The following is a 57671-nucleotide window of genomic DNA, read 5'->3' on the forward strand; positions in this document are numbered from 1 at the left end:
CACTTCTTCGATTTCACCGAACTTGCTGAAGTCCACAGCAGGGACTGGCGGGATGCCTGCGCCGCCGGTGGCGCCAGCCGCAGCGGCCGGAGCCTCCTTGGCCTTCTGCATCATCGCCTTGACGTACACCTGCACGTCTTCCTTCAGGATGCGACCGTGCGGGCCGCTTGGGCTCACGGCGCTCAGTTCGACGCCGAACTCGCGGGCCAGTTGGCGCACAGCCGGGCCGGCGTGAACCTTGGCGCCAGGCTTGGCCGGAGCGACAGCCGGAGCAGCCACTGGGGCGGCCGCGGCAGGAGCGGCAGCAGCAGGAGCCGCAGCGGCTTGGGCCGGAGCGGCAGCCGGGGCTGGAGCGGCCGCAGGCGCAGCGCCTTTGACTTTCAGCTTGAGGATCAGGTCGCCGGTACCGACTTCGTCATCCAGCTTGATGGAAACGCTTTCCACCACGCCAGCGGCCGGGGACGGGATCTCCATGCTCGCCTTGTCGGATTCCAGGGTAATCAGCGACTGGTCGGCTTCGACGCTGTCGCCAGCCTTGACCATCACTTCGATGATCTTGGCCTTGCCGGCCGAGCCGATGTCCGGAACGTGGATGTCCTGGACGCTGTCGGCCACCGGGGCTGCTGGAGCGGCAGCCGGGGCCGGCGCAGCGGCTGGAGCCGCTGCAGGGGCTTGGGCTGGAGCCGCGGCGGCAGGGGCTGCTGCACCGGCTACTTCCAGGTCCAGGATCAGGTCGCCGGTACCGACTTCGTCGTTGAGCTTGACGCTGATGGCCTTGACCACGCCAGCGGCAGGCGATGGGATTTCCATGCTGGCCTTGTCGGATTCCAGGGTGATCAGCGACTGATCGGCTTCGACGCTATCGCCGACCTGGACCTGGATCTCGATGATCTGGGCCTTGCCGGACGAGCCGATGTCCGGCACGTGCACTTGCTGCAACGCGGCTGCGGCAGGCGCAGCACTTGCCGCAGGGGCAGCAGGGGCTGGCGCCGGAGCCGGTTCGGCCTTGGCTGCAGCCGCAGGAGCGGGTGCCGGGGCCGCAGCTGCGGCGCCCTCGACTTCCAGCTCCAGCAGTTCGTCGCCTTCTTTCAAGCGATCGCCCAGCTTCACTTTCAGGCTTTTGATGACACCGGCTTTCGGGGCCGGCACTTCCATGCTGGCCTTGTCCGATTCCAGGGTCAGGATGCTCTGGTCGGCTTCGATGCGGTCGCCGACTTTCACAAACAGTTCAATTACTTCACCTTCACCGCTGCCGATGTCAGGTACGCGAATGAGTTCGCTCACAAAAAGTCTCCTCAGCAGTCCAGTGGGTTGCGCTTGTCCGGATCGATACCGAACTTGACGATGGCGTCAGCCACCACCTTAGGTTCGATCTCGCCGCGGTCGGCCAAGGCTTCCAGGGCTGCCAGCACTACGAAGTGACGGTCGACTTCGAAGAAGTGACGCAGTTTCTTGCGGCTGTCGCTGCGACCGAAACCGTCGGTACCCAGGACCTTGAACTCTTTGGATGGAACCCACTGACGGATCTGTTCGGCGAACAGCTTCATGTAGTCGGTAGAGGCAATGACCGGGCCTTTGCGACCGGCCAGGCACTCTTCGACATAGCTCTGCTTCGGCTTCTGGCCTGGGTGCAGGCGGTTGCTGCGCTCAACGGCCAGGCCGTCGCGACGCAGTTCGTTGAAGCTGGTCACGCTCCATACATCGGCGGCAACGTTGAACTCCTCGCGCAGGATCTTCGCCGCTTCGCGGACTTCGCGCAGGATGGTGCCGGAGCCCATCAGCTGTACATGGTGCGCGGCATCGCGGTTGTCGTCCTCGAGCAGGTACATGCCCTTGATGATGCCGTCCTCGACGCCTTCCGGCATGGCCGGCTGCTGGTACGACTCGTTCATCACGGTGATGTAGTAGAAGACGTCCTGTTGCTCTTCGGTCATCTTCTTCATGCCGTCCTGGATGATCACCGCCAGCTCGTAGCCGTAGGTCGGATCGTAGGTGCGGCAGTTCGGGATGGTACCGGCCAGCATGTGGCTGTGACCGTCTTCGTGCTGCAGGCCTTCACCGTTCAGGGTGGTACGGCCGGCGGTACCGCCGATCAGGAAACCACGGGTACGGCTGTCGCCAGCGGCCCAGGCCAGGTCGCCGATCCGCTGGAAGCCGAACATCGAGTAGAAGATGTAGAACGGCAGCATCGGCTGGTTGTGGCTGGAGTACGAAGTACCGGCAGCGATGAAGGAGCTCATGGCGCCCGCTTCGTTGATGCCTTCCTCGAGGATCTGGCCCTTCTTGTCTTCCTTGTAGAACATCACCTGGTCTTTATCGACTGGCTCGTAGAGCTGGCCGACCGAGGAGTAGATGCCCAGTTGGCGGAACATGCCTTCCATACCGAAGGTACGGGCTTCGTCCGGGATGATCGGCACGATGCGCGGGCCGATTTCCTTGTCCTTGACCAGTTGCGCGAGGATGCGCACGAAGGCCATGGTGGTGGAGATTTCACGATCGCCGGAACCATCGAGGATTGCCTTGAGGGTATCCAGTGGTGGCGTCGGCACGCTGAAGCTCATGGCGCGACGCTGTGGCACGAAACCACCCAGCGCGGTGCGACGCTCGCTCAAGTAGCGGGCTTCGGCGCTGCCGTCTTCCGGCTTGAAGAACGGCAGGTTCTCGAGGTCCTCGTCCTTGACCGGAATGTCGAAGCGGTCGCGGAACAGCTTCAGGCTGTCGACGTCGACCTTCTTGGTGTTGTGCGCGGTGTTCTTGGCTTCGCCGGCACCGGTGCCATAACCCTTGATGGTCTTGGCCAGGATGACGGTCGGCTGCTCTTTGTGGTTGACCGCCTGGTGGTAGGCCGCATAGACCTTGTACGGGTCATGGCCACCGCGGTTGAGTTTCCAGATCTCGTCGTCGGACAGATCGGCAACCATCGCCTTGAGTTCAGGGGTGTTGAAGAAGTGCTCGCGGACGAATGCACCGTCCTTGGCCTTGTAGTTCTGGTACTCGCCGTCGATGACTTCGTCCATGCGACGCTGCAGGATGCCGTCGACGTCCTTGGCCAGCAGTGGGTCCCAGAAGCGGCCCCAGATGACCTTGGTGACGTTCCACTGGGCACCACGGAACACGCCTTCGAGTTCCTGGATGATCTTGCCGTTGCCGCGAACCGGGCCGTCGAGGCGCTGCAGGTTGCAGTTGATGACGAAGATCAGGTTGTCCAGCTTCTCGCGGCCAGCCAGGGAGATGGCGCCCAAGGCTTCTGGCTCGTCGCACTCGCCGTCGCCCAGGAAGCACCAGACTTTCTGCTTGCCGGCCGGGATGAAGCCGCGGGCTTCCAGGTACTTCATGAAGCGTGCCTGGTAGATCGCCTGGATCGGGCCCAGGCCCATGGATACGGTCGGGAACTGCCAGAAGTCAGGCATCAGCCATGGGTGTGGATAGGACGACAGGCCGTTGCCATCCACTTCCTGGCGGAAGTTGTTCATCTGTTCTTCGCTGATACGGCCTTCCATGAAGGCGCGCGCGTAGACGCCAGGGGAGGTGTGGCCCTGGAAGTAGATCAGGTCGCCGCCATGCTCGTCGGTCGGAGCCTGGAAGAAGTAGTTGAAGCCGATGTCATACAGCGTGGCGCTGGAGGCGAAGGAAGAAATGTGGCCGCCCAGGTCCGAATCTTTCAGGTTGGTGCGCATCACCATGGCCATCGCGTTCCAGCGCACCAGCGAGCGAATGCGGCGTTCCATGAACAGGTCGCCAGGCATGCGTGCTTCGTGGGTTACCGGGATGGTATTGCGGTATGGCGTGGTGATGGCGTAGGGCAGTTGCGAGCCGCTGCGGGTCGCGAGTTCGCCCATGCGGGTCATCAGATAGTGAGCGCGGTCTTCGCCTTCTTTGTCGAGAACCGATTCCAGGGCGTCCAGCCATTCCTGGGTTTCGACGGGATCGAGGTCTTGCATGGCTTGCTCCAGGGCGGAAAGGCTTCCAGAATCGGTTGCCTGAGTTTGCGACTGGCCTTGTGGGCAGACGTTATGAATTCTTGGATTGCCGGAGGTTGCTCCAGCGATGTGTAGTTTTACTACAAATCATCGGCCGTTTCAGCCTTTCGAATGTATAGACGAGTAGTAAAACTACAGAGGAATGGCTTGTGGCCTCCTGCTGCGTTGTGAGAAAAATCGTTACTCTTGGTCTGTTGTCGACAGGAATTAGCGGATATTTGATTCCTGGTGCCAAAGAATGGCTATTTTCAGCTATTTCTAACCTTTGTTCGACACTCCGCCTGCTGCCCGCCCTTCATATTTCCTTCAGCCTGCATTTTCACGCCCATCAAGGATAGCCCATGAGTCTGCCTGCGCTTGTTCAAGTCCCCGCGATTCTCCAGCCACTGGCCAGCCGTGCGGAGCAGTCCCTGCGCAGCGCGGTGGCGGCCCTGGACGCAGGTCCTGGCCTGGCGGGCTGGAGCGATGAGCGTTGGGCGGAGTTCGCCAGGGTCAGTGCGGCCAGCGACTTCGTCATTGAACAGAGCTTGCGTGACCCTTTGATGTTGCTGGAACTGGTGGAGTCTGGCGAGCTGGATCGTGCTTTCGCTCCGGGCGAGCTGTGTGCCCAGATCGCCACTGCGGTGCAAACGACCGAGACCGAGGACCAACTGGGGCGAGTGCTGCGACGCCAGCGTACCCGGCACCAGGTACGGATCATCTGGCGCGACCTGACCCGCCGGGCAGACCTGGTGCAGACCTGTCGCGATCTTTCCGACCTGGCCGATGCCTGTATCGACCAGGCTTACGCCTGGCTATACCTGCGCCATAGCCAGCAGTTCGGCGTGCCCATGGGCGGGCGCAGCGGCGAACCGCAGCAGATGGTGATCCTTGGCATGGGCAAGCTGGGAGCGGTGGAGCTCAACCTGTCTTCGGACATCGACCTGATCTTCGCTTATCCGGAGGGGGGCGAAACCGTGGGTGCCAAGCGCGCCCTGGACAATCAAGAGTTCTTCACCCGCCTGGGGCAGCGCCTGATCAAGGCCCTGGACCCGATCACCGTCGACGGTTTCGTGTTCCGCGTCGACATGCGCCTGCGCCCTTATGGTTCTTCCGGTGCCCTGGTCCTGAGTTTCAATGCCCTGGAGCAGTACTACCAGGACCAGGGGCGTGACTGGGAGCGCTACGCGATGATCAAGGCCCGAGTGGTGGCGGGGGACCAGGCCGCCGGTGCGCAATTGCTGGATATGCTGCGGCCCTTCGTCTATCGGCGCTACCTGGACTTCTCCGCCATCGAGGCGTTGCGCACCATGAAGCAGCTGATCCAGCAGGAGGTGCGGCGCAAGGGCATGGTCGACAACATCAAGCTGGGTTCGGGCGGTATCCGCGAAGTCGAGTTCATCGCCCAGGCATTCCAGCTGATCCATGGCGGTCGTGACCTGAGCCTGCAGCAGCGTCCTTTATTAAAGGTACTGGGCACCCTGGAGGGGCAAGGTTATCTGCCGGCCGCGGTGGTTGGGGAGTTGCGCGAGGGGTATGAGTTCCTGCGTTATACCGAGCATGCGATCCAGGCCATCGCCGACCGCCAGACCCAGATGCTGCCGGACAACCCGCAGGACCAGGCGCGAATCGCCTTCATGCTGGGCTTTGCCGACTGGGAGGCGTTCCATGAACGGCTGATGCACTGGCGAGCCCGGGTGGAGTGGCACTTCCGCCAGGTGATCGCCGATCCTGACGAAGATGACGGTGCGCAGAGCGAAGTGGTGGTGGGTGGCGAGTGGCTGCCGCTCTGGGAAGAGGCCCAGGATGAAGAGGCCGCCTGCCGCCAGCTGCAGGACGGTGGCTTCAACGATGCGCCCAGGGCCCTGAAGGCGCTCGCTGGCCTGCGCAGTAGCCCACAGCTGCGGGCCATGCAACGTTTGGGGCGCGAGCGCCTGGATGCCTTCATTCCGCGTTTGTTGGCCCAGGCGGTTGAACACGCCAGTCCGGATCTGGTGCTGGAGCGGGTGCTGCCCTTGGTGGAGGCGGTGGCGCGGCGTTCGGCGTACCTGGTACTGCTGACCGAGAACCCAGGCGCCTTGCGCCGACTGTTGACCTTGTGCGCGGCAAGTCCCTGGATCGCCGAGCAGATCGCCCGTTTCCCGCTGTTGCTGGATGAGCTGCTCAATGAGGGCCGTTTGTTCAAGCCGCCCCTGGCCCCGGAGCTGGCGGCGGAGTTGCGCGAGCGCCTGACGCGGATTCCCGAGGACGACCTGGAGCAGCAGATGGAGGCCCTGCGCCACTTCAAGCTGGCCCACCGCTTGCGGGTGGCAGCTTCGGAAATTACCGGCAGCTTGCCTTTGATGAAGGTCAGCGACTACCTGACCTGGCTCGCCGAAGCCATTCTCGAACAGGTGCTGGCCCTGGCCTGGCGCCAGACTGTGGCGCGCCATGGCACGCCGCTGCGCACCGATGGCAGCCTCTGCGATCCGGGGTTCATCATCGTCGGCTACGGCAAGGTCGGCGGCATCGAACTTGGCCATGGCTCCGACCTGGACCTGGTCTTCATCCATGATGGCGACCCTCAGGCGGAGACCGATGGGTCCAAGCCTATAGACGGGGCGCAGTTTTTCACCCGGTTGGGGCAGCGCATCATCCATCTGCTGACAACCCAGACCAACTCGGGGCAGCTCTATGAAGTGGACATGCGCCTGCGTCCCTCAGGGGCTTCGGGCCTGCTGGTCAGCTCCCTGGGGGCATTCGCCCGCTATCAGGAGCAAGAAGCCTGGACCTGGGAGCATCAGGCGCTGGTGCGGGCGCGGGTGCTGGTGGGGAGCCAGGATGTCGGCCAGGCGTTCGAGAAGGTACGGGCCGCCGTGCTGGGCAAGCATCGTGACCTGGATAAGCTGCGCCAGGAAGTCAGCGAGATGCGGGCCAAGATGCGCGACAACCTGGGCACTCGCCTGACCGCTGCCGGTACCGCGGCGAATGCCTTCGAGGCCAGTGCGCCGTTCGACCTCAAGCAGGACGCCGGAGGTATCGTCGATATCGAATTTATGGTGCAATACGCGGCCCTGGCGTGGTCCGAAGAGCACCCGTCACTCGTACGGTTTACCGATAACATCCGCATTCTGGAAGGCCTGGAGCACGTCGGCTTGATGCCGGCCAGCGATGCCAGCCTGCTACGCGAGGTCTACAAGGCCTATCGTTCCGCAGCTCATCGGCAGGCGTTGCAGAATGAGGCCGGGATCATTACCGGTGATCAGTTCGTGACCCAAAGGCGGGAAGTGTTGCGGATTTGGCACGAGCTGGGGCTAAGCTAGACAGCCTGAGAAGGTTGTCCATGTATTGGCAAGCCTGCGGGCTTGCCTAAATTAAACCGGCGGTGAACCCGCGGTGCTGGATTCTCGAGGCGGGGAGGCGAATGCCTCCCCTGCTCGTTTATGGAAACCACATGAATATTCTGATCGTTGGGCCCAGTTGGGTCGGTGACATGGTGATGGCGCAGACACTTTTCCAGTGCCTGAAACAACGTCATCCTCAATGCGAGATCGACGTGCTGGCCCCCGAATGGAGCCGGCCGATTCTCGAGCGTATGCCCCAGGTGCGTCGGGCCTTGAGCTTCCCCCTGGGCCATGGCGCACTGGAGTTGGCGACCCGGCGCGGCATCGGCAAGTCCCTGGCCGGCCAGTACGATCAGGCCATCCTGCTGCCCAATTCGCTGAAGTCGGCCCTGGTGCCGTTCTTCGCCGGCATTCCCAAGCGCACCGGCTGGCGTGGCGAATTCCGCTATGGCTTGCTCAATGACGTGCGCAAGCTCGACAAGGAACGCTATCCGCTGATGATCGAGCGGTTCATGGCCCTGGCCTATGAGCCGGGCGCCGAGCTGCCGCAGCCTTATCCACGGCCGAGCCTGCAGATCGAGATGCACAGTCGTGATGCGGCCCTGGCCAAGTTCGGGCTGGCCCTGGATCGCCCGGTATTGGCGCTGTGCCCAGGGGCCGAGTTTGGTGAAGCCAAGCGCTGGCCCTCCGAGCATTACGCACAGGTGGCCGAGACCAAGATCCGTGAGGGTTGGCAGGTCTGGTTGTTCGGCTCGAAGAACGATCATGCCGTGGGCGAGGATATCCGTGGCCGGCTGATTCCCGGGTTGCGTGAGGAGTCGGTCAATCTCAGTGGTGAAACCTCCCTGGCCGAGGCCATCGACCTGTTGTCCTGCGCCGATTCGGTGGTGTCCAACGACTCGGGGCTGATGCATGTCGCTGCTGCGCTCAACCGCCCGCTGGTGGCGGTGTACGGCTCCACCTCGCCGGGTTTCACCCCACCTTTGGCCGATCAGGTCGAAGTGGTGCGGCTGGGTATCGAATGCAGCCCATGTTTCGATCGCACCTGTCGTTTTGGCCATTACAACTGCCTGCGCCAATTGTTGCCGCAGCCGGTGAACGAAGCCTTGCAGCGTTTGCAGGGCTCTGCGGTCGAGGTCCAATAAGTTGCGGGTACTGCTGATCAAGACCTCTTCGCTGGGTGATGTGATCCATGCCTTGCCGGCACTCACCGATGCCATGCGAGCGATCCCCGGAATCAAGTTCGACTGGGTCGTGGAGGAGGGGTTCGCCGAGATTCCCACCTGGCATCCGGCAGTGGGCAAGGTGATTCCAGTGGCGATCCGCCGCTGGCGCAAAAATATCTGGCAAACCATCAAGAGCGGCGAGTGGCGGCGCTTCAAGCAGAGCGTGCGCTCCACCAAGTACGACCTGGTGATCGATGCCCAGGGCCTGCTCAAGAGCGCCTGGTTGACCCGCTATGTGCGTGCTCCGGTAGCGGGGCTGGACAAGAACTCGGCCCGTGAGCCCCTGGCTTCGCGTTTCTACTCCCGGCGTTTGGCTGTGGCTCGTGGGCAGCATGCGGTGGAACGGGTGCGCCAGTTGTTCGCCTTGGCCCTGGGCTATGACCTGCCCCAGGGCCTGGGTGATTACGGCCTGAACGTCGAGAAGCTGGTGGAGTTGCCACGCAAGAAGCCATTCGTGTTGTTCCTGCACGGCACCACCTGGGACACCAAGCACTGGCCCGAGGCCTACTGGCGCGAGCTGGCCGAGCGCATGGGGATGCTTGGGGTCGAGGTCCGGTTGCCCTGGGGCAACGCAGCCGAGAAGGCCCGTGCCGAACGCATCGCCAGTGGCCTCAAGAGTGCCACGGTCTTGCCCAAGCTGAACCTGGCTGGCGTCGCCAAGGTGTTGGCCGATGCCCAGGCCTGTGTCGCCGTGGATACCGGACTGGGGCACCTGGCCGCTGCGCTGGATGTGCCCACGATTTCCCTGTTCGGCCCTACCAACCCGGGATTGACCGGCGCCTATGGCCGAGTGCAGATCCACATGGGCAGTGATTTCCCCTGTGCGCCCTGCCTGCAAAAGCAATGTACCTACCAGCCCACTGCCGTAGACCGGCAGCGTTATGACCTTACGCGTGAGTTGCCCCTGTGCTTCACGCGCCTGAATCCCGAGCGTGTCGCCAGCCGACTGAGCACCTTGTTATTGGCTGAGGAGCCACGCTGATGCAATTGGCTTTTGTCCTGTATAAATATTTCCCCTTCGGCGGCCTGCAGCGCGATTTCATGCGCATTGCCCTGGAGTGCCAGCGTCGCGGTCATGGGATTCGCGTCTACACCCTGATCTGGGAAGGTGATGTCCCGCCTGGCTTCGAGGTGCTGGTGGCGCCGGTCAAGGCGCTGTTCAATCATCACCGCAATGAAAAACTCAGTGCCTGGATGGAGGCCGACCTGGCCAAGCGTCCGGTGGACCGGCTGATCGGCTTCAACAAGATGCCGGGCCTGGATGTCTACTATGCCGCCGACGGCTGTTTCGAGGACAAGGCGCAGAACCTGCGGCACTCCCTGTACCGTCGCTGGGGGCGCTACCGGCATTTTGCCGAGTACGAGCGGGCCGTGTTCGCCAAGGATGCCAAGACCGAGATATTGATGATCTCCGAGGTCCAGCAACCCTTGTTCATCAAGCACTACGACACACCGCTGTCGCGCTTCCACCTGTTGCCGCCGGGGATTGCCCAGGACCGTCGAGCCCCCGCCAATGCGGCGGAGATCCGGGCTGATTTTCGGCGTGAGTTCGACCTCAATGACGATGACCTGTTGCTGGTGCAGATCGGCTCCGGGTTCAAGACCAAGGGCGTGGATCGCAGCCTCAAGGCCTTGGCAGCGCTACCGGCGCAGTTGAAGAAACGCACCCGGCTGTTTGTAATTGGCCAGGATGACCCCAAGGTATTCCAAGTGCAGAGCGCTGCCCTGGGCTTGAGCGAACACGTGCAGTTCATGAAGGGGCGCAGCGATATCCCGCGTTTCCTGCTGGGCGCCGATTTGCTGATCCATCCGGCCTACAACGAAAACACGGGTACCGTGTTGCTGGAGGCCCTGGTGGCTGGCTTGCCGGTGCTGGTCAGCGCGGTCTGCGGTTATGCCCATTACATTGCCGAGGCCGAGAGTGGCCTGGTGCTGGATGAGCCGTTGGAGCAAGGGCAGCTCAATCAATACCTCACCACCATGCTCAGCGACGATGCTGCTCGTGCGACCTGGAGCCGAAATGGCCTGGCGTTTGCCGAGACGGCCGACCTCTACAGCATGCCGCAGCACGCTGCGGATGTGATTCTGGCGGAGCAAGACCGATGAAGTTGATGCTTGCCGAACCCTTCAAGAGCCTCTGGGCCGGACGCGATGCGTTCGCCGCCGTCGAGGAGCTCAAGGGCCAGGTTTACCGTGAGCTGGAAGCGCGTCGTACCCTGCGTACGGAAGTCGAGGGTCGCGGTTATTTCGTGAAGATCCATCGAGGGATCGGATGGGGCGAAATCCTCAAGAACCTGGTCACTGCCAAGCTGCCAGTGCTGGGGGCCGGCCAGGAGTGGCAGGCCCTGGAGCGCCTGCATCAGGTCGGTGTGCCGACCATGACGGCCGTGGCCTATGGTGAGCGTGGTGCCAACCCGGCGGACCAGCACTCCTTCATCGTCACCGAGGAGCTGGCGCCCACTGTCAGCCTTGAAGATTTCAGCATCGACTGGATCAAGCAGCCGCCAGAGCCTGCGCTCAAGCGAGCGCTCATCGCCGAAGTGGCGCGCATGACCGGCACCATGCATCGTGCGGGGGTCAATCATCGCGACTGCTACATCTGCCACTTCCTTTTGCATACCGACCGGCCGATTCGTCCTGGCGAGCTGAAGCTCTCGGTCATCGACCTGCATCGTGCGCAGACCCGCTCGAAGATCACCCAGCGCTGGCGTAACAAGGACCTGGCGGCCCTGTATTTTTCGGCCCTGGATATCGGCCTGACCCGCCGCGACAAATTGCGTTTTCTCAAGGGCTACTTCCAGCGGCCACTGCGCCAGATCCTGGCCGAGGAAGCGGCGCTGCTGTCCTGGCTCGAGGGCAAGGCGGAAAAGCTCTACGCACGCAAGCAACGGTACGGAGATGCGCTCTGATGGCTAGTTGGAACCTGGACCCGGCCTACCAGGCCCTGGCACAAGATTTCGGCAGCCTGGATGCGGTGTTTGCGCTCAAGGGCGAACACCTGACCCGCGATCCACTGTCCGATGTCGTGCGTGTCGAGCGTGACGGGGTCAACTATTACGTCAAGCGCTATACCGGGGCGGGCAAGAATTTGCGGCGCTACCTGGGCAAGCCACGGGTCAAGTTCGAGTGGCAGAACCTCAAGCGTTTCGCCAAGTGGGGTATTCCCACCGCCGACGTGGTGGCCTGGGGGCTGGAGCGTCGCTGCCTGGCCTATTCCCGGGGGGCGATGATTACCCGCGAACTGCCACGGACCGAAGACCTGTCGGTGCTGGCCGATCGTAGCGATCCGCGACTCAAGGACCGACGCTGGGTCGATGGCATCAGTCGCCAGTTGGCGACCTACACCCGTACCATGCACCAGCATCGCTTTACCCATAACGATTTGAAGTGGCGCAACCTGCTGGTCGATGACCAGGACCGGTTGTACCTGATCGACTGTCCGAACGGTGATTTCTGGCGGGGATTCTGGCTCAAGTACCGGATCACCAAGGATCTGGCCTGCCTGGACAAGGTGGGCAAGTATCACCTTTCGGCTACCCAGCGCCTACGTTTCTATATGCAGTATCGTCAACGTGATCGCCTGACGGCTTCGGACAAAGAGCGTATTCGCCATGTAGTGAGATTTTTTGAGGGGCGTGAATGACTGATTTCCTGGCGTCCGAGGAACGTGCGCTGCTGGAGCGCAACGGGCTCGGCACTTTCGATCAGCTGTGGGCCAGGCAACTGGATGCGGTGGACGAACCCAATACCGGACGTGGCGGCCATAGCAGCGTCTATCGGTTGGATGTGGAAGGGCGAGGGTTCTATCTCAAGCGCCAGACCAACTACCTGACCCACACCTTGCGCCATCCTTTTGGCGAGCCGAGCTTCTCGCGTGAGTTTCGCAATATCCGCCGTTATCAGCAGTTGGGAATTCCAGCCCTGCAGGCGGTGTTCTTCGGGATGCGCAAGGTCAATGGCGAGTCCCGGGCGATCCTCATGACCCGGGCCCTGGATGGCTGGGATGACCTGGATGCGTTGTTGGCGCAATGGGCCCAGATGCCGGAGCCCCAGCGCCAGGCGGTGCTCAAGGCCTGTGGGCATTTGGCTCGCCAACTGCACGGCCTGCGCCAGGTGCACGGCTGCTTTTATCCCAAGCATATTTTCCTGCGTCCGGAAGGGGCGGGTTACCAGGCGCAACTGATCGACCTGGAGAAAACCCGGCCATTGCTGTTCGGCCAGCGCGACCGGGTCAAGGATCTCGAGCCGCTGTTGCGCCGAGCTTCGGTGTGGGGTGTCGAGGATGTGCGCTGCCTGTTGGCGACCTACCTGGACCAACCCTTGGACAGCTCGCTGTTGGATGCCTGGGTCGCCCGTCTCAGTGCCCGTAGCAGCCACAAGGAATCTCGCTGATGCGTTTGTCCGAGCTGAAGAATGCCGGGCGCAACCCGACCCTGCCCCTGAGCCTGGAACTGGCGGATGCCGCTGGCCCGGCACAGTTGCAGCTGTTGAGCCTGCTGCGGGTGCTGCCAGGGCAGCGTTATGTCGGCGCTGGCGTATGGCGCGGGCGTACGGTGCTGGCCAAGTTGTTGGTGGGGCCCAAGGCCGCAAGGCATTTCCAGCGGGAATTGCAGGGTGTGCGCCTGTTGGCAGAGCAGGGGCTGACCACGCCGCTACTGTTGGCCGATGGTCTGCAGGAGGGTGAGGGTGGTTGGCTGCTCTTCGAATTCCTGGAGGGCGCGCAGAGCCTGGGCGACGCTTGGAACCAGGTGCAGGCATTGCCGGTGTTGGCCGATGAGCAGGTCGCGGTCCTGGCCGAAGCCCTGAGCTCGATCGGCCAGTTGCACGCCAAGGGGTTGTGGCAGGAAGACCTGCACCTGGACAACCTGTTGCGCCACGGTGGCCAGTTGCATTTGATCGATGGCGCGGGAATTTGTGTCGAGGAAGCAGGCAAGCCCTTGTCTCGCCAGAAGGTCCTGGAGAATCTCGGGGTGTTCTTCGCCCAGTTGCCCAAGAGCCTGGAGCCATTCACCGAAGAGCTGCTGGTGCATTACCTGCTGAGCAACGCCGAGCACGCCTTGCCCTTGGAGGCCCTGCAAAAGCAGGTGGACAAGGTTCGTGCCTGGCGCCTGCGGGATTTCCTGGCCAAGGTCGGTCGTGAGTGCACGCTGTTCTGCGTGCAGCGCGGGCCTTTTGCCCTGAGGGCGATTCGCCGTGAGGAGGAAGCGGCGATGTTGCCGGTGCTGGCGCAGGCCGACACCTTGCTGGACCAGGGGCACCTGTACAAGACCGGCGGCGCGGCCAGTGTCGGTCGGATCGAGTCCGCAGGGCGCACGCTGGTGCTCAAGCGCTACAACATCAAGGGTTTCGCCCATTGGCTCAAGCGCTTCTGGCGCCCGAGCCGGGCCTGGCATTCCTGGCGCGAGGGCAATCGCCTGGCATTCCTCGGGATCGCCACCCCCAAGCCCTTGGCAGTACTGGAACAACGCTTCCTCTGGTTGCGCCGGCGAGCCTACCTGGTGACCGAGTACCTGGCGGGGCCGGACGTCATCGAGCGCTTCGCGCCTTTCGTCGATAGCGGTGCGCCTCCGGAGCAGGAGTTGCAGGCCCTGGACCGGCTTTTTGCCGAGTTGATTCGAGAGCGCATCAGCCATGGCGACCTCAAGGGGCACAACCTGTTCTGGCAGGAGGATCGTTGGGCCCTGATCGACCTGGACTCCATGTGCCAGCATTCCAGTCCAGGGAGCTTCGCTGCGGCTTATGCCCGTGATCGCGCGCGTTTCATGCGCAACTGGCCTGAAAGCAGCAAGTTGTATCAAGTGATTGATCAGCGCTTGCCCAAGGCTCCCGACGCGTCTGCGGCCTGACCTGCGACCTGTGGTCGCTGCCATCGCCGCGATGAGCCCTGGAGGATCTCCCAGGGGCGTGGCGGCGATGGGACGGGCGCGCCGCGACGTCGTCTGGCTTGTGGCTTGCCGCTAGAGGCTTGCCCCTGCTTTTACGCTATAATCCCGCCCTTTCGTTGTTTCTCGCGCTTTGCGAGCACACTTTATTTTCAAGGCGCTTTGCGCCCGCATGCAGACTAAACGAGGCTAGACCCCTGTGGCATTGACGATTCTTGGCCTGTCCGGCGCCCTTAGCCATGATCCTTCAGCAGCCCTGTATATCGACGGCAAGCTGATTGCCGCCGCTGAAGAAGAGCGTTTCGTGCGCGACAAGCATGCAAAGAACCGCATGCCCTACGAGTCGGCGAAGTTCTGCCTGGAACAGGCCGGGATCAAGCCTTCCGACGTTGATGTGGTGGCGATTCCTTTCGCCCCGATCAGCTTGTTCGGCAAGGCGCGCTGGCACTACGCCAAGCGCTACTGGTATGCCCCGGATCGTGCCCTGGACGCGATCCTGATGGGCAACCGCCGCTACAAGCGCTATCGCAAGAAGATCGTCTGGTGCCTGGAGCAGCTGGGCTTCGATCCGAAGAAGATCAAGATCGAGCCGGTCGAGCACCACCTGGCCCACGCTTCCAGCGCCTACCACTGTTCCGGCTTCAAGGAGAAGACCGCGATCCTCGGGATCGACGGCAAGGGCGAGTACGCCACCACCTTCTTCGGCTATGGCGAGAACGGCAAGATCCACAAGCTCAAGGAGTTCTACGACCCGGACTCCCTGGGCGGCCTGTATGGCGCGATCACCGAGTTCCTCGGTTTCGAGATGCTCGATGGCGAGTTCAAGGTCATGGGCATGGCGCCTTACGGCGATGCCAGCAAATACGACTTCTCGCGCCTGGCCAGCTTTGAAAACGGCGAGCTGGTGATCAACACCGACTACGCCAACGTCATTGGCCTGCGCCGCTATAAAGAGAAGGGCAAGGGTTTCTACTTCTCGCCTAAGTTGATCGAGTGGCTGGGTCCCAAGCGTGAAGGCGATATCGCCGACGAGCCGTACATCCACTACGCCGCCAGCATGCAGGCGCTGTTCGAGAAGCTGGCCCTGCAGATGATCGACCATTACCTGGGCGACACGCTGAAGGAAACCGGCAAGCTGGCCTTCGCCGGCGGCTGCGCGCTCAACGTCAAGCTGAACCAGAAGATCATCGCCCGTCCGGATGTGAAGGAGCTGTTCGTCCAGCCGGCCTCCGGCGATGCCGGTACCGCCGTCGGTGCCGCGGCTTACGTCTCCCACGCCCGTGGCGTACCGGTGGAGAAGATGGAGCACGTCTACCTTGGTCCGTCGTACTCCAACGAGGACGTGATCGCCGCCTGTGCCCGGCATCCGAACAAGCCGGCCTGGCGCCAGATCGACAACACTCCCGAGCGCATCGCCAAAATCATGGTCGATGGCAATCCGGTGGCCTGGTTCCAGGGCCGCATGGAGTTCGGCCCGCGCGCCCTGGGTGGTCGCTCGATCATCGGTTGCCCAAGCGCCTCGGGCGTGGCCGACCGCATCAACGAGCAGATCAAGTTCCGTGAGCGCTGGAGGCCTTTCTGCCCGTCGATGCTCGACACCGTCGCACCACAGATGATCAAGGTCGACCATCCGGCTCCGTTCATGACCTTCACCTTCGAAGTGGCTGAAGAGTGGAAGACCCGGGTACCGGAAGTGGTCCACGAGGACGGCACGTCCCGGGCCCAGGTGCTCAAGCGCGAATACAACCCGCGCTACTACGACATGATGAAGGCCCTGGAGGTCTTGACCGGCAACGGCGTGTCGCTGAACACCTCGCTGAACCGCCGTGGCGAACCGATGATCTGCTCGCCGACCGACGCCTTGAACATGTTCTACGGGTCCGACCTGCAGTACCTGATCATGGAAGACATCCTGGTGGTCAAAGACGGCGTGGATCCTTATGACACGGTCGGCTGAACGCCATGTGCTGCAGTTCTGCCACGGCTATGACGGGCCGTTCCTGGACTGCGCGCGGCAATATGCCAACCTGTTCGCGGGCAGCGGCTATCGGGTGACCACGGTCTTTCTGACCGGGGTCGCCGATGCCGAGGTCGCCGCGGGTTGCGCGTCCGACGAAGTGCTGTTCATGGAGTACAGCTCCAAGGCCATTCGTGGCCTGAAGCTGGGCGCTATCCGTGACCTGCGCAAGATCGCCGCATCGCGCAACTTCAGCTTCTGCATCGCCCATCGCTTCAAGCCGATCTACATCGCCCTGCTGGGGACGCGCTTGCCGGTGATCGGTGTCCACCATGCGTTCGGCGACTACAAGCGCGGCAGCCGCAAGCTGTTCGCCGGACTGTTCGGCAAGCGCCTGAGCCTGCTCGGGGTCTCCGACGCAGTACGCGACGACATGCGTGCCTGCCTGCCCAAGTGGCCAGCGCAGCGGATCCAGACCCTGTACAACCGGATCGACCTGGAGGCCTTGCAGGCCAGCCAGTTGAGCCGGGCCGAAGCCCGTACCGAGCTGGGCCTGCCCGCCGATGCCTGGATCGTCGGCAACGTCGGGCGCCTGCATCCGGACAAGGACCAGGCCACCTTGCTGCGTGGTTTCGCCGCGGCAGTGGCGCAGCTCCCCCAGGGCAGCCAGTTGGCGATCCTGGGTACCGGCCGCCTGGACAAGGACCTCAAGTCCCTGGCCCGGGAGTTGGGAATCGCCGACCGCGTGCTGTTCCTCGGCCAGGTCCCTGAGGCCCGGCGCTATTTCCGGGCGTTCGATGTATTCGCCCTGAGTTCCGACCACGAGCCTTTCGGCATGGTCCTGCTGGAGGCCATGGCCGCCGGCGTGCCCTTGCTGGCCACTGCCTGTGGTGGCGCCAAGGAAGTGGTCGAGGGGGTGGGCATCCTGTTCCCTCTGGGTGATGTCGAGCACCTGGCCCAGGGCCTGCAGCACCTGGCGGCGATGGATGAACATCAGCGTCGGGTCTGCGCCGAGCTGATGTCCGATCGCCTGCGCGAGCGTTTCTCCGATCGGGCCGTACGCGACGTATTCTGGCGCTTGCCACAAGTCACCGAACTGACCGCGAGGGGCTGATGCTCAATCGATTCCAAGGCTGGCGCGAGCGTGGCTGGTCCGTCATCGACGCGTCGACCTATGCCGATGCCTGGCAGCGTTTTGGTGGCAGCGTGGCGACCCATCCGTTGGTCGTTGCGCAGTTGGCCGACCTGGCACAGATTCCAGTGCGCTACCTGGCCTTCGAATGCGCTGGCCAGTTGCAGGCGGCCATCGCCACCTGGGGTCGGGACTTGGCGCTGTCCAAGGATGTGCTCAAGCGCGCGGGCAAGAAGGGCTTGTTCGACATCGGCAATGCCGAGTTGATCCTGCCGGCCGCCGCAGATGCTCAAGTTCCACTGCGCCATCGCGGGCGCTACCTCTCGGCCCTGAACGAAGGACGCTTCAGCGGCCAGCGCCCCCAGGCCGAGCAGCTCGCCATGGCCAGGACCCCCGAAGAACTGTCGAAGAAGTTCCGCTACAACCAGCGTCGTGAACTGCGCTTGCTGGAAGAGGCGGGCGGTGTGGTGCGTCCGGTGAGCGAGTTCACCAGCCCTGAACTGGCGGCTATCTACTGCGATTTGTTCCAGCGTCGCTGGGGGTTTGCCGCCACCGGTGCCGAGCGCATGGCCGAGGTGCTGGAGCGTCTGCGCGAGTTGTTGATCGGCTCGGTGATTTTCCTCAATGATGCGCCGATTGCCGTGCAGTTGATCTATCGGGTCGAGGCGCCGGAGTGGATCAGCGTCGAGTATGTGAACGGTGGCGTCGACCCCGAGACTCGCGAGTTCAGCCCAGGCAGTGTGCTGAGTTTCCTCAATACCCAGAGCGCCTGGGAACAGGCTCGAGCCTTGAACAAGCCTCTGCGCTTTTCCTTCGGTCGTGCCGACCGAGAGTACAAGGACCGTTGGTGCAATCCTGTGCCGGTTTTCCAGGTGTGAGTCAGCCCATGAGTCGCAAGCAGCAACTGCTCAAGCGCCACCGGCGCAATAAACGAATCGCCTTGCTGATTGGCCTGGTGCTGATGCTGCTGGCTGGCGTCCTGGTGGCTTGGTGGTTGCCATTGCTGCTGGCGGTGGGTGCCTGGCTGGCTCACGAGGCCTGGTTCGCCGACCACCTGTTCTATTCGCCCAAGGATGACTATCTCTACGATTTCGGCGATCAGGCTCGGCAGATCCCCGTGCGCCTGGAGTTCGGGCGCCTGGTGCCGGAGTCGCCGTTGGAGCTGGCCCCTGGAGAAACCCTGGTCCTCGGGGTGCAGGTCAAGAGTTCCTGGCTGGGTCGGTTCTTCGATCCGGCCATCGAGGTCGCAGGTGGCCAGAGCCTCGATCGCCAAGGTTTTGAGCGCGGGGTCGATGGCCTGCGCTACCTCAACCTGAGCGGCTTGACCGATTCGTTGGCCAGTGGCGAGCTGCAGTTGCGCGGGCGTCACTGCCGAATCCGTATCCGGCCGCAGTTGCTGGCGTGGCGCGATCCCGATTATCGCTGCCAGCGGGTCATGGTTATCGCTCCCCATGCCGACGATGCCGAGCTGGCGGCGTTCGGCCTGTACAGCCAGGCGGACGAAGCCTGGATCGTGACCCTGACGGCAGGGGAGATCGAGGCCGAGCACTACCAGGCCATGGGCCTGGAGCCGGCTGCGGCGGCGCAGCTCAAGGGGCGCTTGCGAGCCTGGGACAGTATCGCCGTGCCTCGCTGGGCCGGAGTTCCCGAAGCCCATTGCGTGCAATTGGGATACTTCTGCCTGCAACTTTCCGCGATGCAGGCGGCTCCAGAGCAGCCAGTGGCTTCCCGTGAGGCGCAATTGAGCGATATCCGCCTGTTCCGCCAGTTCAATCCGTTCCCGTTGCCCGCCGACCACGATGGTTTGCCGACCTGGAACAACCTGCTGGCCGACCTGCGCGAGTTACTGCTCAAGGCCCGTCCCGACGTCATAGTGCTGCCCCATCCTTCGCTGGACCCGCATCCGGACCATATCTGTGCCCAGGCAGCTGTGATGCAGGCGCTGGAGGGGCTGGAGTGGCAGCCGGGCACGGTGCTCGGCTACGCCAATCACCTGCACGACAATGATCGCTGGCCGATGGGTGACTCGGGGGCCGGTATTGCCTTGCCGCCGGTGTTCGACGCGAGCAGCGTGCTACGGCCCTGGTGCCTGCCGCTTTCCCAGGCCGAGCAGTATGACAAGGCCATGGCCCTGGGCATGATGCACGACCTGCAACCGAGGATGCCGTTCAAGCGGCGCCTGCGCAGATCGATACAACGCCTCTTGGCCGGCAGGGTGCCTTCGGCCTTGGGCGAGAACGAGTTTTTCCGCAAGGCGGTCAGGCGGCACGAGCTGTTCTGGTTGCTGCGACAGCGATAAACAGACATATCCATAGGGGCGCTTTACAGCCCGAATCGACAGTGAGTCTTTTGTGATCAATCCTCGTCCGCGAATCTTGTTCCTCATGCCCTACTTCGGGCGCTGGCCTTTCTGGATGCCGTTCTTCCTGGAAAGCTGCCGACGCAATCCGGATATCGACTGGCTGTTCTTCAGCGACTGCGGCGTCCCGGACAATCTGCCGCCGAATGTCAGGCATGAAAGCATGAGCTTCGCCGACTACTGCGCCCTGGTTTCCCAGCGCCTGGGCATCGATTTCGCGCCCAAGGCCGCCTACAAGATCTGCGATATCCGACCGGCATTCGGGCTTATCCATGCCGATCGGCTGGAAGGCTACGATTTCTGGGGCTTTGGCGATATCGACCTGGTCTATGGCGATCTGCGGGCTTATTTCACGGCAGAACGCCTGGCCAAGCATGACCTGTTCTCCACCCATGAGCGGCGTATCGCCGGGCACTTGTGCCTGATTCGCAACAACGACCACCAGCGCGAGTTGTTCCGCAAGATCAAGAATTGGCAGGAGCGCTTTGTCGACCAGCAGCATCACGCGCTGGACGAGGGAGCGTTCACGCGGATCTTCCTCTGGCGCAAGAATTTCCCGGAGCCGTTGTTCAAGCTGGTGGGCAAGTTCAACCCGGAGCGCCGTCGCAGCGAGTTCACCGAGGCGTTCAGCACCCCGGGTGGAGTCATCAAATGGCATGACGGCAGCCGCGACTTCCCAACGTGCTGGTACTGGAAGGACGGGCGCGTGACCAATGATCTCGATGGCGCTCGTACCTTTCCTTATTTTCACTTCGTGTGTTGGAAGCGCAATGAATGGTCGGAGCTGGCGGAGCCTGATGCACAGGCGATCCAGGCCCTGGCCAACGAGTCGTCCTGGCTCATCGATGCCACAGGTTTCCACCGGGGATAGTTATGAGCCAGCGCTTCAAAGTCTTGCAATTGCAGCCGGACTACAACGTCAAATCCCATGATTTCGCCGACCTGGCCGAACAGATCGTCAAGGCCTTGCCCGACGAGCGTTATGAGGTCACCGCAGCGTTCCTGCGTGGCCGTCCCGGGCCTAACGACCCGGTGAGCCGGGCCGATCACTCGGTGTATTTCGAGTTTTCCGACAAGTCCCTCAAGGGCATGCGCCTGCGGGCCATGTGGCGGCTGTACCAGTTCTGCCGCAAGGAAAAGTTCGATGTGGTGATCTGCAATCGCTTCAAGCCGGTGAACATGATGCTGGCGCTCAACCGTTGGCTGAAGGTGCCGTTGTGCATCGGCATTTCCCACGGTTTCGGCGAGTACGACCGGTTCTACCGGCGGCGCCAGACCCAACGCCTGATCGATCGGCACTGGCGCTTCGTCGGCGTATCGCCAGCGGTCAAGCAGTACCTGCTCGATTGCCGGTGCGGTTTTACCGACCAGAACACCTGGGCCATCACCAACGCCATCGATATCGAGCAGGCTGAAGCCCTGCAGCATTCCCGCGAGCGCTCCCGGGAGTTATTGGGGCTGGATCCGACAGTCCGCCTGGTTGGCGCCCTGGGACGGCTGGTGCCGGTCAAGGGGCATACCTACCTGCTGCAGGCGTTCGCCCAGCTCAAGGACAAATATCCACAAACCCAGTTGGCGATCATCGGTGCCGGGCGCGAAGAGGCCAATCTGCGGGCCGAGATCCAGCGCCTGGGCCTGGAGGGCCGTACTCACCTGCTGGGCTTCAAGGAAAATGCTTTGCAGTACGTGCGGGCTTTCGACATCTGGACCATGCCGTCGCTGGCCGAAGGCTTGGGCCTGGCCTTGCTGGAGGGCATGAGCGGGCGGTTGCCAGTGATCGCCTCCAACGTGCCGGCCATGCTGCCCTTGATCGAAGGAGCCGGCGGCCTGGCGGTGGAGCCGGCCAATGTGCCGTCGCTGGCGGCGGCGCTGGATGCCTACCTGGGACTGTCCGACGAGGAGCTGGTCGCCAAGGGACAGCAAGCCTATCGCTATTTGCAAAAAGAACATGATATCGAGGTATTCCGTGGGCAATACCTGCAGTTGATCGACTCGGGTTTGAGTCAGGCGGGCAAGGGGCAGTAATGACAGACCAGCAACCTGTGGTGACGGTAATCATCGCCTCCTACAACCATGCACCCTACATCGAGCAGAGCATCCTCAGCGTCATCAATCAGACTTATTCGAACATCGAGTTGCTGGTGGTGGATGATGGTTCCAAGGATGACAGCGTCGAGCGCATCCAGCGTCTGCAAGAGCAATATGGCTTTGATTTCCGGGTCCAGCAGAACCAGGGACTGACCAACACGCTCAATGGCGCCATAGCCCGGGCCAGGGGCAGTTTGATCGTGCCGTTCGGCTCGGACGACATCATGATGCCCGAGCGTATCGCCATCCAGGTGGCCTACATGGATGGCAAGCCTGAAGTGGGTATCTGTGCGGGCAACATCGAGCTGATCGACAGCGATGGCAATCTGTTCCCTGAGAAGCGTCAGCGCCGTGATGTGCCGTTCCGGCGCCTGGACTTCGAGGATATGTTCCTGGAGCGCAAGCCCTATCCGCCGGCGCCGACCCTTATGATTCGCCGCGAAGCGCTGGACAAGGTCGGTGGCTTCGATCCGAACATCCGCCTCGAAGACTTGCTGATCGAGTTGAAAGTCACCCATGCGGGTTACTTCATCGATGGCCTGAACGTGGTGATGGCACGCTATCGCAAGCACGCCACCAATTCCTACAAGAACCACCGGTTCATGATCGACAACATCCTGCGTACCTATGCCTTGTTCAGTGATCATCCGCTGTACGACGAGGTGCGCTACAAGGCCTTGAACTCGATGTTTCTCAAGGTTTCCAATCGCGACCGAGCGTTGGCTCGTGAGCTGCTGGCACAGATTCCGCTCAAGGCCTGGAACAAGAAAACCTGGCGCGGGCTGGCCCGCCTGTACTTTTCAGCACTTGAGAAAGACTGACCTCAAGGTTCGCCCGAGTTCGCGCCCTACAAAAAAGACAGCCCACTGGGCTGTCTTTTTTTGACTCTTGCTTGCGGGCGAAATCGTTATGCTGCTTTTAGCAGCACTTGTGCCTGGTTCGCGGAGGTTAGTTGAGCGTAGCCAGAGCGCAGTGCATCGAGATGCTCATGGAAAAGCCACTGGTTATCTTCGGCATAACGCTGCATATGGCGCAGGTTGCGCTGGCGTAGCGAAGACCTTAGGGGCGACGGATAGACCCGCAGGTCGGCTAGGTCGATCAGGCCGAACCCACCGCTTTCCAGGACCAGTACATTGGCCAGGTGCAGTGAGCGGAAATACACACCGTGTTCATGCAGGCTGGCCATGTAGGCACCGAAGGCCCTGACCAGTTTGGCGCGTTCATCTGCAGATCCCGCGACTTGCAGGCAATGGCGCAGGGTTTGCCCGGCCAGCGGCTGGTAGCGAACGGCGCTACTGCCGTCGGCGAGACGGTACAAGTCCATGATGTTTGGCGTAACAATTCCCAGCTCACCCAGCTGTTCGCTGTTGCTGGCAAATCGCTCCGAGTAGGGGTTGAAGCCACCTGAGGTGTACCAGCGACGTGGGCGGAACAGTTTGAGGAAGCTGCCATCGTTGAGGCGCATGACCTTTGGTCCAAGACCATCGGACTCGATCACCTGGGCATCGCAAGTGAGTTGTTCCAAGGCGGCCGGTGCCAGTGTTTGCATGACGTGGGGAGGTGTGCGGCGAGCCCTTTGGGCAATGCACAGTGCGGCAATCAAGGCCAGGGGTATCCATAGCAGGAACCAGTGTTCCTTGGGCCGTGACAGCACCCCGCCGCCTTCGGTCAGTCCCGCACCGATACCAAACACCAACCAGCTTGAGGCAAGAACAACCAGTGGCGTGCTGCGTAGCTGCCAACTCTTGAACAATCCCCAGGCCTGCATGAACAACCAGGGGACCAGGCCGACGATGCCAACGTAGTACAACACGCCCAGGGCAAAGTTATGAGGTTCTTCCAGGAGATAGCCGATGTTCACATCCACACTCAGGTTGGCGTTAAAACCATGGCCAATCCAGGGGTGCTCGGCGATGTAGCCCAGGACCAGAGTCCATATTTCAAAACGATAGGAGTTACCGCGTTCTCCCAGCATGTGCGAGAACAGTAGCAATACGGCCGTTGAACAAGTCAGCATTGCCGTCAGCAGCATCAACGAACGCTTGTTCGAGTACATGAAGCAGATCCAGGCGATCGCCAACGTCAGCGCTACCAGTGGTGTTCGAGAGCCTGTAGCAAGGATGGCGGCGAACATGACGGCCATGGCCGGAATGCTGAGTAGCAGAACCCGCATGCGTTGGCAGCTCATACTCAGCCAGAGCCAGTACACCAGGAAGAAACCGAAGACATGGGAGCTCAACAATGGATTGTCAAAGGCTCCGCCGCCAATCATGCGGGCTCCGGGTGTATAGGTCAGGCTGAATGTATACAGATTGATGAGCGAGGCGACGAGCGCAACCATCGCTGCGCAAAAGCACAAGGGTCGTAGCACATCAAGCCGATAGCTGACTAACAGGCTGCAACCGGCAAAGAGCATCAGCAGATGCGCAGGGGGTTTGAACTCACCGGGCAGGCTATCGACGGGAGGGCTCCAAGCCAGGCTGATCAAGGCCCAGATACAGAAAAGTAGCACTGCAATGAAAATGGGTTCACGCAATAGACTCTTCAACTTGGCAGGTCGTAGGCACAGCGCGATCAGTGTTGGAATGCTGAATAGACCGTAATAAAGCTTATGCAGGAGACTGCGTTCCGGGAGGAAGAACAGTGCGCACAGCAGCAATAAATAGCCAGTCGGTAGAATCCATAGGCAAATAAAATCGAATACTCGATTGGATAAATTGCGAAGAGCGCAGGACATGCTTAGACGTTCATTCCGAAAATTAGGTCGGGCATGATAACGGCTAACCTACAGTGGTGTCGTTTGTCTGCTGAACAATAGCTGACAGAGGGGGATTTTCAGTGCGAAAGATAAGCTGTGCTAAAGTCACTCTCCTTTTTGACTACGTTCGCGTGATATGACCGACTCCAGCCCCGGCGTAAGCCCTTCAAGTCTGAAAATCTATTTCCGCCTTCTCGGCTATGTGCGGCCTTATATTGGGTTGTTCCTCATCAGCATCATCGGGTTCCTGATCTTCGCCTCGACCCAACCCATGCTTGGCTACATCCTCAAGTACTTCGTCGATGGCCTGTCCAATCCACAAGCCGTGCTGTTCCCCAGCGTGCCTTATCTGCGTGACATGCAACTGCTGCAGGCCGTGCCCCTGTTGATCGTATTGATTGCCGCCTGGCAAGGCCTCGGCTCCTATCTGGGCAACTACTTCCTGGCCAAGGTGTCCCTGGGGCTGGTACATGATCTGCGGGTCGAGTTGTTCAACAACCTGCTGACCCTGCCCAATCGCTATTTTGACAAACATAACTCTGGGCACCTGATCTCGCGCATCACCTTCAACGTGACCATGGTGACAGGGGCGGCGACGGATGCGATCAAAGTGGTGATCCGCGAAGGCATGACAGTGGTCTTCCTGTTTGCCTCCCTGTTGTGGATGAACTGGCGCTTGACCCTGGTGATGATCGCCATCCTGCCGCTGATTGCCGTCATGGTCCGCACTGCCAGCAAGAAATTCCGCAAGCAAAGCAAAAAAATCCAGGTAGCCATGGGTGACGTGACTCACGTTGCTTCGGAAACCATCCAGGGTTATCGCGTCGTACGCAGTTTCGGTGGTGAGGTCTATGAGCAGCAGCGGTTTCTCGCTGCCAGTCAGGGCAATACCGATAAGCAGTTGCGTATGACGCGCACTGGAGCCATCTATACGCCGTTGCTGCAATTGGTGATCTACAGCGCCATGGCGATATTGATGTTTCTGGTGCTCTACCTGCGCGGCGATGCTTCGGCGGGTGAAATGGTTGCCTACATCACGATGGCTGGCTTGCTGCCCAAGCCTATTCGCCAGTTGTCCGAAGTCAGCTCCACCATCCAGCGAGGGGTGGCCGGTGCCGAAAGTATTTTCGAGCAGCTGGATGTCGAGCCGGAAGTCGATCGCGGCACTGTGGAGAACTCCAATGTCAGCGGCCGCCTGGAAGTACGCAATCTGAGCTTTACCTATCCTGGTACTGAGCGTCAGGTGCTTGATGACATCAGCTTCAGCGTCGAACCGGGAGAGATGGTGGCGTTGGTCGGGCGTTCAGGCAGTGGCAAGTCGACCCTGGCCAATCTGATTCCGCGCTTTTACCACCATGACAAAGGTCAGATCCTTCTGGATGGTACGGAGATCGAAGACTATCGCCTGCTGAATCTGCGTCGGCATATTGCCCAGGTCACTCAGCATGTGACCCTGTTCAGTGACAGTGTTGCCAACAATATTGCCTATGGCGACTTGGCTGGTGCGCCGCGTGAGGACATCGAAAAGGCGGCCGGCGATGCCTATGCGATGGACTTCATCTCCCAGTTGCCTGACGGGCTGGACACTCAGGTTGGCGAGAATGGCGTGCTGCTTTCAGGTGGTCAGCGCCAGCGCTTGGCAATTGCCAGGGCCCTGTTGAAAAACGCCCCGCTACTGATCCTTGATGAGGCTACCTCGGCCCTGGATACGGAGTCTGAGCGGCATATCCAGGCGGCACTGGACAAGGTCATGAAGGGGCGTACTACCCTGGTGATTGCCCATCGCCTGTCGACCATCGAGAAGGCCGACCTGATCCTGGTCATGGATCAGGGGCGGATTGTCGAGCGTGGCACTCATGTGGAGTTGCTGGCACAGAACGGTCATTACTCGCGCCTTCATGCCATGGGCTTGGAGGAGCCGGCCCCTACCGGAGCCGTATGATCCTGTCCTGGGGGGCTTGCCCCCCAGGGTTATTCGTCAAGGCACCTACTTGAGTTTGTATCGTCTTTCTTACAGTCTTGACCAAGACTAAATAATTTCCCATTACCTGCTTGTTATGTTTCCCGCCTGAATCTTTGATTGGATCGAGAGGGCTATCCCTTTCGTGCGGGTGTCGGAATGTTGCAACGCTTTGTATGGAAGTTATTGCCAAAGACTCAGCGGCACTTCTTGCTTGGGCGCCTGTCGGTGGTGGACCGTCAGGTGGTAAACAAGTCCATGTCCGCCAATGTTCGTTTTCCTGAAGCTTTTTCCAGACATTCCTGCCTGTTCATCCATGTTCCCAAATGTGCCGGCAGCAGCATCTGCTCGGCATTGTTCGATGGCTGGATGCCAGGGCACTTGCCGTTGTACTGGTATGAACACCAGTTCCCGGAAGCATTTTCCAACTGCTTCAAGTTCGCTTTTGTCCGCGATCCTCTCGAGCGGGCCTATTCGGCCTACACCTTCCTGCGTAGCAACGATCTAGGGCGCCGGGATCGAGCCGCTCAGGACCTGGTTGCGCATTATCGAGACTTTGATGATTTCGTCAGCCACTGGCTGCATCCGGAAAATGTCCACAAGCAGATGCATTTTGCTCCCCAGAGCGATTTCCTCATTAACTCCCTTGGTCGTCTGTCCCTGGATTTCATGGGGTACCAGGAGCATTTGCCGCGTGACTTCCAGCTGTTGTGCGAGCGCCTGGGCGTCGAGGCGCAGCTCCCGCATGTCAACGGTACCCAGCAACGTGAGACGGCCCCAGTCAGGGAAATATGCTCAGTACGTACCCGACGCCTGGTACGTCGGGTTTATCAACGCGACTACGAGATGCTCGGTTATGAATAAGCCTGCCTGCGCGACCATGGAACAACCGCAGATTCGCCCTTATACCCTGTCGCTTTCATCTGGCGCCCGCGCGGCCCTCAAGCACCAGCAGCCGTGTTGTCTGTGGCTGACGGGCTTGTCGGGGGCAGGCAAGTCGACCCTGGCCAACTTGCTGGAGCTGCGGCTCAATGAACTGGGCCTGCACACCTTCGTGCTCGATGGAGACAACGTGCGTACCGGTTTGTGCCGGGATCTGGGGATGGACGCACAGGCACGCAAGGAGAACATCCGACGCATGTCCGAAGTGGCGCGGCTGATGGTAGAGGCGGGGCTGGTGGTGATCGTTTCGGCGATCTCGCCATTTCGTGTCGAGCGTGACGCGGCACGGGCATTGTTCGCCACCGGGCAATTCTTCGAGGTGTACATCAGCACGCCATTCGATACTTGCGCCCAGCGCGACCCCAAGGGGCTGTACAAGGCGGCGAGAGAGGGGCGCATCAAGAATTTCACCGGCTTGGACAGCCCCTATGAGGCCCCTTTGCAAGCCGAATGCGAGATCGATACGACGAGCATGGCACTACCGGAGGCGATTCGCTGCCTGTTGCAGCTTCTACAGCGCTGAATAGACGCGGGAATTTCTTCGTCGGCCCCATGCAAGCCATAGAACTAGGCGGCGCCAACCCTGTGCTAATATCGCGCCCCTGTTCATTTTGTATGTGGGATGCTCCATGAAGTTGTCCATGCCGCGATTCGATCAAGCCCCCGTCTTGGTGGTCGGCGATGTCATGCTCGACCGTTACTGGCATGGTGGTACCTCACGGATTTCCCCTGAGGCGCCAGTACCGGTGGTCAAGGTCGAGCAGATCGAGGACCGCCCGGGCGGTGCCGCCAACGTTGCCCTGAACATTGCTGCACTCGGTGCGCCCGCGTCCCTGGTCGGGGTAACGGGCGACGACGAGGCGGCCGACAGCCTTGCCAACAGCCTGCAAGGCGCCGGTGTACGCGCCCTGTTCCAGCGCATCAAGCATCAGCCGACCATCGTCAAGCTGCGGGTCATGAGCCGCCACCAGCAATTGCTGCGTATCGATTTCGAAGAACCTTTCGCCACTGACGCCCTGGCCCTGGCAGCTGAAGTCGACACACTGCTCGAAGGCATCAAGGTGCTGGTGTTGTCCGACTACGGCAAGGGTGCGCTACGCAACCACCAGGCGTTGATCGCTGCCGCTCGGGCGCGGGGCATTCCGGTGCTGGCCGATCCCAAGGGCAAGGATTTTTCCATTTACCGTGGCGCCAGCCTGATCACCCCGAACCTCAGCGAGTTCGAGACCATCGTGGGTGGTTGCACCGATGAGCATGACCTGGTGAACAAAGGCGCCAAGCTCATGCATGACCTGGAGCTGGGGGCATTGCTGGTGACCCGTGGCGAGCACGGCATGACGCTGCTGCGCCCGGGGCACCCGGCCCTGCACCTGCCAGCCCGTGCTCGTGAAGTGTTCGACGTCACCGGCGCCGGGGACACGGTGATCTCCACCCTGGCCGCTGCCATCGCAGCGGGTGAGGAGCTGCCCCATGCAGTGGGCCTGGCCAACCTGGCCGCAGGCATCGTGGTTGGCAAGCTGGGGACCGCGGCCATCAGCGCACCCGAGCTGCGCCGGGCGATCCAGCGCGAAGAAGGTACCGAGCGTGGCGTGCTGAGCCTCGACCAGCTATTGCTGGCCATCGACGATGCCCGGGCGCACAACGAGAAGATCGTTTTCACGAACGGTTGTTTCGACATCCTCCATGCTGGCCATGTGACTTATCTTGAGCAGGCCCGGGCCCAGGGAGATCGCCTGATCGTGGCGATCAACGACGACGCCTCGGTCAGCCGCCTGAAAGGCCCTGGCCGGCCGATCAACAGTGTCGATCGGCGCATGGCGGTACTGGCCGGACTGGGCGCTGTGGATTGGGTGATCAGTTTTCCCGAGGGTACCCCGGAAAACCTGCTGTCCCAGGTACGGCCAGATGTACTGGTCAAGGGCGGGGACTACGGCATCGATCAGGTGGTGGGCGCCGATATCGTCACGGCTTATGGCGGTACCGTGAAGGTGCTGGGCTTGGTGGAGAACAGTTCCACCACGGCCATCGTCGAGAAGATCCGCAAGACCGACAAAACCCAGTAATCACGCCAGAGCTGAAAACGGCGCCTGGTTAATGCCTGTCAGTTAATCGGTGGTCCCCTGCAGGAGCAGCCGGTCGACGCTCGATTGCTCGCGATGGTCGAATGGTAGCGCGTGTTTACTGGGTAAACGCCGTGCTCTGAAGCCCATCGCGGGCAAGCCTCGCTCCTACAATTGCCTTGACTGATCGGCCCCTGGGGCGCCGTTTTATCCCTGGCGCCGGGTCTTGGCGGGCACGATCCTGCGCAGGATCTGCCGCGCCCTGCCGGTCAGGCGGGCAAGCTGGGTATCTTTCTCCGGCTCGTCCAGGCCTCGCTGCCTGAGCCAGTCCTTCCAGCGAATTCGTTCATCGCTCACGACCCAGCCTTCCTGTTGGGCGAAGCTTTCCGCCAAGTGCAGGCCACGAGTGCTGGCAGGGTGCAGTTGGTCTTTCTTCAAGGTGTACAGCTCGGCACAGGGCTGGCCGTTCTCCAGGGGCATCAGGTACAGGTCGGGGCGCTTGCGATCCAGGCGGGCCACCAGTTGGTCGCCCTCCAGGCGTTCGTCGACGTGGAACAGGCTCAGGGACTTGGCGTCCTTGGGAACATCCAGGCGCAGGTCATAGATCAGCTGCAACGAGGCTGTCGGCAGGTGCACGTAGGCCCGAGGGCGCTCCAGCAATTGCAGGTTGGCGCAGCGTACCGGGCGGGCGGCGCCGGATAATGGCGTCAGGCGAAAGGCTGGAGCCTCCCGATAATGCAGGGCCCCGGCATAGGGGGCGGGCAGCCAGGTGTCGTTGAAGCGCCCTGCCAACCAGCCCTCTGGCGTCTCCAGCAGGCATTCCTCGGCGATTTCCTGGATGGCGGTATGCAGTGGCAGGTTCAGCTCATGGGCGGGGACATAACCCGAGATCAGCTTCAGGACCACGTCGCCCCGGTCCTGGCGGCGCTGGCGCACCAGGACCCAGTAGTCGCGGTTCTGCCAGTGCAGGGTCAGGCGCACCGATACCCCGAGGTTGGCCAGTTCCAGGGCAAAGCGTTCGTTGTCGGCGACAGTCACCGGGCGCCTGCGTTGCAGGGTCTGGGCGAAGTTCAGGGGCATCCCTACGCTCTGGTAGCTGAGCCCTTCGGGAGTGGCTTCGACGAACAGGGGCAGGGTCTTGAAGTTGCTGGGGTTCTTTCTGATCAGCGGTCGCGACATCTCAGCTCCTTCCTGCGTCGGGGGCGGCCGCCTCGGCGGCGTCAGTGCTTGCCCAGGACTTGCGCCACGATGGTTACGTTGTGGGCCAAGTGCAGTGGATTGATGGTCCCGACGATAGCACTGGCGACCCCGGGCCGGTCAAACAGCAGTTCGAAGCTGGCTCGCACCGGATCGATGCCCGGGCTCAGGCAGGCATGGCCGCTGGCCAAGGCCTTTTTCACCAGGATGCCCTTGCCATGGGCCGCGGCATAGTCAATGACTGGCCGCTCGGCCTGTTCGTTCAGATTGTAGGTAACCATGGCGCAATCGCCTTGCTCCAAGGCCCTGAGCCCACCCTCGACGGTCTTGCCGGAAAAGCCGAAGCCGCGAATCTTGCCTTCTTGTTTGAGCTGCGCCAGGGCCTGGTAGACCTCGCTCTGGTCGAGGATGGCCAGGTCATTGCCATCGGAGTGCACCAGCACCAGGTCGATGAAGTCGGTTTCCAGGCGCTGCAGGCTACGCTCGACGGACAAGCGCGTATGGGCGGCACTGAAGTCATGCCGGGAAACGCCGTCACAGAACTCTTCGCCCACTTTGCTGACGATCACCCATTCGTGGCGCTGGCCGCGCAACAGCGGGCCCAGGCGCTCCTCGCTACGACCGTAGGCCGGGGCGGTGTCGATCAGGTTGATGCCCAGGTCACGGGTTAGCTTGAGCAGCATCCGGGCTTGCTGATCGTCGGGGATCTGGAAGCCGTTGGGGTATTTCACTCCCTGGTCGCGGCCCAGCTTCACGGTGCCAAGGCCCAGGGGCGAGACCATCAGGCCGGTGCTGCCCAGTGGGCGGTGCAGGTCGTGCAGTGTGGCTTGGCTCATGGCAGCAGTTGCTCCCAGGCCGGTTGTCCCAGGGCGGGCTTGGGCAACTCCGGCAGGGCTTCGTTGTGGGCAGGCTTGATGCCGTCCCGCTCCAGGGCTGCCAGGACCCGGTCGGCAAAGTCGGGAGCCAGGGCCAGCTTGGTCGGCCAGCCCACCAGCAGGCGATCCTGTTCGGCCAGGAAGGCATTGTCCGGGCGCGTCAGGCCCGATTGTGCCGGTTCGGCCCGGTCCACCCGCAAGGTGGCCCACTGTGCCTGGGTCAGGTCGATCCAGGGGAGCAGTTGGGCCAGTTCCTTCTGGGCGGCGGCGATCTGCGCCGCCGGTTCCCGGGCCACGCCCTCGGCTTCAGCGAGATCGCCTCCCAGGTACCAGACCCACTGGCCATCGGCGGCCGGATGGGTGGTGACCGTGACCCGTGGCTTCGGGCCTCCGCCCAGGCAGTGGGCGTAGAGCGGGCTGAGAGTCGGTCCCTTGACCAGCACCATGTGCAATGGCCGTCGTTGCATGGTCGGCTGGCTCAGGCCCAGGGCCTTGAGTACATCGGCGGTTCCAGCACCGGCGCTGAGCACGATGCGTTGCGCGCGAATATCCCGCTCATCGACCCGCAGGCCCACCAAGTGGCCGTCTTCCATCAGGGGTTCGATCTTCTGTCCGGCCAGCAGGCCATCGCCGGCCAGTTCGGCCAGGCGTGCGATGAGGTCCGGCACGTCCACCACCAGCTCGGCCAGGCGGTAGACCTTGCCCTTGAAACGCTTGTCCTGCAGGGCCGGCGGCAGTTGCTCGCCCTTGACCTGGTCGACCCGGCCGCGCACGGCCTTGCTGGCGAAGAAGCTGGTGAGATTGCCGGCCAGGGTTCCCGGGGACCACAGATAGTGAGCCTCGGACAGCATGCGCACACCCGACAGGTCCAGCTCGCCGGTGCCGGCCAGCGCCTCGCGCCAGCGCCTGGGCATGTCGGCGATCGCCTCCGAGGCCCCGGTGAGGGCGCCATGCAGGGCGTACTTGGCGCCACCGTGGATAATCCCTTGGGATTTCACGCTCTGTCCGCCGCCGAGCGTGGCGTTCTCCACCAGTACGGTGGAAAAGCCTTGGCGGTGCAGACGGGCGTTGAGCCAGAGACCGGCGACGCCTGCGCCGACGATCAGCACATCGGTGGAAATAGCGGATGGCATGCAGCGACCTCGGGAAACAAAAACGAAGCCGCAAGTTTCAAGCCTTGAGCCTCAAGCTGCAAGCCTGCTGCACTTGCCGGGCGCTTGGGGGCGTCGCAGGTCATGGGTTTTTCTAGTGACCCGCGGTTTTCGAGAACAGCTGGATCACCAGTACGCCGATGACGATCAGGGCCATGCCGAGCATGGCCGGGATATCCAGTTTCTGCCCGTAGAGCACCAGCGCGGCGATGCTGACCATGACGATCCCCAGGCCGGACCACACGGCATAGGCCACCCCTACCGGGACCGTGCGCATCACCAGGGTCAGCATCCAGAAGGCCACGCCATAGCCGGCGATGACCAGCAGCAGGGGTTGCGGTGTGCTAAGGCCCTTGACCGCTTTCAATGAAACAGTGGCAATCACTTCCGCGCAGATGGCGATAGCCAGGTAGTAGTAAGCGTTCATGGGAGGGGTCCTCGTAACTGGGGCTGCTTTCTGAGGTCGGCATTCTAGGGCTTGCCCGGATGGGGTAAAGTCATTTCCTATCTGGATAAGAGATAGGTTGCGTCATGAACACACAGTGGAGCCTGGAGCAGTTGCGCTTGTTCGTTGGCGTAGCCGAGTTGCGTTCGTTTTCGGCGGTGGCTCGCCAGCAGCGCAAGGCCCAGTCTGCGATCAGTAATGCCATTGCCCTGTTGGAAGATGACCTGGGGGTCAGCCTGTTCGAGCGTAGCAGTGGCCGCCAGCCGAAGCTGACCGAGGCCGGAACGGCCCTGTTGCAGGAGGCCCGGGAGATCTTGCGCCAATGCGATCGCCTCAATGGTCGGGCGCTGGCGCTGATGCGGGGCCAGGAAGCCCGTTTGCGACTGGCCCAGGACGAAGCGATGCCCTATCAGCCAGTGCTCGACAGCCTGGAGGCCTTGTCCGAGCGGTTCCCCAGCCTGGAGGTGCAATTGGCCAGCAGTGCCCAGGGGGATGTGGCGCGCAAGCTGGTGGAGCGGCGTGCCGACCTGGGGCTGCTGTTCCACCACGAGCAGATGCCCGAGACCCTGGAACGCCAGGCCCTGGGCAGCGTCGAGATGGTCACGGTGTGTGGGGTCAGTCATCCGTTGGCCGGGGAGAAACGGGTCAACCGGCGGATATTGGCCATGCATCGGCAATTGCTGATCGCGCCGCAGCTCAGTGGTTATCCCGGAGGCGATCAGGTCAGTCCCCAGGTCTGGCGGGCCGACAGTTTCTATGTCCTGGCGGAATGGCTGATGCGTGGCCTGGGCTGGGCCTGGTTGCCACGGCATGTGGTGCAGTATTCGGCCTACCAGCACCAGATGGTGGAGTTGGCCAGTGATTGGACGCCTCCGGCGCTGGTGGTGGAGTTGGCCTGGCGCCGTGATGAGCCCCTGGGGCTGGCTGCCTGCTGGTTGGCGGAACGTTTTGCCGTGCACCTGAAGGCGATCGGCTAAAAAACCGATAAACTCCGCCGCCATGAATAGAACTCTCTACACCGTACTGTTTTACCTGGGGCTGCCATTGGTGGCGATTCGGCTATGGCTGCGCTCGCGCAAGGCGCCGGCTTATGCCAAGCGCATTGGCGAGCGTTTCTCCGTTGGCCTGCCGGCCATGCAGCCCGGTGGCATCTGGGTGCATGCGGTGTCGGTGGGCGAGAGCATTGCCGCCGCCCCGATGATCCGCGCACTGTTGGCCCGCTATCCGCAATTGCCGATTACCGTGACGTGCATGACCCCCACCGGTTCGGAGCGGATCCAGGCGCTGTTCGCCAACGAGCCACGGATCCAGCACTGCTACCTGCCTTATGACCTGCCGTGTGCCGCTGCCCGGTTTCTCAAGCGGGTGCAGCCCAGGCTGGCGGTGATCATGGAGACCGAACTCTGGCCTAACCACATCGATCAATGCGCCCGGCGCGGGATTCCGGTGGCACTGGCCAATGCACGGCTGTCCGAGCGCTCGGCGCGCGGTTATGGGCGGTTTTCTGGCCTGAGCGCGCCGATGCTGGCGCAGATGAGCCTGTTCGCAGTACAGACCAGGGCCGAGGCCGAGCGCTTTCTGCAGCTGGGCGCACGTCCTGAAACGGTGGAGGTGACCGGCTCGATCAAGTTCGACCTGACCATCGATCCTCAGCTGTTGCAACGTGCTGCGCAGTTGCGCCAGCAATGGCAGGCCGTGGAGCGACCGGTGTGGATCGCCGCCAGTACCCATGAGGGTGAAGATGCCGTGGTGCTCGACGCCCACCGGCAATTGCTGGCCAGCTACCCCAATGCCCTGTTGATCCTGGTGCCGCGGCATCCGGAACGCTTCGACCCGGTATTCGAACTGTGCCGGCAGCAAGGGATGGCGACGATCCGTCGCTCTAGCGCCGAGCCGGTGAGCGCAGATACCTCGGTGTTGCTGGGGGATACGATGGGTGAGTTGTTGTTCCTCTATGCCCTGGCCGACAGCGCCTTCGTCGGCGGCAGCCTGGTGCCTAACGGCGGTCATAACCTGTTGGAGCCCGCTGCCCTGGCCAAGCCGGTGATCAGCGGCCCGCACCTGTTCAATTTCCTGGAGATCGCCGCGATGCTGCGTGAGGCCGGGGCCTTGCAGGAGGTGGATGATGCCCAGGGTCTGGCCGAGGCGGTGCAGCGTCTGTTCGAGTTGCCCCAGGACGCCCGGACGATGGGCGAAGCAGGGCTGTCGGTCATGCGGGCCAATCAGGGGGCGCTGCAGCGCCTGCTCGACGGCCTGGGGCGTCTGTTGCCGCCACGCTGAGCCTGGTTGTTCACGCAGGATGAAAAAGGCCACCCGCTTGGGTGGCCTTTTTCATGGGCGGATACTTCAGGGGCGAGCCTTGAGTTGCTCGGCGGCGGCCTTGGCCAGGTCCGGAGGCAAGAAGTCGCGGTCCGGGTTGTAGTCGGCCTTGAGGTAGCGAGCCAGGTCTTGCAGGTCCCCTGGGTTCAAGGTGCCGGCGGCCTGTTTCAGGCGCAGGTTGTCGAGGATGTAGTCGTAGCGGCTGTTGTTGTAGTTGCGCACCGAGTTGTAGAGCTGGCGCTGGGCATCGAGCACGTCGACGATATTGCGCGTGCCTACCTGATAGCCGATTTCCGTGGCTTCCACGGCGCTCTGGTTGGAGATGATCGACTGGCGTCGGGCCTGGACCTGTTCGACGTCGGTATTCACCGCGCGATGCAGGTTGCGGGTGTTCTCCACCACCTGGCGGCGCAGGGACTCGCGCTGCTGCTCGGACTGGCTCAGGCGCGAGTAGGATTCGCGAACCTGGGAGCTGGTCAGGCCACCGCTGTAGATCGGGATGTTCAGTTGCAGGCCGATGGAGCGCTGCTCGACATCGCCGTGGTAGGGCGGGGCGATAGGGTTGGGGTTGGGGTTGCTGAAGCCCAGGGCATCGTTGTCGCCCTTCTTGTACTGCACCACCGCGTCCAGGGTCGGGGCGTGGCCGGCCTTGCGCTGCTTGAGGGTCTCCTCGGCGGCGCTGACTGCGTAGTTGCTGGCCAGCAGGTTGAGGTTCTGCTTGGCGGCAGTGTCGACCCAGGCCTTGGCGTCGTTGGGGACCGGCGCCAGCACCGGTAGGGTGTGGACGATACCCTGGATCGAATTGTATTCACGGTTGGTCAGGGTAATCAGGGCCTCGAAGGCATCGTCCACCTGGCGTTGGGCAACAATGCGGTTGGCCCGGGCAGTGTCGTAGCTGGCCTGGGATTGCAGCACGTCGGTCTTGTCCGACAGGCCGACGTCGAAGCGCTCGTTGGACTGGTCGAGCTGGCGCTTGAACGCGGCTTCCTCGGCCTTGGTCGAGGCCAGGTTGTCCTGGGCCCGCAGTACGGCAAAGTAGTTTTCCGCGCTTTGCAGGATCAGGTTCTGCTCAGTGGCCGAGAGTTGCAGCGCGGCTTGCTCGTTGACTTCCTTGGCGGCCTGCAACTGGAACCAGCGGTCGGCGCGAAACAGCGGTTGGGCCAGGGTCGCCCGGTAGACATTACCGCTGCGGTTGGCGGTCATTGCCGGTTCGTCGAGCTTGGTGCGGGTGTTGTTCAAGTCCGCACCGGCCGACAGGTTCGGCAGCAAGCCGGCGCGGGCCTGTGGCACGACTTCTTTCTGGGCACCGTACTGGGCGCGCGCAGCGGCCAGGTCGGCATTGTTGTCCACGGCTTCCTGGTAGACGCTGACCAGGTCGGTCTTGGTGGTGGTCAAAGGCGCTTCAGCTGCCCATGCCATTCCATTGGACGCACAAGACACGGCAATAGCCAGTGAGAGTTTGCGCAGCATTCGGCGATCCCTAGAGTTGATATTATGGAGATAATCCAGGCGCCAAGGCTAAGGTGCGCCCCCCAGAGCGTCAAGGCTCGACGCTGGACATGCAGTGTAGAGGCGCCGCCTTGGTGCAACAATCCGCCGATTACGCCATTCATCATGCTTATCGCACGGGTGTTGGCGTTCTGCCCCGGCTTTGTCTAGACTGGCCCGGTTCTTGTCGGGGTGCCTTGCTATGAGGCTGAGATCGGATAATCCGGATCCCGTTGAACCTGATCAGGTTAAGGCCTGCGTAGGGAACAAGATTTCTCGTCACCCGGCGAGTCCTCTTGTGCTTCGTCCGGGATGTTGTTCGACAATCGAACATTCCTCTTGAGTACCAAGCACTGCACTCACTAGTCGCCTAGACAGGGTGCGTCCGTCCGCTACAGGTTCGCTCCGACAAAATTCCACTGCCTGGATGCTGTCTGGAGAGCCCGTGATGACGACAAAACTAAAAAACGCTAGCAACCTCAGTGAGTCGGCCCAAGTCGACCAACAGTCGGTGCAGCCCTTTACCCGCTCGCAAAAAATCTATGTCCAGGGCTCGCGCCCGGATATTCGCGTGCCCATGCGTGAGATCACCCTGGATGTGACTCCCACCGACTTCGGTGGCGAGATCAACGCGCCGGTGACCGTCTACGACACCTCTGGCCCCTACACCGACCCCAATGTGCTGATCGATGTGCGCAAGGGCCTGGGCGACGTGCGTTCGGCCTGGATCGACGACCGTGCCGACACCGAGCGCCTGGCTGGCCTGTCTTCCGATTTCGGCCAGCAGCGCCTGGCCGATGCCGAGCTGACCAAGCTGCGTTTCGCCCACGTGCGCAACCCGCGCCGGGCCAAGGCCGGGGCCAACGTCAGCCAGATGCACTACGCGCGCCAGGGCATCATCACCGCTGAGATGGAATACGTCGCCATCCGCGAAAACATGAAGCTGCAGGAGGCCCGCGCCGCTGGCCTGCTCAAGCAGCAGCACGCTGGCCACAGCTTCGGCGCCAGCATCCCCAAGGAAATCACCCCTGAGTTCGTGCGCGAGGAAATCGCTCGCGGCCGCGCGATCATCCCGGCCAACATCAACCACGTGGAGCTGGAGCCGATGATCATCGGCCGCAACTTCCTGGTGAAGATCAACGGCAACATCGGCAACAGTGCCCTGGGTTCGTCCATCGAAGAAGAAGTGGCCAAGCTGACCTGGGGCATTCGCTGGGGTTCGGACACGGTCATGGACCTGTCCACCGGCAAGCACATCCATGAAACCCGCGAGTGGATCATCCGCAACTCGCCGGTACCGATCGGCACCGTACCGATCTACCAGGCCCTGGAGAAGGTCAACGGCGTGGCCGAGGACCTGACCTGGGAGCTGTTTCGCGACACCCTGATCGAACAGGCCGAGCAGGGCGTGGACTACTTCACCATCCACGCCGGCGTGTTGCTGCGCTATGTGCCGCTGACCGCCAAGCGGGTCACCGGCATCGTCAGCCGTGGCGGCTCGATCATGGCCAAGTGGTGCCTGGCCCACCACAAGGAGAACTTCCTCTATACCCACTTCGAGGAAATCTGCGAAATCATGAAGGCCTACGACGTCAGCTTCTCCCTGGGAGATGGCCTGCGTCCGGGGTCGATCGCCGATGCCAACGACGAAGCGCAGTTCGGTGAACTGGAAACCCTCGGCGAGCTGACCAAGATCGCCTGGAAACACGACGTGCAGTGCATGATCGAAGGTCCTGGCCACGTGCCGATGCAGCTGATCAAGGAGAACATGGACAAGCAGCTGGAATGCTGCGACGAGGCGCCGTTCTACACCCTCGGCCCGCTGACCACCGACATCGCCCCAGGCTACGACCACATCACTTCCGGTATCGGTGCCGCGATGATCGGTTGGTTCGGTTGCGCCATGCTCTGCTATGTCACGCCCAAGGAGCACCTGGGCTTGCCGAACAAGGATGACGTCAAGACGGGGATCATCACCTACAAGATCGCCGCCCATGCCGCCGACCTTGCCAAGGGCCACCCGGGCGCGCAGATCCGCGACAACGCGCTGTCCAAGGCACGCTTCGAGTTCCGCTGGGAAGACCAGTTCAACCTCGGCCTGGACCCGGACACCGCGCGGGCGTTCCACGACGAGACCCTGCCTAAGGACTCGGCCAAGGTCGCGCATTTCTGCTCCATGTGCGGGCCGAAGTTCTGCTCGATGAAGATCACCCAGGAAGTGCGCGAATACGCCGCCAACCAGCGCATCGAGGCAGTGGATGTCGAGGTGGCCAAGGGCATGGCCGAACAGGCCGAGCGCTTCAAGCAGGAAGGCAGCCAGCTGTACAAGAAAGTCTGAGAGGCAGCGGTACGCGGCTAGCGGCAAGTAGCCGGCGAGGGCCCACGGCTCTTGCTTGCAGCTTGCCGCTTGCCGCTGCTCCTTGCCTTTGTCCCTTTTCCTTTCGAGATCACCGCCTTGAGCAGTCCAGTCAGTACCTACTCTCCCGACCACACGGTAACTGCCGACCAGCGCGTATTGGGCGCCCGGGATCTGTTTTCCCTGTGGTTCTCCCTCGGTATCGGCCTGATGGTGCTGCAAACCGGCGCGCTGCTGGCGCCAGGGTTGGGGCTGGCGCACGGGTTGCTGGCGATCCTGCTCGGCACGGCGGTGGGCGTGCTGCTGTTGGCGGCCGTGGGGGTGATCGGTAGTGATACCGGCCTGTCTGCCATGGCGGCCCTCAGGCTCAGCCTGGGCCGGCATGGCGCCCGGTTACCGGCGTTACTCAATTTGTTGCAACTGGTGGGCTGGGGTTCGTTCGAGATCATCGTCATGCGCGATGCCGCCAGCCTCCTGGGAGCCCGGGCCTTCGGCGAAGGCAGCGCCTGGACCAGTCCAGTGCTCTGGACCCTGTTGTTCGGGGCGCTGGCCACCTTGTTGGCGGTCAGCGGCCCCTTGACCTTCGTTCGCCGGATCCTGCGCAAGTGGGGGATCTGGCTGCTGCTGGCCGCCTGTGTGTGGCTGACCTGGAACCTGTTCGTCCGGGCCGACCTGGCGGCGCTCTGGGCCCGGGCCGGAGATGGCACGATGCCGTTTGCCGTGGGTTTCGACATCGCCATTGCCATGCCGTTGTCCTGGTTGCCGTTGATTGCCGACTACTCGCGATTCGGCAAGAGCGCCAGGCGCGTATTCGCCGGTACTACCCTGGGGTTCTTCATCGGCAATTTCTGGCTGATGGGACTGGGGGTCGCCTATGCCCTGGCATTCGCTCCCAGTGGCGAGGCCAATGCCTTGCTGCTGGCGCTGGCGGGGGCCGGCCTGGGGATTCCGTTATTGCTGATCTTGCTGGACGAGTCGGAGAACGCCTTTGCCGATATTCATTCGGCGGCCGTTTCCAGCGGTATCTTGTTGCGCCTGAAGGTCGAGCACCTGGCCCTGGCCATCGGCGTGCTGTGCACCCTGATCGCGTGCCTGGCGCCCTTGGCCCAATACCAGAACTTCCTGCTGCTGATCGGTTCGCTATTCGCGCCGCTGTTTGGCGTGGTGCTGGTGGATCACTTCATCGTGCGTCGACGCAGGGCTCCGGAGTCGCTGGTGGCCTTGCGCGGCCCGGCGCTGCTGGCCTGGCTGAGCGCAGTGGTTGCCTATCACCTGCTGGCCAACCTGGCCCCGGAGCTGGGGGCGACCCTGCCGTCGTTGCTGCTGGCAGGGCTAATGCACGGGTTGCTGAGCCTCAGTTACCGTCGGGAAGCAGCTCGGGCTTGAAGATGCCTCGCAGGCGCTCGTAGGGAATCTGCAGTTCGACGTGGCCCAGGGGCGCGGGCGCGATGGCTGCGACGTCGTACTTGAGCGTCACCGAACGGCTGGTCAGGGCCACGTTCGGGGTTTTCTGGAATGGCCAGGCCTTCACGAACTCGGCCTCGCGATCCAGGTGGGTGCTGATCAGCCAGTTGTTGTGAGCCACCCGGGCGGCTTTCCAGAACATGTCTTCCTGGCCTGGCAGCAGGATGTCGTCCAGGCCCAGGGCCTTGTGCTGCTGGCGTGAGTAGTTGATGAAGCCGCGCCCTGGCGTGCCGTTGGTCGTGCCATTGTCCAGGTAGCTGGCCAGTTCGATGATCACCAGGCCGTCATGCTGTTCGCGTACCTTGGATTGCAGGTAGATGCCATGGTGGTCGGCGGCGCTGCGCAGGAACTGCTCGCGATAGGCGCCGAGGCTGGCCGGCAGCGGTGCGTCGGGGCTGGTGCGGGCCATTTGCAGCAGGCGTTTCTCGATGATGGCGTCCAGCTGCGGCTCGGCAGGAAAGTGCACGGTATCGAGGTTGACCAGCGGGCAGTCAGCGCCGCTGCAGCCGGGCTTGAGCTGTTCGGACTTGTCTCGGGTAACTTCCAACGGGGTCTTGTAGCTTGGTTGGAACAGGCTCTGACAGGCGCCCAGGGTCAGGGCGATGCAGGCCACGGAGGCAATTTTTACAAGCGACATGGGCGTCCTTCATAAACCAGGAGGGGAGGCAAAAGTTACCGGCTTCGACTGTCGGCGGGGCAGTCGGTTCGCCACTAAGCTCAATAGAGGCAATTAGAGTAGGTTTAGCCCCTCGCCGTCTATCCCGCTGAGGCTAAAGGGGCTGCATCGGCAGGCGCGAGCGCGTTAGGATTGCGCGAAGTCGAGGAGGATCCTCGGAGTGAACAGGCTGTACACGAGGATTGTTATGACTGACTTTGCCAACTCCACGCCCAGTGCCGTCCAGATCATCGGGCGTGAAAACTGCCATCAGGGCTTCTATCGGCTCGACCGCTTGCAACTGCGCCATGAGCTGTTCGCCGGTGGCATGGGGCAGGAAATCAACCGTGAGGTCTTCATCCGTCACGATGCGGTCTGCGTACTGCCGTACGACCCGCAACGCGATGAAGTGGTGTTGATCGAACAGTTCCGCGTCGGTGCCATGGGCAAGGCTGCCTCGCCCTGGCTGGTGGAGCTGGTGGCAGGATTGATCGACAAGGACGAGCAACCCGAGGCAGTTGCCCGTCGCGAGGCCCAGGAGGAAGCCGGCCTGGACATCTCGGCATTGTGGCCCATGACCCAGTATTTTCCGTCTCCGGGCGGCAGTACCGAGTTCGTCCATTTGTTCCTGGGGCGTTGCGACAGCAGCGCCGCCGGCGGGCTGTACGGCCTGGAAGAAGAGGCCGAGGACATCCGGGTTGTGGTCATGGCCTACGAGGATGCGCAGCAGGCCGTGCGTGACGGGCGGATCTGCAACGCGGCCAGCATCATTGCGCTGCAGTGGCTGGCGCTCAATCGTGTGGAAGTGAGGGGGTTATGGTCGTAAACAAGGCGCGTGATCGCTACCGGGTGGACCTCGCGGGGCTGCAAGCTTCCTGCGAGGCCAACTACGCCCGGCTGATGCGCTTGTTGCCCGACATGCGCAACCAGCCCGAAGCCCGGCGTATCGCGGTGACCCAGGGCGACCAGATGCTCGGTGTTTTGGCCCTGGAAGTGGTGTTGGCCTGTCCCTATACCACCACTTTGCAGGTTCGCCAGGAGCACAGCCTGCCCTGGTTGCCGGTGCCGCAGCTGGAAGTGCAGGTCTATCACGACGCCCGCATGGCCGAGGTGGTCAGTGCCGAGCATGCCCGGCGTTTTCGCAGCATTTATCCCTATCCCAATGCCTTCATGCACCAGCCGGATGAAAAGGCCCAGCTGAACGTGTTCCTGGGGGAGTGGCTCAGTCACTGCCTGGCCTGCGGCCATGAGTTCGAAGTCGTGCGCTAGCTCGCCCCGGTACAGGATCAAGATGTGAACTGGGTCCGCTTCGGCAGTTTCCCCCTGGCGACTTCCCCAGCATAATTGCCCCATTCTTCATGCTTTGATCCTGCCCTGGGAGAACGCCTTGCCAAGCGTATCCGCTTCGCCCGCCGACGACTCGGTATTGCTGGTGCAACTGTCGGACAGCCATCTGTTTGCCGAGACGGACGGCGTGCTGTTGGGCATGAACACCGCAGACAGCCTGCAGCGGGTCATCGACCTGGTGCTGGCACAACAGCCGCAGATCGATTTGCTGCTGGCCACTGGCGATCTGTCCCAGGATGGCAGCCTGGAGTCGTACCAGCGCTTTCGCCAGTTGAGCGCGCAGCTCCCGGCGCCGGCTCGATGGTTGCCCGGCAACCACGATGAACCGCATGTCATGCAGCTGGCGACCGGCGATAGCGTGCTGCTGCAACAGGTGGTGGATATCGGCAACTGGCGCATTACCCTGCTCGATTCCTCCGTGCCCGGTTCGGTGCCCGGGTTTTTGCAGGACGACCAGTTGCAATTGCTGGAGCGTTCATTGCGCGAGGCGCCGCAGCGCCACCACCTGGTGTGCCTGCATCACCATCCGGTATCCATCGATTGTGCCTGGATGGAGCCCATCGGGCTGCGCAACGCCCAGGCCCTGTTCGAGGTCATCGAAGGCCATCCGCAGGTCCGAGCCCTGTTGTGGGGGCATGTGCACCAGGAGATCGACCGGATGCGCGGCGATGTGAGGCTGTTGGCCTCGCCATCCACCTGTATCCAGTTCGAGCCCCGTAGCGACGATTTCAAGGTCGACGAACGGGCTCCGGGCTACCGCTGGTTGCGGTTGCTGGCCGACGGGCGGCTGGAAACCGGCGTGCAGCGGGTCGAGGGCTACGATTTCACCATCGACTACGGCAGCAACGGTTACTGAAGCGACTTCGTTACCTGGCGCCATCCCTGTAGACTGCGGCTTTTGTCTAGGTACAGGGAGTCCGCATGTCCGGTTCGATCCTTTATATCCACGGTTTCAACAGTGCCCCTGCCTCCACCAAGGCCAGCCAGTTGCGCAGTGTGATGGAGCAACTTGGCCTGGCCGGACAATTGCGTGTACCGGCCCTGCATCATCATCCTCGCCAGGCCATCGGCCAGCTGGAGCAGGCGATCACCGAACTCGGTCGGCCATTGCTGGTCGGCAGCTCGCTCGGCGGCTACTATGCGACACACCTTGCCGAGCGCTATGGTCTGAACGCCTTGCTGATCAACCCAGCGGTCAATCCGCACCGCCTGTTCGACGGTTACCTGGGACCGCAGAAGAACCTGTACACCGATGAAGCCTGGGAGCTGACCCTCGATCACGTGGCGGCCCTGGAAGCATTGGAGGTCGCGCCGCCCAAGGACCCCGAGCGTTATCAGGTATGGCTGCAGACCGGGGATGAGACGCTGGACTATCGTCATGCCCAGGCGTATTACCGCGCTTGCGCCTTGCGTATCCAGGCGGGCGGCGATCATAGTTTCCAAGGTTTTACCGGCCAATTGCCGGCGATATTGAGTTTTGCCGGCATTACTGCCGATCTGTACCAGGCGATCGACTTCACCGCACTGTGAAGCTGAGCCCCATATTTCATTGAACGACTAACGACGAGAACCCATGGCCACTCCCAGCGCTAGCTCCTATAACGCAGACGCCATCGAAGTCCTCTCGGGACTCGACCCGGTGCGCAAACGCCCGGGCATGTACACCGACACCACGCGGCCCAACCACCTGGCCCAGGAAGTCATCGACAACAGTGTCGATGAAGCCTTGGCCGGCCACGCCAAGTCGATACAGGTCATCCTGCACGCCGACCACTCCCTGGAGGTGTCCGACGACGGTCGCGGCATGCCGGTGGACATCCACCCGGAAGAGGGCGTGTCCGGCATCGAGCTGATCCTCACCAAGCTCCATGCCGGCGGCAAGTTTTCCAACAAGAACTACCAGTTCTCCGGCGGTTTGCACGGGGTGGGTATTTCCGTGGTCAACGCCCTGTCCAGCCAGGTACGGGTGCGGGTCAAGCGCGATGGCAGCGAGTACCAGATGACTTTCGCCGACGGCTACAAGGCTTCCGAGCTGGAAGTGGTTGGCAGTGTCGGCAAGCGCAACACCGGTACCTCCGTGTTTTTTGCACCGGACCCTAAGTATTTCGACTCGCCGAAGTTCTCTGTCAGCCGCCTCAAGCACGTGCTCAAGGCCAAGGCTGTACTGTGCCCGGGGCTGCTGGTCAGCTTCGAGGACAAGGGCACCGGCGAGAAGGTCGAGTGGCATTACGAAGACGGCCTGCGCTCCTACCTGGTGGATGCCGTCAGTGAGTTCGAGCGCCTGCCGGCCGAGCCGTTCTGCGGCAGCCTGGCGGGCAATAAGGAGGCCGTGGACTGGGCCCTGCTGTGGCTGCCCGAGGGTGGCGACAGTGTCCAGGAAAGCTACGTCAACCTGATTCCCACCGCCCAGGGCGGCACCCACGTCAACGGCTTGCGCCAGGGCTTGCTGGATGCCATGCGCGAGTTCTGCGAGTTCCGCAACCTGTTGCCCCGCGGTCTCAAGCTGGCGCCAGAAGACGTCTGGGAGCGGATCGCCTTCGTCCTGTCGATGAAGATGCAGGACGCGCAGTTCTCCGGCCAGACCAAGGAACGCCTGTCGTCCCGCGAGGCCGCGGCGTTCGTTTCCGGGGTGGTCAAGGACGCCTTCAGCCTGTGGCTCAACGCCAACCCCGAACTGGGCATGCAATTGGCCGAACTGGCCATCAGCAACGCCGGTCGGCGCCTGAAGGCCAGCAAGAAGGTCGAGCGCAAGCGCATCACCCAGGGCCCGGCATTGCCGGGCAAGCTGGCCGATTGTGCCGGGCAGGACCCGATGCGCTCCGAACTGTTCCTGGTGGAAGGTGACTCCGCCGGTGGTTCGGCCAAGCAGGCACGAGACAAGGAGTTCCAGGCGATCCTGCCGCTGCGCGGGAAGATCCTCAACACCTGGGAAGTGGACGGCAGCGAGGTCCTGGCCAGCCAGGAAGTGCACAACATCGCCGTGGCCATTGGTGTCGATCCGGGCGCCGAGGACATGAGCCAGCTGCGCTACGGCAAGATCTGCATCCTCGCCGATGCCGACTCCGACGGCCTGCACATCGCCACCTTGCTCTGCGCCCTGTTCGTCCAGCATTTCCGTCCGCTGGTGGATGCCGGCCACGTCTATGTGGCCATGCCGCCGCTGTACCGCATCGACCTGGGCAAGGAGATCTACTACGCCCTGGACGACGCTGAGCGCGACGGCATCCTCGATCGCCTGGTGGCCGAGAAGAAACGCGGCAAGCCGCAAGTCACCCGATTCAAGGGCCTGGGTGAAATGAACCCGCCGCAACTGCGCGAGACCACCATGGACCCCAATACCCGGCGCCTGGTGCAGTTGACCCTGGACGACGCCGAGGCCACTGCGGAAATCATGGACATGCTGCTGGCCAAGAAACGCGCCAGTGACCGCAAGTCCTGGCTGGAGTCCAAGGGCAACCTGGCCGAGGTGCTGGCCTGATGCACAGAGGTTTTGCCCTGGCCCTGGCGCTATCGGCAACCTCGGTGATGGCCGCGCCGGTCCCCGAGCTGAGCTTGCTGTCCGAACATCCCGTGGAGGGCATGCGCGGTGGCAACCTGTCTGGACTCGCCCTGTGCGGCCAGGAGCTGTGGACCGTTTCGGACCGCGACGACGACCAGATCTATCGGCTCGATACCCGCGACACCGTCTGGCAGGCCGAGACGGTCAAGCTGGAGGTGCCGCCGGTGCCCGATACCGGGCTGCCCTGGGGGCTGAAGTCGCGCACCTGGGCAGCATCGTTCATTCGTGGTGGCGACCTGGATTTCGAAGGCATTTCCTGCGATGACGCGGGTAACAAGTATGTGGTCAGCGAGGCCCACGCCTCGGTGCTGCAGGTGCCTGTCCAGGGCGCGCCCAACTGGTTGAAGATCTCTGCGTTGATGGTTCGCGAGGCCAGGGCCAGTGGCATGCTGCTGCACTTCAACGCCTTGTTCGAAGGCCTGGCGGTGAGCCCCGCGGGGGATCGTATCTGGCTGGCGGCCGAGCGCGAACGGCGTGGCCTGTTGCTGATCAAGCGCGGCCAGACTACCTGGGATTGCGATGGCGGTTGCGTGCTGCTCAGTGAAGCCGGCTCGCAAATGCAGCCTGAGCAGGTGCCCCATGCCAAGGCGGTGACCCGTGACTTCGCCGACCTCTCGCTGTTCGATGGCAAGCTGTTCACCCTGGAGCGCAACGCCTACCAGATCTGCCGTCGGGATGCGCAGAGCGCCAAGGTCGAGCAGTGCTGGTCCTTTGCTGCCGAGGCTCTGGTGGAGTCGCGACGTTATCCGCAGCCCTACGGCCTGGCCGAGGCCCTGGTGGTGGATGCCGAGGGGGCCTGGATCGGCCTGGACAACAACAATGGCGCCCGTGCCGATGGCGAGTCCCGCCCGATCGTCTGGCGCTTTGCCGCGCCGCAAGGCGGCTGGAGTGCCAAGCCGTGAGCCAGCAACCGGGGCGCAGTGCCGGCCGGGTGTTGCTGATCCTGGCCTGGGCGGCGGGGCTGTTCCTGGCCACGCGATTCTTCGCCGATTGGGAAGCGCGCCAGGAGAACCCCAACACTGTCGTCAGTTCGCAACAACATGAGGGTTACATCGAAGTGAAGCTGGTCGGCAACGGCCAGGGGCATTTCGTCGCCAGCGGCCATATCGACGGCCAGCCGGTGCAATTCATGCTCGATACCGGTGCCACTGAAGTCTCGATCCCTTCCGGGCTGGCCGAGCGCCTGGGCCTGGAACGAGGACTGCCGGTGACCCTGAGCACTGCCAACGGTCGCAGCGAGGGTTACCGGACCCGTATCGAGCGCCTGCAGCTGGGGGATATCACCCTGCACGATGTCCGGGCCCTGGTGGCTCCGGGACTCGACGGGGACCAGGTCCTGCTGGGCATGAGCGCTTTGAAGAAACTTGAATTTACTCAGCGCGGCGGCACCATGCTGCTGCGCCAGACCACGAACCAATGAGGCCCGCATGAGCGACTCCCTTGATCTCAGCCTGGATGGCGTAGAACGCCGGTCACTGGCTGACTTCACCGAAAATGCCTACCTCAACTACTCCATGTACGTGATCATGGACCGTGCGCTGCCGCATATCGGCGACGGCCTGAAACCGGTACAGCGGCGTATCGTCTACGCCATGAGTGAGCTGGGGCTGGATGCCGACTCCAAGCACAAGAAGTCCGCCCGTACCGTGGGTGACGTGCTCGGCAAGTTCCACCCACACGGCGACTCCGCCTGCTATGAGGCCATGGTGCTGATGGCCCAGCCGTTCAGCTACCGCTACACGCTGGTGGACGGCCAGGGCAACTGGGGTGCGCCGGACGATCCCAAGTCCTTCGCGGCCATGCGCTACACCGAGGCGCGCCTGTCGCGCTACTCCGAGGTGCTGCTCAGCGAGCTGGGCCAGGGCACCGCGGACTGGGGGCCGAACTTCGACGGCACGCTCCAGGAGCCGCTGGTACTGCCGGCGCGCCTGCCGAACATCCTGCTCAACGGCACCACCGGCATCGCCGTGGGCATGGCCACCGACGTGCCGCCGCATAACCTGCGGGAAGTGGCGTCGGCCTGCGTACGCCTGCTGGACGAACCCAAGGCCACGGTGGAGCAGCTGTGCGAGCACATCCAGGGGCCGGACTATCCCACCGAGGCGGAGATCATCACCCCGCGTGCCGACCTGCTGAAGATCTACGAGACGGGTCGTGGCTCGGTGCGCATGCGCGCCGTGTACCGGGTCGAGGACGGCGACATCGTAGTGTCGGCGCTGCCGCACCAGGTCTCCGGGGCCAAGGTGCTGGAGCAGATCGCCGCGCAGATGCAGGCCAAGAAACTGCCGATGGTGGCTGACCTGCGAGACGAGTCGGACCACGAGAACCCGTGCCGCATCGTGATCATTCCGCGCTCCAACCGGGTCGATCCGGACGAGCTGATGCAGCACCTGTTCGCCACCACCGAACTGGAATCCACCTACCGGGTCAACGTCAACATCATCGGCCTGGATGGCAAGCCGCAGTTGAAGAACCTGCGCGCTCTGCTGGTGGAATGGCTGGAGTTCCGGGTCGCCACGGTACGTCGTCGCCTGCAGTTCCGCCTGGACAAGGTCGAGCGCCGCCTGCACCTGTTGGACGGCTTGCTGATCGCCTACCTCAACCTGGACGAAGTGATCCATATCATCCGGACCGAGGACCAGCCGCGGGCCAAGCTGATCGAGCGCTTCGCCCTCAGCGAGATCCAGGCCGACTACATCCTCGATACCCGCCTACGGCAACTGGCGCGCCTGGAAGAGATGAAGTTGCGTTCCGAGCAGGACGAGTTGCTCAAGGAGCAAGCCAAGCTGTTGGCACTGCTCAACAGCGAAGCCAAGCTGAAGAAGCTGGTACGCACCGAGTTGCTGCAGGATGCCGAGACCTATGGCGACGACCGTCGTTCACCGATCGTTGCCCGGGCCGAAGCCAAGGCCCTGTCGGAAAACGAGCTGATGCCGACCGAGCCGGTGACTATCGTTCTATCGGAAAAAGGCTGGGTACGCTGTGCCAAGGGGCATGATATTGACGCCACCGGCCTGTCCTACAAGGCCGGCGATGGCTACAAGACCGCTGCTGCCGGGCGCTCCAACCAGTTCGCGGTGTTCATCGATTCCACCGGGCGCAGTTATTCGGTGGCGGCCCATACCCTGCCTTCGGCCCGTGGCCAGGGCGAGCCACTGACCGGCCGGTTGACGCCGCCGCCGGGCGCGACTTTCGAGTGCGTGCTGCTGCCGGACGATGAGGCGCTGTATGTGATCGCTTCCGATGCCGGTTATGGCTTCGTGGTCAAGGGCGAGGACCTCCAGGCCAAGAACAAGGCGGGCAAGGCGCTGCTGAGCCTGCCGAACAATGCCAAGGTCCTGGCGCCGCGGCCGGTGGCCGATCGCGAGCAGAACTGGCTGGCCTCGGTGACCACCGAAGGTCGCCTGCTGGTGTTCAAGATCAGCGACCTGCCGCAACTGGGCAAGGGCAAGGGCAACAAGATCATCGGTATTCCCGGTGAGCGAGTCGCCAGTCGCGAGGAGTATGTGACCGACATCGCGGTGCTGCCGGAAGGCGCGACCCTGGTGCTGCAAGCGGGCAAGCGCACGCTGTCGCTCAAGGCCGACGATCTTGAGCACTACAAGGGTGAGCGCGGGCGTCGTGGCAACAAGTTGCCACGGGGTTTCCAGCGAGTGGACGCGTTGTTGGTAGAGCCTCTCAGTTGAGAGGTACGATCAGCCATTTAACTGGCTGATCGTTGTTGGAACACTGGAGTCATGGCGCATATTCACGGATGATATGCGCTTTCAAACGCCGGCCTGGTCCGGCGTTATTCTGTTTTTTTGAGTATTTTCACTGTGGTTGGTCTGGTGGCCGCCACCTGGATGGGATGATGACTGTTCTGCGCCTTCCTTTTATTTTCCTGCTCGCGGGCGTTCTCGGCCTGGCGGGTTGCAGCGTTCACCAGCCGGTGTCGCTGTATCAGCTGGACAGCGGAAGTCCAGCCCAGCCGGCCAGCACCGGCATGTCGGTATTGCTGGGGCCGGTCCTGATTGCCGATTACCTGCAGCGTGAAACCCTGCTGCAGCGCCAGGATGATGGCAGCCTGCAGGCCGCCACCGACGGCCGTTGGGCCGGCAGCCTCTCTTCGGATATCGACCAGTTGCTGCTGCGCCAGGTCGCCGGCCACCTGGACAGCCAGCGAGTGGTGTTGGCCCCGGCCACCAACGGCTTTACTCCGGATGTGCAGGTACTGCTGTCGATCACCCGCCTGGATTCCGGCAAGACCCAGCCGGCGGTGCTGGATGCCCAGTGGCGCCTGATCGATCGCCGCGGCCAGGTACGTGACAACCGCATCGTCCACCTGCAGGAGCAGCATGCAGGCACCACGGCATCCCAGGTCCAGGCCCAGGGCGTACTGTTGCAGCGCCTGGCCGAGCAGTTGTCCGGCGCCCTCAAGCCGCTGGCCAACCAGCCGGCCGTGGCGGAAGTGCCGCGCAAGGCGCCCGCTGCACCGGCCCCCAAGCCTGCCGAGCAGGAAAAGCGGCCGAAGATCCCAATGGCAACGCCTATCCGTACGGATATGGAAGTGTTCCGCTTCTGAGCCAAACCGCTGCAAGACAAGGCCCGCCTCATGGTGGGCCTTGTCGTTTCTGGGGGCAGGCACAAGAAAGCCCGCGCAGGGTTAATGCCGATCAGTTAAGGAAGCTGTAGGGGCGAGGCTTGCCCGCGATGGACTGCAGAGCGCTGCGTGTATCCAGTCAGCACGTGCAAACGTTAACGCCCATCGCGAGCAACCGAGCGTCGACCGGTTGCTCCTGCAGGGACCGCCTCGCTTGACTGATCGGCATCACGCACAGGGCGGGCTTTGTTGAATGGAGCAGGCCTTACAGCTTGGCGCGGGTCTCGTGCATCCGGGCCAGTTGTCGCTCCAGCATCGAAGGGTAAGGCTCCATCAGGCGTTCGACGCAGCAGGCGCCTTCAGGGCTGGCTATCGGGCGGATACGTGCGCGCTGGCGCAGTAGGGCATCATCGTTGACCTTGCGCTCCACCAGCAGCAGGTTGCGGCTGTGCTGGGACAGGGCCAGGGCATCCTGGGCTGGCTCGGTCAGCAGCAAGTCGATCTGGCTCAGGCCGAACAGGCCCTCGCCCAGGGTCAGCCCCAGTTGCAGTTGCAGGGTGATGCCGCTGTCTGCCACTTCGATCTGCAGGGCATGGCCCAGGGCGCGCAGCAGCTCGCCGCAGCAGATGGCGTTGGTCAGGTAGTCGTCGCCGCTGTCTTCGCTGTGGAACAACATCAGCGTGCTGCCGTCGTTCAGGGTATGCAGTTCGCTCTGGTACAGCGATGCAGCCTGGTCCAGGCAGTCGCGATAGCGTTCGAGCAATTCCGTCAGGCGGGCACGAGGCAGGCGTCGCAACTGTTCCTGGGCCCCGAGCTGCACGGCAAGCACCGCGCTGTGCTGGGGCTCGGCCGGAATCTGGGGTTGCGGTTTCACTGCGGGTGCGGGGGCCGAGGATTGATCACGCAGGTCGGCGAACGGGTCCTCTTCTTCATCCAGCTCGTCTTCCTCGGCATTGACCACATGCCGTGGCGCAGGCTTCAGACCGGCTACGGGCGCGCTTTCATCGAAGCTCGGATCACGCAGGTTACGTACTTCGAATGCGGGCAACTCGTCTTCTTCATCCTGCTGGGCAGGCTGGGCTTGAGGCTCGGGCTCGGGGATTTCCGGAGCCAGGCGTGCGTGCAGCTGGCGCGCCAGGTCGCCGATCTCATCCTGGCGCTGGATGGCCGGAGTGTGCTCGTCCAGGTCGCGCAGCCACACCCGCAGTTGCAGCAGCGGGGTGGAGATATGGCGGCCCAGGCGCAGGCTCAAGGCGAGGGCCAGGGCCAGCAGGATGGCACTGAGAATGCCCATGCTTTGCAGGCTGATGGTCATCGGCTGCTGGAACTGGGCCATGTCCAGGCTGAGCCGCAGGTTGCCGGCAGTCACATCCTGGAAGGTGATCTTGGTCTGGTACACGCCTTCGGTTTCGCCCAGCAGGTTGCTCTTCGGGCGTTGTCCGGCTTCGGCGAGGATGCGGTTGTCGACGCTATAGATCGCCGCGTGGGCCACCAGCGGGTTCTTGGTCAGGTTATTGAGCAAGACGTTGAGGCTGAGGATGTCGTTGGACACCAGCAGTTCAGTGGCTGAAGTGGCGGTCTGCGTGGTCAGGCTCTGGCCCAGGGCGTCGGCCTGTTCGTGCATGGCTTGCTTGAACTGCAGGCCCATCACGCCGGCATAGATCACCAGGGCCAGGGCGACCAGGATCACGTTATGGCTGGCGATGCGCAATGCAATCGGCACACGGCGGTGGCGCAGTGCACGGAAGATCAGCAGGAAGAAGTTGTCGTTTTTAACTGGCGTGGGCCGGTTCACTGAGCTCGGCTCTTTTGTCCGTGAAGTTGACGCGCAGTATAGCGACAGGCCCTAGGCCGGCAAAGCGCTGGCTGTGCCCGATGGTCAGCGAAAGTGGGTAGAATGCGCTTTTTTTCCACCTCGGGGGTGCGCCTTGCGCGAAATTGTCCTGATAAACATCACCGGCGAAGATCGTCCCGGTCTGACTGCGGCCATTACCGGCGTTCTGGCCCAGGGTGGTGTGAACATCCTCGACATTGGCCAGGCCGTGATCCACGACACCTTGTCGTTTGGCATCCTGGTCGAGATCCCGGACAACGAGCAGAGCTCCTCGGTGCTCAAGGACATCCTGTTCACCGCCTACAAGCTCGACCAGCAGGTGCGCTTCACCCCGGTATCCGAGGCGGATTACCAGCAGTGGGTGGCGGGGCAGGGTAAAAAGCGCCATATCGTCACCCTGCTGACTCGCAAGGTGACCGCCGAGCAGCTGCAGCGGGTGAGTTCGATCACTGCCCAGTACGGCTTGAACATCGACCATATCGATCGCCTGTCGGGGCGCATGCCGCTGGACATGCCGGCCGATCAGGGCAAGGGCTGCATCGAGTTTTCGGTGCGTGGCGAGGCGGCCGACCCCCAGGCGCTGCGAGCCGAGTTCCTCAGCGTGGCCCAGGAACTGAACGTCGACATCGCCTTCCAGGAGGACTCGCTGTTCCGTCGTAACCGGCGCCTGGCGGTATTCGACATGGACTCGACACTGATCGAGGCCGAGGTCATCGACGAGCTGGCCAAGGCAGCCGGTGTCGGTGATCGGGTGGCAGAGATCACCGAGCGGGCGATGGCCGGTGAACTGGACTTTCGCGCCAGCTTCAAGGAACGCCTGGCCTTGCTCAAGGGGCTGGACATCAATGTCCTGGACTCCATCGGCGCATCCCTGCGCTTGACCGAGGGCGCCGAAACGCTGTTCGCCGAGCTCAAGCGACTGGGCTACAAGACGGCCATTCTCTCTGGTGGTTTCACCTATTTCGCCAAGCAGTTGCAGGCCAAGCTGGGCATCGACTACGTGTTCGCCAACGAACTGGAAGTGGTCGATGGCAAGGTGACCGGCGTGGCCGTAGAGCCAATCGTCGACGCGCAACGCAAGGCGGACCTGCTGCGTGAGCTCGCGCACAAGGAAGGCCTGCGCCTGGAGCAGACCATCGCCGTTGGCGACGGCGCCAACGACCTGCCGATGCTAGGCATTGCCGGGCTGGGTGTAGCGTTCCGTGCCAAGCCGCTGGTCAAGCAGTCGGCCAAGCAGGCGATCTCGACCCTGGGCCTGGATGGCGTGCTGTATCTGCTGGGCTTACGTGATCGCGACGGGCAGGCCTGACCGCGCACGAGTCTTCACCCATGAAAAACGCCGCTGATCAGCGGCGTTTTTTGTTTGCGGTGTTATTCAGGCATCAGGCCTTGGGCGCGCCCAGGCCCTGGCCCATGCGGACCGGCGAACCGGCCGCCAGCTCTTCGGCCCACTGCACCTGGTCTGGGCCGAACAGCACGATGGCGGTGGAGCCCAGCTTGAAGCGGCCCATCTCGGCGCCTTTCTCCAGGTGGATCGGGGCGCGGGCGGCCTCGTCGTAGCGCACGGTCTTGAGCTCGCGCTTGGGTGGGGTTACCAGGCCGGCCCAGACGGTTTCGATCGAGGCCACGATCATCGCGCCTACCAGCACCAGGGCCATGGGGCCACGCTCGGTATCGAAGATGCACACCACGCGCTCGTTGCGGGCGAACAGCTCGGGGACGTTTTCCGCGGTGGTCTGGTTGACCGAGAAGATCCGTCCTGGGACGTAGACCATCTCGCGCAGGGTGCCGGCCAGTGGCATGTGCACCCGGTGGTAGTCCTTGGGGGACAGGTAGATGGTGGCGAAGTCGCCGCCCATGAACGGCGCGGCCAGGGCCGGATCGCCGCCCAGCAGCTCCAGCACGCTGTAGCTGTGGCCCTTGGCCTGGAACACCCGGCCATGCTCGATCGGACCGAGCTGGCTGACGGCGCCGTCGGCGGGGCTGAGCACTGCACCTGGGGTTGGGTCCAGCGGTCGGGCGCCATCCTTCAGGGCGCGGGTGAAGAAGGCATTGAAATGCTCGTAGGCGGTCACGTCCTCCACTTGGGCTTCGGACATGTCCACCTGGTACTGCTTGGCGAACCAGCTGGTGAAGGCATTCTTGAACCAGCGCACGCGGCACTCGGCGACGCAGCCGGCCAGGCGCGAGAGCAGGTGGTGAGGCAGCAGGTACTGGCTGATGATGAACAAACGCTTTTTCATTGGGTGTCCTTAAAAACCTTAAATCTCTACGGGCGTATCGGGATGATTGCCCCATTCGCCCCACGAACCGGCGTAGCCCTTGACCCGTGGATACCCCAGCGCCTTGGCCACCAGGTAGGTGAAGCCGGAGCGGTGATGGGTCTGGCAGTGGGTGATGACTTCTTTGTCCTTGCTGATGCCCAGGTCCTCGAGGATCTGTGGCATGTCGCGGCGGATGCGCAGGTGGCGGGCCTGATCCATGCCGGCGGTCCACTCGAAATTCACTGCGCCGGGAATATGTCCGCCCTTGGCGGCCAGGACTTTCTCGCCCGAGTACTCCAGTGGACCGCGAGCGTCCCAGATCGCCAGGTCGGCGGCACCGAGGCGGCTTTGCAGGTATTCGCGGGTGGCGGTGGGTTCGTCATGCAGGGTCAGGGGGACCGCAGCACCATTGGAAGCCGGGACTTCGACGGATACCGGCAGGTTTTCCGCCAGCCAGGCCGGCAGGCCGCCATCCAGGTAGTGATAGCGCTGGTGCCCGATCACATCCAGCAGCCAGATGAAGCGTCCGGCCCAGCCGCCACCTTCGTCGTCATACACCACGTAGACCGCCTCGGGGTTGTGCCCGAGTTCACCGAACAGCGTCTCCAGGGCCGCCTTGGGTGGCAGCAGTCCTGGGGCCGGCGCCTGGCCGAGCTGGGTGCGCTTGGGGTCGACGAAGCGTGCTCCGGGAATATGCCCGGTGCTGTAGCGGGCAGCGCTGGTCAGGTCGACCAGGATCAGGTGGCGGGCGTCGAGGCGGGCGAGCAGCTCGCTAGGCTCGATGACCAGCGGCAAGCCGGAAAAATCAGACATGTCAGGTCCCCAGGGCACAAAGGATGGAATTGTAGCGCAAGCGTCACTGGCTGCGGTTGGTAAAGCTGTGCAAGGCTTTTTCGATGCACTGGGCGGTCTTGCCGAAGGCCTGGACACTGGTTTGCGAGAACGGCACGCCGCCCTGGTCGGCGATCGCCAGCAGTTGTACTCGGTCATTGCAGGACAGTGAGCGGATCAGCAAGTGCTCGCCACGAAACAACTGGCGCAGGGCGCCGGGCAAGTGCGCGGCGAACTGTCGGCAGTTGTCCGGCGTCAGGCGGATCTGTGCGGACTTCTCCAGCAGGCGCTGCAGCAGGGGGCTCTGCTTGGCCAGGAAACTCAGGCCTGCGGCTTCCTTGGGCAGGCCGTACAGCTGTTGTACCCGTAACTGGCTGTGACTGCGGTCCACCATCAGCAACATGATCCGCTGCATGCCGCAGGCTGCCAGGGCATCCCGGGCAAAACCGGTCAGATGCACGGCGTTGGTGAAGGGGCTTGGCTCCAGCAACAGCTCGCCACAGAGTTTGCGCCACTGGGTCAACTCCAGGGCGGTGGGCGGCGGTGCCGGCAGTTCGCCGTTGTGCAGGCGCCGTACATTCCAGGGCCAGATCAGAGCCTGGGCCGGATGCCAGAGATCGGGCTGGCTGTCGTTGCGGGCACTGTTGGTGGCTTGTTGGTGCAACTGCTGCTGGACCTCGGCGACCGGGATCTGCAGATACAGGGCGGTGAGGTTCTGCCAGCGTTGGCCGTGGGGATTGTTCCAGGAGTACTGCGCTGCCAGGGCCATGCCGTTGGCCAACAATACGCAATTGGCCGGCTGGTTCAGCCAGCGGCGCAGTTCCGGATCGGCATCCAGGCGTTGCTGTTGGCGCAATGGGTTGTCGCCATCGCGCGCGATCAGCATGACCTTGGCCAGCAGGTGTTGTTCCTGGGTCAGTAGCCGATAGCCCTGTTGCACCCAGATCGGCAGATGCCATGCCTGTACCAGGGCCTGGCACAGCTCCATGAGGCGTACGCCGAACAATTGCATTTCGACCTTGCGTGCAGGCTCATGCTTATAGATGACCCGCAGCTCCCATTCGTCCATGAGCTTGGGGTAGGTCATGGCCATGGCCCATAGCGGCGAGAGAAACAGCAGGCTGCCCCAGTGGATGTCCTGCCACAGGCGGGCCAGGCGCCCGGCAAAAAAACCGTTGGCTTGCTGGGTGGCGTGCTGGCTGATCAGTTGCAGCTGTCGCAGGGCCTGGGGGATCTGTTCTTCGGGCAGGGTCGGCAGTTGTTCCAGCAATTCCTGGGTGCGCTTGAGCCCCAGGCGATTGACCGCGATCTCGAGGCTCTCCGCCGGCTCGCTCATGCTGCCTTGGGAATGCCGGTTGGCTTCGCGGATCACGCACAGTGCCAAGGCCGGGCTATTCTGCATCAGGTCGGCGATTTCTCGCAGCGAACTGCGGTTGTTGGCAATGGCTTTGCAGACCCGGTCATGGCTGGTTTGTGGCACTGGCAAGCGCACGGCATTGAGCAGTCTTACCCAGGCGTCGAGAGAGGTGGGCGGGGTCTGTGGGACGCTGGTTTCATTGGACATGGTCGGGCGCAATCATTGTCTGCTGGGAACACGCCCGGAGTGGGCCAAACTGGCTTTTCGCCTTAACTGGCTATAGTCTGGCGCAGTTTTGCCG

Annotated in this window: 46 protein-coding genes and 1 riboswitch (1 of these 47 running past the window's edge); of the genes, 33 read left to right on the top strand and 13 right to left on the bottom strand. The window is 62.6% G+C overall.

The annotated features are described in order from the left end of the window. Both aceF and aceE read right to left on the bottom strand, forming a co-directional pair. Window positions 1–1284, bottom strand: partial view of a dihydrolipoyllysine-residue acetyltransferase gene (gene aceF, locus ATY02_RS03630; RefSeq protein ID WP_164823622.1) — the 5' portion only. 678 nt of this gene lie to the left of the window's left edge; 1284 of the gene's 1962 nt are visible here — the first part of the coding sequence; its start codon is at window positions 1282–1284; its stop codon lies off the left edge, out of view. An 11-nt stretch (window positions 1285–1295) separates the two neighbouring features. Beyond that, the gene (aceE, locus tag ATY02_RS03635) at window positions 1296–3941 is read right to left on the bottom strand and encodes a pyruvate dehydrogenase (acetyl-transferring), homodimeric type (protein WP_068576537.1); all 2646 of its coding nucleotides are present in this window, start codon (window positions 3939–3941) and stop codon (window positions 1296–1298) included. A gap of 380 nt (window positions 3942–4321) precedes the next feature. Here aceE and glnE point away from each other — a divergent pair, with 380 nt between their 5' ends. The 15 genes from glnE to ATY02_RS03710 all read left to right on the top strand — a co-directional run bounded on the left by glnE (window position 4322) and on the right by ATY02_RS03710 (window position 22747). Continuing rightward, complete coding sequence (gene glnE / locus ATY02_RS03640; RefSeq protein WP_068576535.1) at window positions 4322–7261, top strand: bifunctional [glutamate--ammonia ligase]-adenylyl-L-tyrosine phosphorylase/[glutamate--ammonia-ligase] adenylyltransferase; 2940 nt, start codon at window positions 4322–4324, stop codon at window positions 7259–7261. Between the two features lie 131 nt (window positions 7262–7392). Beyond that, complete coding sequence (gene waaF / locus ATY02_RS03645; protein ID WP_068576533.1) at window positions 7393–8427, top strand: lipopolysaccharide heptosyltransferase II; 1035 nt, start codon at window positions 7393–7395, stop codon at window positions 8425–8427. A 1-nt stretch (window position 8428) separates the two neighbouring features. Continuing rightward, window positions 8429–9490 carry a lipopolysaccharide heptosyltransferase I gene (waaC, locus tag ATY02_RS03650; RefSeq protein ID WP_068576530.1) on the top strand — a complete coding sequence of 354 codons (1062 nt, stop codon included), beginning with the start codon at window positions 8429–8431 and terminating at the stop codon, window positions 9488–9490. Then, complete coding sequence (locus ATY02_RS03655) at window positions 9490–10614, top strand: glycosyltransferase family 4 protein (RefSeq protein WP_068576528.1); 1125 nt, start codon at window positions 9490–9492, stop codon at window positions 10612–10614. The genes waaC and ATY02_RS03655 overlap by 1 nt, the downstream gene beginning before the upstream one ends. After that, on the top strand, window positions 10611–11417 hold the full coding sequence (gene rfaP, locus ATY02_RS03660; protein ID WP_068576526.1) for a lipopolysaccharide core heptose(I) kinase RfaP: 807 nt from the start codon (window positions 10611–10613) through the stop codon (window positions 11415–11417). Before ATY02_RS03655 ends, rfaP begins: the two co-directional genes overlap by 4 nt. Continuing rightward, window positions 11417–12151 carry a lipopolysaccharide kinase InaA family protein gene (locus tag ATY02_RS03665; RefSeq protein WP_068576525.1) on the top strand — a complete coding sequence of 245 codons (735 nt, stop codon included), beginning with the start codon at window positions 11417–11419 and terminating at the stop codon, window positions 12149–12151. Before rfaP ends, ATY02_RS03665 begins: the two co-directional genes overlap by 1 nt. Continuing rightward, a complete protein-coding gene (locus ATY02_RS03670) occupies window positions 12148–12900 on the top strand; it encodes a lipopolysaccharide kinase InaA family protein (protein ID WP_068576523.1) in 753 nt (250 codons plus the stop codon). Before ATY02_RS03665 ends, ATY02_RS03670 begins: the two co-directional genes overlap by 4 nt. After that, complete coding sequence (locus tag ATY02_RS03675; RefSeq protein ID WP_068576521.1) at window positions 12900–14354, top strand: lipopolysaccharide kinase InaA family protein; 1455 nt, start codon at window positions 12900–12902, stop codon at window positions 14352–14354. The genes ATY02_RS03670 and ATY02_RS03675 overlap by 1 nt, the downstream gene beginning before the upstream one ends. A gap of 235 nt (window positions 14355–14589) precedes the next feature. Then, window positions 14590–16347 (top strand): carbamoyltransferase, encoded by a 1758-nt coding sequence (locus ATY02_RS03680; protein WP_068576519.1) that lies wholly within the window; start codon window positions 14590–14592, stop codon window positions 16345–16347. Beyond that, on the top strand, window positions 16331–17461 hold the full coding sequence (locus tag ATY02_RS03685) for a glycosyltransferase (RefSeq protein ID WP_068576517.1): 1131 nt from the start codon (window positions 16331–16333) through the stop codon (window positions 17459–17461). The genes ATY02_RS03680 and ATY02_RS03685 overlap by 17 nt, the downstream gene beginning before the upstream one ends. Then, window positions 17461–18357 carry an antimicrobial resistance protein Mig-14 gene (locus ATY02_RS03690; RefSeq protein ID WP_068576516.1) on the top strand — a complete coding sequence of 299 codons (897 nt, stop codon included), beginning with the start codon at window positions 17461–17463 and terminating at the stop codon, window positions 18355–18357. The genes ATY02_RS03685 and ATY02_RS03690 overlap by 1 nt, the downstream gene beginning before the upstream one ends. Window positions 18358–18365: 8 nt before the next feature. Next, entirely contained in the window at window positions 18366–19778 is a 1413-nt protein-coding gene (locus ATY02_RS03695; protein ID WP_068576514.1) for a PIG-L deacetylase family protein, read from the top strand. Window positions 19779–19830: 52 nt separating this feature from the next. Next, on the top strand, window positions 19831–20709 hold the full coding sequence (locus ATY02_RS03700) for a DUF6625 family protein (protein ID WP_068576512.1): 879 nt from the start codon (window positions 19831–19833) through the stop codon (window positions 20707–20709). 2 nt (window positions 20710–20711) lie between these two features. Further along, the gene (locus ATY02_RS03705; protein WP_068576510.1) at window positions 20712–21863 is read left to right on the top strand and encodes a glycosyltransferase; all 1152 of its coding nucleotides are present in this window, start codon (window positions 20712–20714) and stop codon (window positions 21861–21863) included. Next, on the top strand, window positions 21863–22747 hold the full coding sequence (locus ATY02_RS03710) for a glycosyltransferase (protein WP_068576508.1): 885 nt from the start codon (window positions 21863–21865) through the stop codon (window positions 22745–22747). Before ATY02_RS03705 ends, ATY02_RS03710 begins: the two co-directional genes overlap by 1 nt. An 86-nt stretch (window positions 22748–22833) precedes the next feature. Here ATY02_RS03710 and ATY02_RS03715 read toward each other — a convergent pair whose 3' ends face one another. After that, window positions 22834–24663 carry a bifunctional O-antigen ligase/aminoglycoside phosphotransferase family protein gene (locus tag ATY02_RS03715; protein ID WP_068576506.1) on the bottom strand — a complete coding sequence of 610 codons (1830 nt, stop codon included), beginning with the start codon at window positions 24661–24663 and terminating at the stop codon, window positions 22834–22836. A gap of 157 nt (window positions 24664–24820) precedes the next feature. On the opposite strand from ATY02_RS03715, the gene msbA reads away from it, so the two are divergent. The 4 genes from msbA (at window position 24821) to hldE (ending at window position 29649) form a co-directional block, all read left to right on the top strand. Continuing rightward, complete coding sequence (msbA, locus tag ATY02_RS03720; protein WP_068576504.1) at window positions 24821–26626, top strand: lipid A export permease/ATP-binding protein MsbA; 1806 nt, start codon at window positions 24821–24823, stop codon at window positions 26624–26626. Window positions 26627–26803: 177 nt separating this feature from the next. Beyond that, on the top strand, window positions 26804–27508 hold the full coding sequence (locus tag ATY02_RS03725; RefSeq protein ID WP_068576501.1) for a sulfotransferase family 2 domain-containing protein: 705 nt from the start codon (window positions 26804–26806) through the stop codon (window positions 27506–27508). Beyond that, the gene (cysC, locus tag ATY02_RS03730) at window positions 27501–28109 is read left to right on the top strand and encodes an adenylyl-sulfate kinase (RefSeq protein WP_068576500.1); all 609 of its coding nucleotides are present in this window, start codon (window positions 27501–27503) and stop codon (window positions 28107–28109) included. The genes ATY02_RS03725 and cysC overlap by 8 nt, the downstream gene beginning before the upstream one ends. A 106-nt stretch (window positions 28110–28215) precedes the next feature. Further along, entirely contained in the window at window positions 28216–29649 is a 1434-nt protein-coding gene (gene hldE / locus ATY02_RS03735) for a bifunctional D-glycero-beta-D-manno-heptose-7-phosphate kinase/D-glycero-beta-D-manno-heptose 1-phosphate adenylyltransferase HldE (RefSeq protein WP_068576498.1), read from the top strand. A gap of 204 nt (window positions 29650–29853) precedes the next feature. Here hldE and ATY02_RS03740 read toward each other — a convergent pair whose 3' ends face one another. The 4 genes from ATY02_RS03740 to ATY02_RS03755 all read right to left on the bottom strand — a co-directional run bounded on the left by ATY02_RS03740 (window position 29854) and on the right by ATY02_RS03755 (window position 33296). Next, window positions 29854–30825 carry a metal ABC transporter ATPase gene (locus ATY02_RS03740; protein ID WP_068576496.1) on the bottom strand — a complete coding sequence of 324 codons (972 nt, stop codon included), beginning with the start codon at window positions 30823–30825 and terminating at the stop codon, window positions 29854–29856. 41 nt (window positions 30826–30866) lie between these two features. Beyond that, a complete protein-coding gene (locus tag ATY02_RS03745) occupies window positions 30867–31679 on the bottom strand; it encodes an aldo/keto reductase (RefSeq protein WP_068576494.1) in 813 nt (270 codons plus the stop codon). Beyond that, a complete protein-coding gene (locus ATY02_RS03750; RefSeq protein ID WP_068576492.1) occupies window positions 31676–32851 on the bottom strand; it encodes an NAD(P)/FAD-dependent oxidoreductase in 1176 nt (391 codons plus the stop codon). Before ATY02_RS03750 ends, ATY02_RS03745 begins: the two co-directional genes overlap by 4 nt. A 112-nt stretch (window positions 32852–32963) precedes the next feature. After that, the gene (locus ATY02_RS03755; RefSeq protein ID WP_068576489.1) at window positions 32964–33296 is read right to left on the bottom strand and encodes a DMT family transporter; all 333 of its coding nucleotides are present in this window, start codon (window positions 33294–33296) and stop codon (window positions 32964–32966) included. A gap of 104 nt (window positions 33297–33400) precedes the next feature. Here ATY02_RS03755 and ATY02_RS03760 point away from each other — a divergent pair, with 104 nt between their 5' ends. Next, window positions 33401–34291 carry a LysR family transcriptional regulator gene (locus ATY02_RS03760; RefSeq protein WP_068576487.1) on the top strand — a complete coding sequence of 297 codons (891 nt, stop codon included), beginning with the start codon at window positions 33401–33403 and terminating at the stop codon, window positions 34289–34291. Between the two features lie 22 nt (window positions 34292–34313). Further along, a complete protein-coding gene (gene waaA, locus ATY02_RS03765) occupies window positions 34314–35594 on the top strand; it encodes a lipid IV(A) 3-deoxy-D-manno-octulosonic acid transferase (RefSeq protein WP_068576485.1) in 1281 nt (426 codons plus the stop codon). Window positions 35595–35660: 66 nt separating this feature from the next. On the opposite strand, the gene ATY02_RS03770 is transcribed toward waaA, so the two are convergent. Continuing rightward, window positions 35661–37103: a TolC family outer membrane protein gene (locus ATY02_RS03770; RefSeq protein WP_068576483.1), complete on the bottom strand. Its 1443-nt coding sequence runs from the start codon at window positions 37101–37103 to the stop codon at window positions 35661–35663. Between the two features lie 196 nt (window positions 37104–37299). Further along, a riboswitch (TPP riboswitch) is annotated at window positions 37300–37404 on the top strand. 165 nt (window positions 37405–37569) lie between these two features. Between ATY02_RS03770 and thiC the strand changes: the two genes are divergently transcribed. Both thiC and cytX read left to right on the top strand, forming a co-directional pair. Next, entirely contained in the window at window positions 37570–39459 is a 1890-nt protein-coding gene (gene thiC / locus ATY02_RS03775; protein WP_068576481.1) for a phosphomethylpyrimidine synthase ThiC, read from the top strand. 117 nt (window positions 39460–39576) lie between these two features. Next, window positions 39577–40863, top strand: a complete 1287-nt coding sequence (gene cytX, locus ATY02_RS03780; RefSeq protein ID WP_068576540.1) for a putative hydroxymethylpyrimidine transporter CytX — start codon at window positions 39577–39579, stop codon at window positions 40861–40863. Here cytX and ATY02_RS03785 read toward each other — a convergent pair. Beyond that, window positions 40832–41578, bottom strand: coding sequence for a DUF3298 domain-containing protein (locus ATY02_RS03785; protein ID WP_068576479.1), 747 nt, complete (start codon window positions 41576–41578; stop codon window positions 40832–40834). The two genes, cytX and ATY02_RS03785, sit on opposite strands and share 32 nt — an antisense overlap. 226 nt (window positions 41579–41804) lie before the next feature. Here ATY02_RS03785 and ATY02_RS03790 point away from each other — a divergent pair, with 226 nt between their 5' ends. From ATY02_RS03790 to ATY02_RS03830, 9 genes are all read left to right on the top strand, one after another. After that, complete coding sequence (locus ATY02_RS03790) at window positions 41805–42422, top strand: NUDIX domain-containing protein (RefSeq protein ID WP_068576477.1); 618 nt, start codon at window positions 41805–41807, stop codon at window positions 42420–42422. Next, on the top strand, window positions 42413–42865 hold the full coding sequence (locus ATY02_RS03795; RefSeq protein WP_068576476.1) for a DUF1249 domain-containing protein: 453 nt from the start codon (window positions 42413–42415) through the stop codon (window positions 42863–42865). Before ATY02_RS03790 ends, ATY02_RS03795 begins: the two co-directional genes overlap by 10 nt. Window positions 42866–42983: 118 nt before the next feature. Next, window positions 42984–43799, top strand: a complete 816-nt coding sequence (gene cpdA / locus ATY02_RS03800; protein ID WP_068576539.1) for a 3',5'-cyclic-AMP phosphodiesterase — start codon at window positions 42984–42986, stop codon at window positions 43797–43799. A 65-nt stretch (window positions 43800–43864) separates the two neighbouring features. Further along, window positions 43865–44473 (top strand): YqiA/YcfP family alpha/beta fold hydrolase, encoded by a 609-nt coding sequence (locus ATY02_RS03805; RefSeq protein ID WP_068576474.1) that lies wholly within the window; start codon window positions 43865–43867, stop codon window positions 44471–44473. A 43-nt stretch (window positions 44474–44516) separates the two neighbouring features. Beyond that, window positions 44517–46421, top strand: a complete 1905-nt coding sequence (gene parE, locus ATY02_RS03810; RefSeq protein ID WP_068576472.1) for a DNA topoisomerase IV subunit B — start codon at window positions 44517–44519, stop codon at window positions 46419–46421. Further along, entirely contained in the window at window positions 46421–47404 is a 984-nt protein-coding gene (locus ATY02_RS03815) for an esterase-like activity of phytase family protein (protein ID WP_068576470.1), read from the top strand. Before parE ends, ATY02_RS03815 begins: the two co-directional genes overlap by 1 nt. After that, window positions 47401–47922, top strand: a complete 522-nt coding sequence (locus tag ATY02_RS03820; RefSeq protein ID WP_022641349.1) for a retropepsin-like aspartic protease family protein — start codon at window positions 47401–47403, stop codon at window positions 47920–47922. The genes ATY02_RS03815 and ATY02_RS03820 overlap by 4 nt, the downstream gene beginning before the upstream one ends. Before the next feature lie 7 nt (window positions 47923–47929). Continuing rightward, on the top strand, window positions 47930–50188 hold the full coding sequence (gene parC, locus ATY02_RS03825) for a DNA topoisomerase IV subunit A (RefSeq protein WP_068576468.1): 2259 nt from the start codon (window positions 47930–47932) through the stop codon (window positions 50186–50188). Between the two features lie 167 nt (window positions 50189–50355). Continuing rightward, the gene (locus ATY02_RS03830) at window positions 50356–51066 is read left to right on the top strand and encodes a PqiC family protein (RefSeq protein WP_068576466.1); all 711 of its coding nucleotides are present in this window, start codon (window positions 50356–50358) and stop codon (window positions 51064–51066) included. Between the two features lie 283 nt (window positions 51067–51349). Here the strand turns inward: ATY02_RS03830 and ATY02_RS03835 are convergent, their stop codons facing one another. Continuing rightward, window positions 51350–52879: an AhpA/YtjB family protein gene (locus ATY02_RS03835; RefSeq protein WP_068576464.1), complete on the bottom strand. Its 1530-nt coding sequence runs from the start codon at window positions 52877–52879 to the stop codon at window positions 51350–51352. 133 nt (window positions 52880–53012) lie between these two features. Between ATY02_RS03835 and serB the strand changes: the two genes are divergently transcribed. Further along, window positions 53013–54227: a phosphoserine phosphatase SerB gene (serB, locus tag ATY02_RS03840; RefSeq protein WP_068576462.1), complete on the top strand. Its 1215-nt coding sequence runs from the start codon at window positions 53013–53015 to the stop codon at window positions 54225–54227. Between the two features lie 73 nt (window positions 54228–54300). On the opposite strand, the gene asd is transcribed toward serB, so the two are convergent. Genes asd through ATY02_RS03855 form a run of 3 tightly spaced genes read right to left on the bottom strand, consistent with a single transcriptional unit; the run spans window position 54301 to window position 57577 of the window. Continuing rightward, the gene (gene asd, locus ATY02_RS03845) at window positions 54301–55161 is read right to left on the bottom strand and encodes an archaetidylserine decarboxylase (RefSeq protein ID WP_068576461.1); all 861 of its coding nucleotides are present in this window, start codon (window positions 55159–55161) and stop codon (window positions 54301–54303) included. An 18-nt stretch (window positions 55162–55179) separates the two neighbouring features. Further along, window positions 55180–55995, bottom strand: a complete 816-nt coding sequence (rhdA, locus tag ATY02_RS03850) for a thiosulfate sulfurtransferase (protein ID WP_068576459.1) — start codon at window positions 55993–55995, stop codon at window positions 55180–55182. Window positions 55996–56038: 43 nt separating this feature from the next. Beyond that, on the bottom strand, window positions 56039–57577 hold the full coding sequence (locus ATY02_RS03855; protein ID WP_068576457.1) for an HDOD domain-containing protein: 1539 nt from the start codon (window positions 57575–57577) through the stop codon (window positions 56039–56041). Window positions 57578–57671: the final 94 nt, after the last annotated feature.

It is taken from the genome of Pseudomonas sp. BIOMIG1BAC (assembly GCF_001705995.2).
GTDB lineage: Bacteria > Pseudomonadota > Gammaproteobacteria > Pseudomonadales > Pseudomonadaceae > Aquipseudomonas > Aquipseudomonas sessilinigenes.

Coding starts and splice junctions, on each gene's coding strand:
- rhdA (WP_068576459.1), bottom strand. CDS start 55,995: ATGTCTGATTTTTCCGGCTTGCCGCTGGTCATCGAGCCTAGCGAGCTG.
- ATY02_RS03740 (WP_068576496.1), bottom strand. CDS start 30,825: ATGTCGCGACCGCTGATCAGAAAGAACCCCAGCAACTTCAAGACCCTG.
- parC (WP_068576468.1), top strand. CDS start 47,930: ATGAGCGACTCCCTTGATCTCAGCCTGGATGGCGTAGAACGCCGGTCA.
- ATY02_RS03830 (WP_068576466.1), top strand. CDS start 50,356: ATGACTGTTCTGCGCCTTCCTTTTATTTTCCTGCTCGCGGGCGTTCTC.
- ATY02_RS03655 (WP_068576528.1), top strand. CDS start 9,490: ATGCAATTGGCTTTTGTCCTGTATAAATATTTCCCCTTCGGCGGCCTG.
- ATY02_RS03785 (WP_068576479.1), bottom strand. CDS start 41,578: ATGTCGCTTGTAAAAATTGCCTCCGTGGCCTGCATCGCCCTGACCCTG.
- ATY02_RS03815 (WP_068576470.1), top strand. CDS start 46,421: ATGCACAGAGGTTTTGCCCTGGCCCTGGCGCTATCGGCAACCTCGGTG.
- waaF (WP_068576533.1), top strand. CDS start 7,393: ATGAATATTCTGATCGTTGGGCCCAGTTGGGTCGGTGACATGGTGATG.
- ATY02_RS03675 (WP_068576521.1), top strand. CDS start 12,900: ATGCGTTTGTCCGAGCTGAAGAATGCCGGGCGCAACCCGACCCTGCCC.
- ATY02_RS03685 (WP_068576517.1), top strand. CDS start 16,331: ATGACACGGTCGGCTGAACGCCATGTGCTGCAGTTCTGCCACGGCTAT.
- rfaP (WP_068576526.1), top strand. CDS start 10,611: ATGAAGTTGATGCTTGCCGAACCCTTCAAGAGCCTCTGGGCCGGACGC.
- glnE (WP_068576535.1), top strand. CDS start 4,322: ATGAGTCTGCCTGCGCTTGTTCAAGTCCCCGCGATTCTCCAGCCACTG.
- ATY02_RS03705 (WP_068576510.1), top strand. CDS start 20,712: ATGAGCCAGCGCTTCAAAGTCTTGCAATTGCAGCCGGACTACAACGTC.
- ATY02_RS03695 (WP_068576514.1), top strand. CDS start 18,366: ATGAGTCGCAAGCAGCAACTGCTCAAGCGCCACCGGCGCAATAAACGA.
- waaA (WP_068576485.1), top strand. CDS start 34,314: ATGAATAGAACTCTCTACACCGTACTGTTTTACCTGGGGCTGCCATTG.
- ATY02_RS03855 (WP_068576457.1), bottom strand. CDS start 57,577: ATGTCCAATGAAACCAGCGTCCCACAGACCCCGCCCACCTCTCTCGAC.
- msbA (WP_068576504.1), top strand. CDS start 24,821: ATGACCGACTCCAGCCCCGGCGTAAGCCCTTCAAGTCTGAAAATCTAT.
- ATY02_RS03715 (WP_068576506.1), bottom strand. CDS start 24,663: ATGTCCTGCGCTCTTCGCAATTTATCCAATCGAGTATTCGATTTTATT.
- ATY02_RS03670 (WP_068576523.1), top strand. CDS start 12,148: ATGACTGATTTCCTGGCGTCCGAGGAACGTGCGCTGCTGGAGCGCAAC.
- ATY02_RS03665 (WP_068576525.1), top strand. CDS start 11,417: ATGGCTAGTTGGAACCTGGACCCGGCCTACCAGGCCCTGGCACAAGAT.
- ATY02_RS03750 (WP_068576492.1), bottom strand. CDS start 32,851: ATGCCATCCGCTATTTCCACCGATGTGCTGATCGTCGGCGCAGGCGTC.
- ATY02_RS03770 (WP_068576483.1), bottom strand. CDS start 37,103: ATGCTGCGCAAACTCTCACTGGCTATTGCCGTGTCTTGTGCGTCCAAT.
- thiC (WP_068576481.1), top strand. CDS start 37,570: ATGACGACAAAACTAAAAAACGCTAGCAACCTCAGTGAGTCGGCCCAA.
- aceE (WP_068576537.1), bottom strand. CDS start 3,941: ATGCAAGACCTCGATCCCGTCGAAACCCAGGAATGGCTGGACGCCCTG.
- ATY02_RS03690 (WP_068576516.1), top strand. CDS start 17,461: ATGCTCAATCGATTCCAAGGCTGGCGCGAGCGTGGCTGGTCCGTCATC.
- ATY02_RS03795 (WP_068576476.1), top strand. CDS start 42,413: ATGGTCGTAAACAAGGCGCGTGATCGCTACCGGGTGGACCTCGCGGGG.
- ATY02_RS03760 (WP_068576487.1), top strand. CDS start 33,401: ATGAACACACAGTGGAGCCTGGAGCAGTTGCGCTTGTTCGTTGGCGTA.
- asd (WP_068576461.1), bottom strand. CDS start 55,161: ATGAAAAAGCGTTTGTTCATCATCAGCCAGTACCTGCTGCCTCACCAC.
- ATY02_RS03805 (WP_068576474.1), top strand. CDS start 43,865: ATGTCCGGTTCGATCCTTTATATCCACGGTTTCAACAGTGCCCCTGCC.
- hldE (WP_068576498.1), top strand. CDS start 28,216: ATGAAGTTGTCCATGCCGCGATTCGATCAAGCCCCCGTCTTGGTGGTC.
- ATY02_RS03745 (WP_068576494.1), bottom strand. CDS start 31,679: ATGAGCCAAGCCACACTGCACGACCTGCACCGCCCACTGGGCAGCACC.
- ATY02_RS03710 (WP_068576508.1), top strand. CDS start 21,863: ATGACAGACCAGCAACCTGTGGTGACGGTAATCATCGCCTCCTACAAC.
- ATY02_RS03725 (WP_068576501.1), top strand. CDS start 26,804: ATGTTGCAACGCTTTGTATGGAAGTTATTGCCAAAGACTCAGCGGCAC.
- cysC (WP_068576500.1), top strand. CDS start 27,501: ATGAATAAGCCTGCCTGCGCGACCATGGAACAACCGCAGATTCGCCCT.
- parE (WP_068576472.1), top strand. CDS start 44,517: ATGGCCACTCCCAGCGCTAGCTCCTATAACGCAGACGCCATCGAAGTC.
- ATY02_RS03755 (WP_068576489.1), bottom strand. CDS start 33,296: ATGAACGCTTACTACTACCTGGCTATCGCCATCTGCGCGGAAGTGATT.
- ATY02_RS03790 (WP_068576477.1), top strand. CDS start 41,805: ATGACTGACTTTGCCAACTCCACGCCCAGTGCCGTCCAGATCATCGGG.